Genomic DNA, 57,671 nt, shown 5'->3' with positions numbered 1-57,671 from the left:
AAAGTTAAATGGGTTGCTAGAAAAAATGATAGCTTAGGTTATGATATTGTATCTTGGACTTTAGATAATAAGAAGAAGTATATTGAAGTTAAGTCAACCTCAAAAATGAAGGCTGACCCCAATTTCTTTATAACTGCCTTCGAATTGTCTCAAGCCGAAACTCTTTCAAATTACTGTATTTATTATGTATTCGATATATTTAGTTTATCCCCTAAAATATGGGATTTGGGTAATCCATTCTCACCAAAAAATGTGGGCGTAGATATTAGTCCTACTGCTTATAAGATAAGTATGAGAGCAAAAAAGATAATTTAGAGTTATTTAAAATAGGGTAAATTTTTTGGGTAAAAGGATTTGAACATTTGTGAACAGAAAACAGGTGTTTTTGGTTAGTAAAGGCACTTTAAATAGACAAAAATTGGGTTCGTTTTTCCCTACGGGCTACAAAGCCGCTTTACGATAAGTTTAGCGGCTTTTTGCTTTATATAAATTTCTATTTTCCCTCTGCTATTATTTTTAACCGTAAATAAATCTATTAAAAATAATCCTTTTCAAAAAAGTCAAATTGAACATTTAGGCTATTAGTTTTTACTATCCTCCTATTCAAATCTCTTACAAAAAACTATTTTTGACTCAGGCTAAATATTAAAAGCAATCAAAATCATAAGAGTTTGGAAGGTTTTATTTTCCACATAAACTATAAAAAACGAAATCAAAAATGAAGGCACTTTTAATTGTAAGCATTTTTATTTTATTAAGTACTTTCAAAACAACAGCTCAAAATTTTATTGATTTATATCCCAAGGAGATTCCAAATTCTAAAAAGCCTATTTCAAATGAAACTGTTGAGGTTTCAAAAGCAGGTATTATTTCTCAAGTAATTAAACCCACATTGCAAGTTTTTATTCCTGAAAAGGACATAGCAACCGGAACAGCGATTTTAATTTGCCCCGGTGGTTCATATAAAGTTTTAGTTTATGATGGAGAAGGAGTGAATACGGCAAAGCAATTAGCTAGCAGAGGGATCACAGCTTTCGTTTTAAAATATAGATTACCTGATGATGAATTAATGATTGATAAAAAAAATGGACCTCTTCAAGATGCGCAACAAGGCATTAAAATAATCAGAGAGAATGCCTTAAAATGGGGTATTAATCCTAATAAAGTGGGCGTGATGGGTTTTTCTGCTGGAGGGCATTTAGCATCAACCTTAGCAACGCATTATCAAGAATCATTAATCGAAAATGGAAATCAAATCAACCTTCGACCCGATTTTCAAGTTCTAATTTACCCTGTAATCAGCATGCGGGATAGCTTAACGCATCCTGATTCTAGAACCAATTTACTTGGCAAAAATCCTTCTAAAAGTGTATTAGATAATTTTTCAAACGAGATGCAATTAAATGCTCAAAGTCCGCCTGCGTATGTGATACATGCAGCAGATGATACTTTGGTAGATGTAGAAAACAGTATAGTTTATTTCCAAAGGTTGAAACAACTAAAGGTCCCAACAGAATTGCATATTTACCCAAAAGGAGGTCATGGTTTTATTTTTAAACATGATACTTGGATGCTTCCATTTTACGATTGGATGAAGAAATATGGATGGTAGCCATTTCAAAATCTTAAATTACTATAGCAAATCAGAGCTTCCTAACTAGGATGTTATGATTGCAAATAACTCATTATCAAAACATGAAAAAATTATTTTTAAGTATTGTTGCATTATTTTTTTTACTAGCCAACAATCAAAGTTGGGCGCAATCAAGAGCTCAAAATCCTATCATGTTTGCTGATGTGCCAGATTTATCAATGATTAGGGTTGGCGATACTTATTATATGAGTAGCACTACCATGCACATGAGCCCGGGTTTACCTATCATGAAATCAAAAGATTTAGTGAATTGGGAACTGGTGAGTTATGCTTATGATGTTTTAGAAAGTAACGATGAATTGAATCTCGATAATGGAAAAAATACTTATGGGCGAGGTTCTTGGGCGAGTAGTTTTAGGTATCATAAAGGAATATATTATGTAAGCACTTTTTCTCAGAGCACTGGTAAAACACATATTTATAGCACAAATAATATAGAAAAAGGTCCTTGGAAATCAATTTCATTTAGACCGAGTTATCATGATCATTCTTTATTTTTTGATGATGACGGAAAGGTATATTTAGTTTACGGAGCAGGAAAAATTAAATTGGTTGAACTTAATGAAGATGTTTCTGGAGTAAGACCTGGGACTTCAGAAAAGGTAATTATTGAAAATGCAAGTGCTCCATCGGGTTCAAATGGAGGTCTTCCTGCAGAAGGATCTCAACTTTTTAAAGTAAACAATAAATATTATTTGGTAAACATTACTTGGCCTAGAGGCGGAATGCGTACAGTTGTAATTCATAGAGCTGATAATATCAACGGTCCTTATGAGGGCAGAGTTGCTTTGCAAGATATGGGTATTGCTCAAGGTGGATTAATTGATTCGCCTGAAGGTGTTTGGTACGCTTATTTGTTTAGAGATTTTGGTTCTGTTGGTCGTATTCCTTACACAGTTCCAGTAAAGTGGGAAGATGGTTGGCCTGTCTTAGGCGAAAACGGAAAAGTTCCTCAAACCTTAGAATTACCAGCAAGCAAAGGCTTAATTCCTAATATTGTTGCGTCTGACAAATTCAAGCGCAAAAAGAAAGATAAAGCTTTGCCTTTAGTTTGGCAATGGAATCACAATCCAGATCATCAATTATGGTCGGTTACGGAGCGTAAAGGATATTTAAGACTTAAAACAGGCAGATTAGACACCGCATTTTTACAAGCTAAAAATACGTTAACACAACGCACTATTGGTCCGCAATCATCAGCAAATACATTAATTGAGTTAAGCAATATGAAAGATGGCGATTTTGCAGGCCTAGCTTTACTGCAAAGTAAGTATGGTTTAGTAGGTGTAAAGTATGAAAATGGAGTAAAATCTATTGTTGTTGTGAATGCAGAAAGTGGTAAAGCGGTTGAGCAAGAAAAAGTACTCTTAACGCAAAACATAGTTTATTTAAAAGCAGACTGTGATTTTACTAATCGAAAAGATGTAGCAAACTTCTTTTACAGTTTAGATGGTAAAATCTGGAACGCTATTGGCAAACCATTAAAAATGAGTTATACCATTCCACATTTTATGGGGTATAGATATGGATTATTTAATTATTCAACCAAAAATACAGGTGGCTTTGTAGATTTTGACTTTTACCGAATAGAAAATCAGATTATTAAGTAGTCTAATAAATAAGTTTAACATAAGTTCCATCATTTTGATAAATTGAGAAATGCCAAAGTAGCTGTGTTAGGTAATATTGTTGCGGTTATTATTTGTGAGGATAAGATGAATTGTTCTAATTTAAATCTTATACCTCATTAAATGTTAGGTTATATATCTTTTAATTGGTAAAACAGAGTCCTCCCAAGACTCTGTTTTTTTTGGTTTAATCTTGGATTATATAAACATCAATTAAAATTTGTTCTAACTGTTTCTTCGATATTTAAAATTATAAATTTTTTTCGCTTCTTTCTGATAATTAAAGGCTTATGATTAGGCAATCTTTTTTTAAATTTTGTAATCAATTTGAGATTGAACATTTGTACTATCATTTAGCACAATTGACAGGTATTTGCACAGTCGATAAAATTACTTTTACCTCACTAGTTATAAAATTTAAGACCAATTTTCAAAAAGAGCTTTTATACTCGTTTTGTGTCAAATATATAAGCATGAGTATGCTGGCTCTACCAAAACTAAATTTAAACGCAATTACAAATTAATTGATATGATGATTTACAAAAAGCTTTTTTCGTACACCTCTTTAATCTTCGCTCTTACTTTTTTTAGTTCTAAAGCATTTTCTCAACTTACGCTACCCAATCCAATACTTTCTGGTTTTTACCCCGATCCTGCAATTTGTAAAGTAGGAAGTGATTATTATGTGGTTAATTCTACTTTCTCATTTTTTCCTGGTTTACCAGTTTTACACAGTAAAGATTTAAAAAATTGGAGACAGATAGGAAGCGTAATTACTAGGCCTTCACAAATGGATTTTATGGGAGAAACTGTTAGTCGTGGATTATTTGCGCCTGCCATTAATTACCATAATGGTTTGTTTTATGTAACCTGTACGGATATAGATAATGGTGGAAATTTTGTGGTTACGGCAAAAAATCCGGCTGGGCCGTGGAGTGATCCAGTATATATAAGAGAAGTAAGAGGAATTGATCCTTCATTATTTTTTGATGATAATAAAGCTTACATCATTTATAATAGTAATCCACCAGATAATAAATCATTATACAGCGGACATAGAACTTTAAGAATGTATGAGTTTGATGCAGTTAATTTAAAAGTAATAGGAGAAGAAACGCTTTTAGTAAACGGCGGAGTTGATATCAGTAAAAAACCTATTTGGATAGAAGGCCCACATATTTACAAAAGAGAAGGTTGGTATTATTTAATGGCTGCCGAAGGTGGCACTGCGGTTAACCATTCTGAAGTTGTGCTGAGAAGTAAAAATCCGAGAGGACCCTACATTGCTTATGAAAAAAATCCTATTCTAACCCAAAGACATTTAGATCCTAATCGTAAAAATCCTATCACTTCTACTGGTCATGCTGATTTAGTGGAAGGACCTGATGGAAAAACTTATGCCATTTTTATTGCAGTTAGACCTTATGAGGGGGATTACTATAATACAGGAAGAGAAACCTTTATTGCTCCAGTAAAATGGATTGATGGTTGGCCGGTTATCAACCCAGATAATGAAGAAGTTTTATACGAGTATCCGGTAAGCTGGAAAGAACATAAGTTTAAAAATTCAATTCCATTGAACGGAAATTTTGATTATAAATTTGATTTTAAAGATTCATTAAACTCACAATTTTTATTCTTGAGAACTAATAAAGCCGATTGGTACAGCTTACAAACTCGCAAAAATTACCTAACCATGAATTTAAGCCCAGAAACTATTATGGGCGCTGCAAACCCATCTTTTTTAGGTAAACGTCAACAGCATTTAACAAGCGAGGCTATTGTCGAAATGGATTTTTCTGCAAAGCAGGATAATGAAAAAGCAGGCTTAACGATTTTTCAAAACGAAACGCATTTTTACTACATCTGTAAATCTGTAAAAAATGGCAAAGAGGTCATCCAACTTTTTAAAAGTAACCCTAAAACAAAAGAGATGGATTTGATAGAAGAAACTTCTTTTAATGAGCCGGTAAAAAAGGTTTATTTAAAAATCAACTCAAATAAGGATAAATATTCTTTTTCTTATGCAACAAAAAAGAACGATTGGCAAACACTTGGTAAAGATTTGGACGGTAAATTTTTAAGCACCAGAGTAGCAGGAGGTTTTGTTGGCGCATTATACGGCATGTACACCACTTCATTAGGTGTTAAATCAACCAATGCAGCACAGTTTAAGTGGTTTAATTATAGCGGAAATGACGAGACTTTTAAGTAAGCAGCTAATTTTTAAAGTGTTGTGTGAATAGAAGTTTATTTAGTGTTTTTTCTACATTGAAGTCTATTAAAACTTATGTTTTTAATATTTTATATTTATTGTATAGTTTTCAATGGTTAATATATATTTGTTAAAACCAATATTTTTTTCTTGAAAGCGATTTCCTTTTCGTTTCTAGAATCAGAATATAAACCAATTTCATTTCTCAAATTTTAATGAGGATTACGCTTAATTATGTTAAACTATTTGTTTAATAAGTCTTTTTTTTCATTTGTTGTGGTATGCTTGCTTATTGCAAATCAAGCATACTGTCAAAACAATGAGATAAATTTCACCTCCATTACTTCAAGATCTGGCTTATCATCAAACACCATAAATGTAATTGCAAAAGATAAATATGGCTTTTTATGGTTTGGTACCGAGGATGGCTTAAATAAGTATGATGGCACTAATTTTACTGTTTATCGCCATAAGCAAAATGATAAAACAAGTTTACCTGTTAATGCAGTTTCGGCACTTTATGAGGATAAAAAAGGTAACTTATGGATTGGTACTGACGGAGGTTCTTTAAGTGTTTATGATAGAAAAAAAGACTGTTTTATAAATTTCTTGAATGATGAAAAAGCCAATCAAATTAATCCCATCATTAGATTTATAAACGAAGATAGTTTTGGTAAAATTTGGATAGGTCATTTTAGTGGTTTAACCTACATAAATCCAAATTATGAGAATATTCTTAAGTCTAAAATCACCAATGAACTCTCGCCCTTTACGGCCTCAAAAATAGGACTTTGTTTTTTTGAAGATAGTAAAAAGCGAATTTGGATTGGGACTTCAAGTGGGTTGCTATTATTTGATAATAACCGAAAAAAATTCACCACCTTTGATGCCAATTCGGCTGTTCCAAAAGGAATGTCTAACAAAGCTGTAAAAAGCATAACCGAGGATATTTATCATAATATTTGGTTTGCAACTGATGATGGGCTGATTACCTTGGGTAACAATCGAGTCAATTTTATAAACTACTCTAAAACCATTAATACCTATTTAAATGATAAATTGATTTATCATGTAGCCGCAAATAAAGGGGGAAAGTTATGGATAGGAACCGATGAAGGATTGAATATTTTGGATATCAAAACCAATAAAATTTCTAATTACTTCCCTGATAGTAGAAATAAAAACAGCTTATCCACCAAATCTATTCGGTATGTTTTTATTGATAAAGATGATATCCATTGGTTAGGCACCTACCAAGGCGGAGTAAATAAATACGATAAAAACTTACCTATTTTTCATTTAAAGCAAAGCAACCCTTTTGATAATTACAGTTTAAAAGCACCCGTTGTTACTTCATTTGCAAAAGGTTCTCAAAGTAATTTGGTTTATGTTGGTACTGATGGTGGCGGGCTACATTTATATGATAAAAAAACAGGGCTCTTCAACCACATTTCTATTCAAGCGAACGAAAATTATTTAAACGATTTACCTATACAAGCTTTAGAAAAGGATAAAAGTAATCAATTATGGATTGGTACATTTTCACTTGGTCTTTTTAGATATCACACCACTACAAAAGCCATTAAACAATTCAAAAAAGGTAATTCTGATTTAAGTTTAAGCAGTAATGATGTTTTTGCAATTAAAGAGGATAGAAAAGGAAATGTATGGATTGGCACCAATGGGAATGGCTTAAATGTTTATAATCCGCTTACAGAAAAAATTAAAAAATTTTCTAACGAGAAAGATGCAAACCAATTTTCATTTTTAAGCAGCGCTTATATCCGGTCAATAGGAGAAGATAAATTTGGGAACATTTGGATTGGTTCGCATGGTTCTGGTTTAGGCGTTTATAACCCACAATCAGAAAGCATTCAAGTTTACACGGTTAATAATAGCAAGTTGCCCGCTAACATTGTTCTTTCTGTTTTAGTAACCAATTCTGGTGAAGTATTAGTAGGCTCAATGGGTGGCGGAGTAAGTATATTTAACGCCAAAACCAAAGCTTTTACATCATTTTCAGAGGAGCAAGGTTTAGCCAATTCGGTTATTTACAAATTAATTGAAGATAAACATGGATTAATTTGGTGCAGCACAAATTTGGGTATAAGTAGTTTTAATTTGAAAACAAAAAAGTTTAAGAACTACAACTTCCATAATGGTTTACAAAATAACAATTATGTATTAGGAGCTGGCCTACTGCAAACAGACGGAACCGTATTTTTTGGTGGGCTAGATGGTTTAAATTACTTTGATCCATCAAAACTTAAAATAGATGAGATTATACCTCGTGTTATTCTTACAGAGTTAAAAATTGCTAATAAAACCATTAATCCAGGTCCTGATTCGCCTTTAGAAGAGCATATTTCAATAGCGAAAAGAATAGAGATTGATTACAAGCAAAGCTTTTCTATAAATTTTGTTGCGCTAGATTATACCACCCCACAACAAAATAAATACTCCTACAAGCTTGAGGGTTTTGAGAAAAAATGGAATTTTGTTGAATCGTCAAAAACTGCTTCTTATACCAATCTTAGCCCTGGCGAGTATGTTTTAAAAGTTAGAGCAAGTAATATAAATGGCGTTTGGAATTCAAATCCAACATCAATAATAATTTATGTAAAACCGCCTTTTTGGCTAACTATCTATGCTTATCTCTTCTATTTGATAGCAGCTGTTTCTATACTTTTTTACATTAGACATAGAGGGATTCAAAAGTTGAAATTTGATTTTGCCCTTGAACAAGAAAAACTTAAAGCAAAGCAACAAATTGAAGAGGAGCGAAGAGAAGCCGAACGTCTGCATGAATTTGATGAACTTAAAATTAAATTCTTAACAAATTTAAGTCACGAGTTTAGAACGCCAGTTTCATTAATCATGGGGCCTGTTGATCAATTGATACAACATGAAAAAGATTCACCATATCATTTTCAACTCAAGATTATTCGCAGAAATGCCAGAAGGTTACTCAATTTAGTGAATCAGCTGCTTGATTTTGGAAATTTAAAAACACATGAGCAAAAGCTAAACTTAGCTGAAGGAGATTTTATTTCTTTTTCAAAAGAACTATCAGATTCTTTTAAAGATTTAGCAGAGCGGAAGCAAATCAACTTCGAGTTTAAAAGCGGAATAGCCTTTTACTTTACATCATTTGATCATGATAAAATTGAGAGAATTTTATTCAATCTGTTATCCAATGCATTCAAATTCACTTTAAAAGGTGGCGAAATACTTTTAAAAATTGAAGAATCTGATGGCTCACAAGGTATAAAACTCTCTGTTTCTGATACAGGTATTGGAATAAATCCAGAAAATAAGGATAAAGTTTTTGATAGGTTTTTTCAAGATGATTCTAGTAAATCAATTCTAAATCAAGGAAGTGGTATTGGTTTATCTATAGCAAGTGAATTTGTAAAAATGCATGGAGGCACTATTGAGGTAGAGAGCATTATTGGTAAAGGCTCACAGTTTACCATTCATTTCCCTTTCCAAAGGCTAACCAATTTACCAGTATCAGAAGAAGAGTTTGAATCTATAGATGATGAAAGTAATGTTTCAATTCTTGAAGATAATAGTGGTTTAAATATTCCAGATGCTACACTTCCAGTCGTATTATTGGTTGAGGATGATGATGATTTTAGATTTTATTTAAAAGATAATTTACAAAGCTTTTATAAAATTATTGAAGCTAGTAACGGAAAAGAAGGATGGCAAAAGGTTTTATCAGCTCATCCACAATTGGTAGTGAGTGATATTAGTATGCCATATTTTAACGGGATAGAGTTATGTAGCAAAATAAAATCTGATAAGCGCACCAACCATATTCCCGTGATGTTATTAACCGCATTAACTGGTGAAGAAAATCAATTATTAGGGTTAGAAACAGGTGCAAATGATTACCTAACCAAACCTTTTAATTTTGAAATTTTAAATATTAAGATTAGAAATTTACTTACTCTTAATCAAAGACTTAGAAATACTTACTCTAAGCAAATTAAGGTTTCTACAACAGAAGTAGCGGTAGAGTCTCAAAACGAAAAGCTTTTAAATAAAGTATTACAATATATAGAAGACAACCTAAATAATTCTCAGTTATCAGTTGAAGATATGAGTAAAAGCATAGGGATGAGTAGAGGGTCTCTTTATTCTAAATTATTAGAATTAACTGGAGAAACTCCGGTAGAGTTTATAAGATCTGTAAAGTTAGACAAAGCAGCAGTTTTGCTAGAAAAAAGCGATTTAAATGTTGCCCAAATTTGTTATTCGGTTGGTTTTGCTACTCCTAATTATTTTGCAAGAGCTTTTAAATCGAGATTTAATATGCTACCCTCAGAGTATATTAACTTAAAGCGTAATGAGTTAAACTCTTAAACTCTTTTGCGGCTGTAGAAAATCAAGCCTTTCTTCCCATAAATTTTCTTCAAATTTTAGAGCCTTCTTTCAATTTGTACATTTCTAACCATTTGTTGAATCATTTGCACATTTGAATCATCAAAATGAGACTCAATTATATTTGTTTAAATGTGTTTTAAGCGCTTTTATCCTAAAAATAGTTTATTAAAGCATCAATTTTTGGTTTGAACAAATTTAGCATCATTATAAACAAATGTACTATTGCTAAATAGTAAAGTAGACTACTTTAGATTAACTAATTATAAGTAACCACTCCTATTAGTGGATACAACCAAACTAAATTAAAACAATATGATAGCTCCAACTTAATCGCTTGGTATAAATAAATTGCTTTTGTATAGCAATCGATTGCGACCTAAAAAACTTACCCAACCTAAATTTTATTAAATGAAAAAAAACTTACTTAAGGCATTAGCTTATCGAATTCAGAAACTGATGAATCAATCATCAATTACCTATTTATTAAAACCTACAACAAGAATTAATTTCTTGTAAGAATTCGATTTCTCTTTTAAATATTTTACAATGGAAAAAAACAATAAAGTGTTAACTGGCTTGTGCAAAACCATGTTGCTAACAAGCTTAAATTTCTCTAGAGTTTACATCTTTCTTTTTATTCTCTTAACAGTTTTTGGTAGTGCTTCTGCGCAAACAAAGCAAATGTTAAGAGGTAAGGTTGTAGACGCTACAGACAGCCCATTAATGGGAGTAACCGTTACGGTTAAAGGAACAGCCATAAGAGCATTTACTGATATAAACGGTTCGTTTGCAATTGAATTACCCAATCAGAATGATTTTCTTACATTTTCTTTTATTGGGATGGTTACCCAAGAAATTAGTGCGAAAGGTAAAACTAATGTTAAAATTATTCTTAAGGATGATGCTGCTCAACTTAATGAAGTTGTAGTAGTAGGTTATGGTACTCAAAAGAAACAGAGCGTTGTGGGTGCTATAACGCAAACAACCTCAAAAGTATTAGAACGTACAGGTGGTGTATCAAGTCTTGGTGCTGCTTTAACAGGTAATTTACCCGGTGTAATTACAACTGCCAGCAACGGGATGCCTGGTGATGAAGATCCTCAAATATTAATTAGAGGAAGAAGCACTTGGAATAATGCAGGTCCTTTAGTTTTGGTTGATGGTGTAGAAAGATCAATAAATAACATTGATATCAGTTCGGTAGAATCTGTTACTGTTTTAAAAGATGCATCTGCTACAGCAGTTTTTGGAGTAAAGGGTGCTAATGGTGTTATTTTAATTACCACTAAAAGAGGTCGTGATGGAAAAGCAGAGATAAGAGCCTCTGTAAATACGGTAATGAAATCAGTATCAAAGCTACCTGGTAAGTTAGATTCTTATGACATGTTTGCTGTAAGAAATCAAGCAATAGAAAACGAGCTAGCTTTAACTCCAACAGCATGGACATCTTTTCAACCTATGGATATTATGTTGAAATACCGAAATCCAGCAAACTTGGAAGAAGCAGAACGCTATCCTAATGTTGATTGGGTAAATACGCTTTTTAGAGATAATGCAATGTCTTACAACGCAAACATTAACGTAAGCGGGGGAACTGCATTTGTTAAATATTTTACATCTGTAGATTATTTAGATGAAGCAGATTTATTTAGAAAGTTTGAAAACAATAGAGGTTATACTGGTGGTTATGGTTTTAACAGACTAAACGTTAGAAGTAATTTAGATTTTCAATTAACGCCAACAACTGTTTTTAAAACAAATATTTCAGGCTCTAGAGGGGTAACAGAAAGACCTTGGATTGGTGTAAACCCTTACAACACTTGGACAGCGGCTTATTCTACAGCTCCAAACCTTTATGTTCCAAAATATGCTGATGGTACTTGGGGTTATTACAGTCCTAATGAGCAAATGGGATTAAACTCAGCCCAAATTTTATCAACAAGTGGTATTCAGCAAGTTACCACATCAAGAATCACCACTGATTTTTCGCTAGATCAAAATTTAGGCGCTTTGGTAAAGGGCTTAACAGCAAAAGGGATGTTGTCTTTAGATAACACTTTCGTAGAAAACGCTAGGGGTATTAATGATGCAAATAACGGCGTTCAACGTAAATGGATAAATCCAGAAACTGGTGCGGTAATTTTTAGAGAATCAAAGGATATCAATACACAATTAGAGTTTCAAGAAAGTGTAAGATGGGCAAGTAGTGCTGGTAACGTAGATGATAATGCTACTTACCGCCGTATGTTTTCTCAACTACAATTAAACTATGTAAAAACTATTGCAACCAAACATAACCTTACGGCTATGGGCTTGTGGAGTAGAGATGAAAGTGCTAACGGAAGTAGAATTCCATCTTACAGAGAGGACTGGGTTTTCCGTACTACTTACAATTATGCAGGTAAATATACTTTCGAGTATAACGGTGCTTATAACGGATCAGAAAGATTTGGACCTGAGTATAGATTCGAGTTCTTTTCTTCCGGAGGCTTAGGATGGGTTTTGTCAGAAGAGAAGTTTATGAAGCCATTAAAATTCATCAGCTTATTAAAAGTTAGAGGCTCATACGGTCAAATTGGAGATGATGGTGGAGCGCCAAGGTTTGCTTATTTAAGTAATTGGAGTTTTGGAGGAAGAACAAGATTAGGAATAACTGGTGTAGATGCTGAGCAAAGTCCATACAATTGGTACAGAGAAACCGGAGTGGGTAACCCTAACGTAAGATGGGAAAAAGTAACAAAAAAGAATCTTGGAGTTGAATTCGGATTTTTTAAAGACGCCATAACAGGAAGTGTTGATGTATTTCAAGATGATAGAAGCGATATCTTAAGTTCAGGCGGTAACAGAGCAGTACCATCATATTTTGGTGCAGCAGCACCAGTTGCAAACGTAGGTAGTGTGCGCTCTAGAGGGTATGAATTTGATATTCAGTTAAATAAAAATGTAAATAAAAATCTTAGGCTTTGGTCTAACATCAATTTTACTAGGGCAAAAAATGAAGTTTTAGCAGCTGATGTTCCACAACTGTTGCCTTTATATTCTAAGCCTATAGATAAGCAAATTGGTCAAGCCTATTCTTACGTAAGCAGTGGCTATTATAATTCATGGGATGAATTATATGGTAGTACCCAACACAACGTAAATGATAATCAAAAACTACCTGGTAATTATCACATTTTAGATTACAATGCTGATGGAATTATTGATGCAAATGACAATATCCCTTACGGATTCTCAGGAGCACCAGAAAACACCTACAATGCAACTTTAGGTTTTGATTGGAAAGGCTTCAGTCTTTTCACTCAGTTCTATGGGGTAAATAATGTTACTCGTCAAGTTGTATTAGGCACATTTGGTTCTCAAAACCCAGTAGCATATGAAGAAGGCGGTTATTGGTCAAAAGATAATACTGGTGCTGATTTACCAATGCCAAGATGGGGTTCTACTCCAAGTGGTTACACTTCTGGTGACCGTTTTATGTATGATGGATCTTACTTAAGATTGAAAAATGCAGAAGTTGCCTACACATTTGATCAAAAGTGGGTAAAAAGAGCAGGAATGTCTTCTTTAAGAGTTTTTGTAAACGGTAATAATTTACATGTATGGACAAAAATGCCTGATGATCGTGAATCTAACTTTCAAAGTTCTGGCGGTCAAGGCTGGGCTGCACAAGGCGCATATCCAACAGTAAAGAGATTTAACCTAGGAGCTAATATTAGATTTTAATTTAATCATTATGAAAAAGCAGATAAAAACATTCGTATTAATTTTATTAACAGGAATACTTACAGGGGTAACCTCTTGCAAAAAATATTTAGATAAAGAACCAGAATCAATTGTTTCTGAAGAAATAGCTTTTAAAGATTTTAGAAACTTTCAAGGATACACAGAGGAGCTCTACAATTGTATTCCTGATTTTACAAATCGTTATTGGACAAACAGTTTCAATTTTGGTGAGGATGAAATTCAAACCACTGCCAATAATTTCCATTTAGTTGTCAAAATAGATAACGGTGATTTTTGGGGATGGCAAAGAGAATTTGATGGATGGGGAGCAGGTTGGATGGATAACAACGGCGCTAACACAAATGATGATAGATTTTCAAAAGGTCTATATCCATTAGCTTGGTATGGCATACGTAAAGCAAATTTGGGTTTAGCTAATATGGATTTATTGGTAAATGCTACGGAAGAGGAGCGTAATTTAATAAAAGGCCAACTTTTATTCTTTAGAGGATGGTTCCATTTTATGCTTATCCAATATTTTGGCGGGTTGCCTTACGTTGATAAAGTTGTTCCTGCTGATGAAGTTTTTAACCTTCCAAGATTAAGCTATCAAGAATCAGCAGAAAAAGCAGCAAAAGATTTTAGAGATGCAGCAGATCTTTTACCTATTAATTGGGATAATACCGCAGCTGGAAGTATTACCAGCGGGAAAAATCAATTGAGAATAAATAAGATAATGGCGCTTGGTTACTTAGGTAAAAACTACCTATGGGCGGCTAGTCCTTTAATGAATTATGAATCAAAAGGAAGCAAAACTTATGATGCAGAATTAAGCAAAAAAGCAGCTGCTGCATTTGGCGAATTATTGAGCTTGTGTGAAAGCGGACAAGCTCCATATGCTTTAGTTCCATTTGCAAAGTATAATACCAACTTCTACACATTTGGTCAATCATGGCAAATGCCAAGTGGTGCAGATGGTAATAATAGAGAAGCGATATTCCAAGGACCTTATTGGGGTGCACACAGTTCAACCTATGGTACAGCTAAACAATATACTCCTTCTATTATAGAAGGCGACAATATTGTTTTTTCTCCAACAGCTAATTATGTGAATTATTATGGGATGAAAAATGGTTTACCTATCAAAAATTCAAGCCAGGCAGATCCAGTTTCTGGTTATGATCCACAATTTCCATGGAAAGATCGTGACCCAAGATTTTACAAAGATATTGTATTTGATGGGGTAAAAATTGTACAAGGTTCTATGCCTGCTGGCGATGAAAGAAACAGATATACCAATCTTTTCACAGGTGGTTCTTTCCGAGATGAAAGATCAGGAAGTAGAACAGGTTATTTGTTGTATAAATTCACTCCTATAACTGCAAATAGATTTGATCAAGGTTACGGATACGGTCAAAACCTTAATATTAAAGTGCCGTACATGCGATTGGCTGATGTTTACGTGATGTATGCCGAAGCTGTAGCAGCTGGTTATGGTTCAGCAACCGCAAAAGATCCAAATTATAGTAAATCAGCTGCCGATGCAATAAACGTTTTACGTGATAGAGCTGGAGTTGGTCGTGTTGCTGCTCAGTTTTTAGGTTCTCCAACAGAATTTATGAATGAAGTAAGACGTGAAAGAGCAGTTGAATTATCTTTTGAAGGACATAGATTTAATGACTTAAGAAGATGGATGCAATTAATTGAAGTACCTTATACTTTAAAAACAGCAGCAGAATTTGATAGAGTAGGGACTTTAAATCCTGCTATCAATCCAAGCTTAAATAGAGTAGCAAATTACAGAGAACGAGTGATTTTACAACGCCCTTTTTCAGAAAAGCACTATTGGTTGCCTTTAAAGAGATCTGATGTAAATATTTATCCAGAGTTCAAACAAAATCCAGGTTGGTAAAAATCATTATTCAAAGAAAAAATTATAGAAAATGATGAAATATTCACAGATAAAAATATTTGTATGCGTTCTACTAACCTTTATTACTGGGTTAGCTTTAGGTCAAAACGCTAATAATATCACTATAAATACTATAGTGCAAGATAAAAGCGGAATACCGATTGAGGGTGCTTCAATTTTAAATGATACTAATGATACTTTAACAACCACTAGTTCTACCGGAAAATTTAGTCTTGAGGTTGAACTTAGAACTCAACTTTTAGTGAGTGCGCCAGGTTATATTACTAAAACTATTATAGCTACAAGAGACTTAAAAACAATCATTTTATTAAAAGAAAGTAAAATGATTAATGTAGCATTTAGAAACGTTTCTGAAGATAATCTACCAGTAGGCGTTTCAAACGTTGATGTTGCTGATATTTTTGAGAGAAACTTTACTATCAATGGTTTGGATGGGTTAGAAGCTTTTGCGCCAGGGTATAATGGTAACAATCTATGGGGCATGAATTCTGCTTTAGTTCTTATTGATGGTGTTCCACGTGATATCACCAGCTTAATGCCATCGGAAATTGATCAAATTACATTTCTTAAAAGTGCATCTGCGGTAGCATTATATGGCAGCAGAGGTGCAAAAGGAGTGATTTTGGTTTCAACCAAAAGAGGAGATAGTTCTAACCAAAAAATTAACGTAAGAACAAATGCAGGCATAAATACGCCTAAAGGATTTCCTGGATATTTAGGATCGTCAGAGTACATGACGTTATATAATGAAGCCAGAGTTAATGATGGATTATCAAAATTATATACAGATGAAACCATATATAATCATTCAGGAGTTAATCCATATCGTTACCCAAGTGTAGATTTTTATTCTTCAGAATATTTGAAAAGTAGCTACAATAGATATGACATGACTTCTGAAATTTATGGTGGTAATGATAAAGCTAAGTACTACACCAATATTGGTTACAACTCTACAGGGTCATTATTAAATTTTGGTGAAGCAACCAACAACAATACTGCTGATAGATTTAATATTCGTGGAAATGTAAACATGAAATTAAATAATATGATTAGAGCCAGGATTGATGCTAGTGCTGTGTTTTTTAATCAAGGAGGTGTAAATACTGATTATTTTGCAAATGCAGCCGCTTTACGTCCTGATCGTTTAACTCCACTTATTCCGTTAAGTTTAATTGAAGCAACAGATGAGGCAAGTTGGAATTTTATCAATAGCAGCAATAATGTTATTGATGGTAAATATTTATTAGGAGGTACCCAGTTAGATCAAACCAATCCGTTTGCTACAATCTATGCTGGAGGTAATAATAACGCTGTTGGTCGTCAATTCCAGTTTACTACCGGTGTAGATGCAGATTTGCAAGGAATTTTAAGTGGCTTAACGTTTAGTTCTTCATTAGGTATTGATTATTCAAGTAATTATAACCAAGGTTACAGAAACGGATACGCTACCTTTCAACCATCATGGACTAATTATTCGGGTACTAATTTAGTTGGTGGCTTAACACGATACGGGCAAGACACTAAATCAGGTGATCAAATCATTGCCGATAGCCGTTATGGGCAAACCATTTCTTTATCAAGCCAATTAAATTATAATAAATTGGTAAATCTTAAACATAATTTCTCAGCTGTTTTAATGGGAACTGGCTTTACTCAATCATCCTCAGAAGTTTATCAAAGAACCACAAATTCTAATTTAGGCTTACAAGTTGGGTATGATTTTAAGCAGAAATATTATGTAGAGTTAACTGGTTCTATGGTTTCATCCCCAAGATTGGCAGAAGGTAAAAGATCAGCATTTTCTCCAGCAGGTTCTATAGGATGGGTAATCAGTGAGGAGTCTTTTTTAAAGGATGTGAGTTTTTTAAATCGTTTAAAACTTAATGCATCAGCAGGTATACTTTATACTGATTTAGATTTTAATGATTATTTCTTGTATGAATCTATTTACACTCAAAGCGATGGTACATTTTACTCATGGAATGATGGAATTTTAGTAAGAACTACAGATTCTAGAAGAGGAAGTAATTCTAATTTAAGAATGGCTAGAAGAGAAGAGTTTACGTTAGGTTTTGACGGCGCCATGTTTAACAACACCATTAGTTTTGGGGCTAATTACTTTAGAAATACAATAACAGGAAATATTATACAAACCAATGTGTTGTACCCAAATTATTTTACAACAGGTTACCCTAACTCATCTTTTATACCTTATGTAAACTATAATGAGGATCAAAGATCAGGTTTTGATTTTAATTTAAACTTTAATAAGCGTTCAGGCTCTGTTGCCTGGAATGTTGGCGCAGTAGTTTCTTACTACACTACAAAAGCAACCAAAAGAGCCGAAAATGTTGAGTTTAGTTATCAATTAAGAGAAGGGAAGCCACTAGACGGTTTATGGGGTTTAAGAAGTGATGGATTTTACAATAGCGCCGCAGAAGCTACAGCTGCAAATGCAGGAAATGGAGTTCCTCAGCCTGCTTTTGGCCAAGTTAGAGCAGGCGATATTAAATATATCGATGTAAATGAAGACGGTTTAATTAATGATCAGGATCAAGTATATCTTGGTAAAGGCGGTTTTTTTGGCGCTCCTTTAACAACTGGTTTAAACCTAACTACTAAATGGAAGAACTTCACATTTTTCACTTTATTAACTGGTCGTTTTGGTGGTTCAACAATAAAAGGGAATACAACTAACGCTGCTCAAAGAGATTATTTTTGGGTAAATGGTGAAGATAAATACTCAGAAGTTGTAAGAAACCGCTGGACTGAGGCAACAAAGGAAACCGCAACTTATCCTAGATTAACCACCACAGGTGGCGATAATAACTTTAGAAACTCAGATTTTTGGATGTACAGTACAAATAGATTTGATTTATCAAAAGTACAGTTGTCTTATACCTTAACTGGCAAAACTTTAAAAAGTAAACTTCTAAAAGAAATGGGTTTTTATGTGTCTGGTTTTAACCTGTTAACAGCAGCAAAAGAGAGAGCGTTATTAGAAATGAATTTAGGTGGTGCGCCGCAAACTAGATTCTACAACTTGGGTATTAAAGCCACATTTTAATAGAGATGATTAACTTAAATAACATGAAAAAGATATCAATATTTTTTATAGGCTTAATCATAGTTCTTTCTGGCTGTGAGAAGTTTACAGAGCCTGCTCCTCAAAATAATGGAGATTTTGAGAATATATACACCGAGCCAAATTTAGCCCAAGGTCTATTAATGAATGGTTACACAAGGTTGCCAAGTAATTTCTGGGTATTTAATGATGTAGCAACTGATGATGCGGTAACTAATGAAACCAATAATAATTTTAGAAGGATAGCTACAGGGCAATGGACATCTAACTTTAACCCACTTGATCAATGGACAAATACTAGAGCAGGTATTCAATACATTAATATTTTTTTAACAGAAGTTGATAAAGTAAGGTGGGATAGTAATGATCCAAAACTAAGCGAAATGTTTAAGGATAGAATGAAAGGTGAAGCTTACGGTTTAAGGGCTTATTTAATGTATAACCTATTACAAGGACATGCAGGTTGGTTAAACGGAGAGTTATATGGTTTCCCAATTGTTTTAGAGCCCGAAACTCCTGCTTCTAATTTCAATGTTCCAAGAGCAAAATTTGAAGACTGTTTAAAGCAAATTTACAGTGATTTGGATAAAGCAAAAGAGTTATTACCGTTAGATTATAATGATATATCAGCAGCATCTGCAATACCAACCAAATATGCTGGGGTATCTACAGAAACCTATAATAGGGTTTTTGGAAGACTATTTAAGCAATTAATGTCGGGCAGGATAGTTGATGCCGTTAGAGCAAAAGTTTCATTACTTGCGGCTAGTCCGGCTTTTAGTACTGGCAACACCATAACATGGGTTAAAGCTGCAGAAGATGCGGCCAATGTTTTAAATAAAAATAATGGCTTAAATGGTTTAGCAACTAATGGTGTTACCTGGTATGATAACCGAGCAGAAATTGATGCATTGGGATCTGGTAATAATCCTGCGGAAATATTGTGGAGAAGTAACGTGGTTACTAATAGTGATTTAGAAGCAGCTCACTATCCACCAACACTTTTTGGTAGAGGTAGTTTAAATCCTACCCAAAATTTGGTTGACGCTTTTCCTATGGCTAACGGATATCCAATCAATACAACTTCTAGTGGATACGTTAGCACAGCTCCGTACACCGGTCGTGATCCTCGTTTAGCTAGGTTTATCGTAATAAACGGGAGCACAAGCGGCCCAACCAATACGGTTATAAACACATCAGTTAATGGCCCAACCAATGATGCTTTAAACAAAGTAGCAACTTCAACTCGTACTGGTTATTACATGAGAAAACTGTTGAGACAAGATGTAAGCCGTAATTCTGCATCTATCAATAACCAAAAGCATTATAAACCACATATCAGATATACAGAAATGTATCTTACTTACGCCGAGGCTGCAAATGAAGCTTACGGACCTATGGGTACTGGTACTAATTCAAGCTATTCTGCTTATGATGTGATTAAAGCAATTAGAACACGAGCAGGAATTGGTTTAAACAATGGAGATGCTTATTTGGAGTCTATTAAAACCAATAAAATTTTAATGAAAGAGCTTATTAAAAATGAACGTCGACTTGAATTGTGTTTTGAAGGATACCGTTTTTGGGATTTAAGAAGATGGAATGAAGATTTAAAGGAAACAGCAAAAGGAATGAGCATTAATCAAACTACTTTTCAAGTGATAGATGTAGAAGAAAGAAGCTATCAAGATTTTATGAGGTTTGGTCCAATTCCTTATAGCGAAATTTTAAAGTTTAGTTCCTTAAATCAAAACACAGGATGGTAAAAGCCAATATTTATAAAAGTTTATATCGCCTTAACTAATAAATTATTATGAAAAAAACGTTCAATATATTATTACTAGCCATATTTTTCCTTTCATCATGTAAAAATGGCGAATGGGATTTTCCAGACTATGAAGTAAAGTCGGTGTACTTTGCTTATCAATCGCCTATTCGTACCATCACTTTAGGAGAAGATATTTTTGATACCACATTAGATAACCAGTTTAAATGCCAAATAGTAGCGACAACAGGTGGCGTTTATTCAAATGATGATGATGTTACCATAGGTATTGCAGTAAAAAATTCCTTAACAACAGGGTTAAGATATGCTGCACCTTATAGTGGGAATGTAATAGCTATGCCTAGCAACTACTACACCTTATCTTCTGATAAAATTGTAATCCCTAAAGGAAAAATTACCGGGGGTGTTACAGTGCAACTTACGGATGCTTTTTTTGCTGATCCTAATGCCACTAAAACCACTTATGTGATTCCTGTAGAAATGACAAACGTTCAAAAAGCAGATTCTATTTTGAAGAATAAAAATTATACGCTTTATGCCATTAAATACATTAACCAATGGACAGGCTTTTACCTAAGAAGAGGTAAAGATGTTGTGGTGGGTAAAAACGGAAATACAGCTTTAAATGGTACAATTACCAGACGTCAACAATATGTTGAAAAAGATGAAATTAATAAAGTAAACACGAAAGCCTTAAAGATTGCTGATTTTCCGGTGACATTTAAAGGCAATGGAGGAACAAACATCAATTGTAACCTCCTTTTAAATTTTGATGATAATGGCAATTGCACAATCACCGCTGGGGGTGCTGGCTACACAGCAACAGGCTCAGGTAAATTTGTAAAAAGAGGGGAGAAACAAAGCTGGGGAAATAAAGATCGTGATGCTTTGTACTTAAATTATGTGGTAGAGCTAAATGATATGCAGGTTTCATCAAAAGATACACTTGTTTTAAGAGATAGAGGGGTAGCAATAGAGACTTTTAATCCGGTTCAATAAAAATAATCTTAATCTAATCATCAAAAGAAATGAAACGATTTAACAACATTGCATTAATAGGATTAGTATCCTCAATTGCAATAATATCTTGCAAAAAATACGAATCTTTAGAATATCAAGTAGGTAAGCCACTTACCATTGCAAATCAAGAGCAAATTGATGCATACAATCCTTTAAAAAGTTATTTAGATAGCGTAAAATACCCGAAGTTTAAATTTGGGGCAGCTATTTCACTATCAGAGTATGTTAGTAAAGGAGTAATGTACAGATTGGTTAATTCTAATTTTAATGACATTACTGCTGGGTATGAAATGAAGCATGGTTCTGTAGTAAGAAACGATGGAACTTTAAATTTAACGAACGTTAACAATTTATTGCAGACAGCTTCTAAGGCAAAAATTTCAGTTTTTGGTCATGCATTAGTTTGGCACTCGGGTCAAAATGCAACATATCTTAATAAACTAATTGCACCTATTATAATTCCTGGTGTTAGCCAGCCTACTTGGGATTTAGAAACTGGCGCAAATTTTGAAACTGATGCTGCAACAAATTACGAATACAATGCAAATGCAGTCGCTTCTTTTACAGCAGCAGGTCAAGGCGCAGGCGGAACAGGTAGAGCTCTAAAAATTACTAATACAAGTGTTAGAACTCAAGACTATGATGTTCAGTTATTCGTAAAGCTTCCTAATGCAGTTGTAGCAGGCGAGAAGTATGAATTAGTTATGGATGTAAAAGCAGATAATGCAGCGTCTTATCCAACTCAAGCTCACGTTACACCCGGAGCTTACAAACATTGGGATTTCTTTGGAACCATTTCAGCCACAACTACTTGGGCAAAGTATACCAAACAAATTACTGTAACAGCAGACATGGCTACCAGTAAAACTATTGCCTTTAATTTAGGTAAAACAGCTACTAGCTTCTATTTCGATAATATCACAGTAAAAAAATATAACGAAAAAGGTAGTGGAAACGCTGGTTATTCTTATTTTTTTACAAATCCAACTGCTGCTAATTACTGGACAGCTCAAGTAGTTCATAGCCTTTCGCCATTACAAAATGGAAAAGAATACACCATTAAGTTTGCTGCCAAAGGAAGTGTAGCTGGAAACATTAGATCAGAATTACAGTCCACTTCAGATTATTCAAACAATGCATTTGGAACAATTGCATTGACTACCGCTTGGAAAGAATATGAGTTTAAAACAACAACTACAAAAGCTGACAGAAATAACTTTGTGATAAGTTTTGGAGACTATGTTGGTAAAGTAAACATTGATAACGTTAAACTAACGCTAACTGATGGTACGGCAAACTTAATACCTACTATTGATTTCGAATCGGGTGTTGGTGCTTGGGGTGGTTACGGAAATGGCTCTACCAGAGGATTATCTGCACAAGGCGAAGGTTATGGAGGTGCTCAAGATCAAATTATTGAAAAAACTGCTGATCAAAAGAAAACTTTAATTGCTAATGCGATGAAAAGTTGGATTTCAGCAATGGTTGATACTACTAAAAAATATGTTAAAGCATGGGATGTAGTGAATGAGCCAATGGATGATGGCAGACCATACGAGTTAAAAACTGGTGTTGGAAGGGTACTTCCTGCAGATGAATTCTTTTGGCAAGATTATCTTGGAAAAGATTACGCTGTTGATGCATTTAAATTAGCCAGACAATATGGTAACGCTTCTGATGTACATTTTATCAATGATTATAACTTAGAATATAGTATTGATAAATGTAAAGGATTGATACAGTATGTTCAATATATTGAGAGTAAAGGCGCAAAAGTAGATGGAATTGGCACACAAATGCATATTTCTATTGATGCTGATAAAGCTAAAATTGAAGAAATGTTTAGACTTTTAGCCGCAACTGGTAAATTGATTAAGGTTTCTGAATTAGATATGGGCTTAGTCAATAAGAAGAAAACTCCTGAGGCAACTGTTGAAGACTTAACTAAACAAATGGAACTTTACAAATTTGTAATTGATAAGTATTTTGAAATTATTCCAGCAAATCAACGTTACGGAATTACCATTTGGAGTCCTTTAGATAGCCCAGTAAGTTCTTTCTGGAGAGCTGGAGAGCCTATCGGTTTATGGACAGAAGGTTTTGTAAGAAAACCTGCTTTTATGGGTGTTTCCGAAGCTTTAAAAGGTAAATAATTAATTGGTTGTTTAATAAATCAAAAATCAGGTTTGCTTTTGCATTCCTGATTTTTGATTTTATGTCAACTTTTGTACAATAAAGCCTTTTTTAATTTCAGTTAGATTATTTCCTAACCATTAGCGTTAAATTTATTTGATGTTTTGCTAGGCATCATTTTAAAAAGTTCTAAAAATCATAGAATGAAAAAAGTCCACATCAAGTTATCTATTCTCATCACTTTCTTTTCTCTAGTTTATCTGTTCCCTAGTTATGCGCAAATAAAGTTGCCTGCCTTGGTAAGTGATAGTATGGTTTTGCAACGAGACATTCCTCTAAATATTTGGGGTTGGGCTTCTCCGAACGAGAAAGTTAAAGTTAAATTTCAAGGTAAAAGTTATAACAGCATTGCTAATGTTAAAGGTAAATGGCAAGTTAAGCTGCCCGCCTTAAAAGCTGGTGGTCCTTTTGAGATGTACTTTAAAGGAAAAAACGAAATTGTTTTAAAAGGAATTTTGATTGGAGATGTTTGGTTATGCTCTGGACAATCAAACATGGTGCATCAAATGGGTATTCACAATGTCACTTATGAAAAGGATATCGCGGAAGCAAACTTCCCAGAGATAAGGCAGTTTTGGGTGCCAACAGCAACCAATATGAATGGTCCTGAGATGGATGTTAAGAAAAGCGGATGGAAACCTGCTAATCCAAAAAACGTTGAAAATTTCTCTGCTGTGGCCTATTTTTTCGCTAGAGATATCCATCAGAAGCATGGTGTTCCTATCGGGATTATAAATTCTAGTGTTGGTGGTACTCCAATTGAAGCATGGACTAGTGAAGAAGGTTTTAAAGATTTTCCAGCTATACAAGCAATTATATCAAAAAACAGAGATACCACTTATCTTAATAGTTTAAAACCGACAAGAAATCTACAAAATTCACCAAAGCAAGATCCTGATAAAGGCTTAACCGAATCAACTAAATGGTTTGATGTAGCTTATAAACCCGTTGGTTGGAAATCAATTAATATCCCCGGTTATTGGGAAGATCAAGGCATTAAAGATTTAAACGGAGTGGTTTGGTATAGAAGAGAAATTGAAATTCCCGATTCTCTTTTATCAAAACCTGGAAAATTACACATGGGTAGAATTGTAGATGCTGATAGGGTTTATATCAATGGTAAAGAAGTAGGAAATACTACCTATTTATATCCTCAACGTAGATACTCATTCTCAAAGGATTTATTCAAAAAAGGAAAAAACATCATTGTTATAAGAGTAGAAAATAGTAACGGAAAAGGAGGTTTTGTTCCTGATAAACCCTATTACATAGCTATCGGAACTCAAAAAATTGATTTAAAAGGAACTTGGGATTATAAAGTTGGGCAAGTTTTTATTCCGTTAGAGGGTAGAAGAGGCCCAATGGGAATTAGCGAGCAAAACCAACCAACAGCTTTGTATAATGCCATGATAGCCCCATTTATTAATTATAAAGTTAAGGGTGTGCTTTGGTATCAAGGAGAAAGTAATTCTGGAAGTGGTAAAGGCTATGAGAAATTGCTTTCATCATTGATAAGCGATTGGCGTACAAAATTCTCTCAACCTCAAATGCCTTTTTACTATGTACAGTTACCAAATTTTGGCGATGCTAATTATTTACCGACTGAAAGTGGTTGGGCCTTATTAAGAGAATCTACATTTAAAGCGCTTAAAATTCCAAATACAGGAATGGCGGTAGCAATAGATTTAGGAGAATGGAATGATATTCATCCTGATAATAAAAAAGGAGTAGGTGATAGGTTAGCTTTAATTGCTAGACATTACAATTACGGAGAAAAAGATTTGATATATAGCGGTCCTTTATATGAATCGGCTACCATTGTAGATAAAAAAATCGTCATTAATTTTAATCACATCGGTTCGGGATTAATTTCTAATGATGGACAAGAATTAGCTGAATTTGCTATAGCTGGCGTTGATAAGAAATTTGTTTGGGCAAAAGCAAAAATCGTTGGAAATAAAGTTGAGGTTTGGTCAGATCATGTTCCCGAACCTAAATATGTTAGATACGCTTGGGCGGATAACCCTGTAAATCCTAACCTTTACAATAAAGAAAATCTTCCGGCCTCTCCTTTTAGAACAGATGATTAAGAATTTGAACATGATAAAGTTTAAACAGAATTGGTTCAAAACAATAAATTAACAATGACAGATTTTTAAGTTTTACTGTATTTACCATTCTCTTGAGCATGATTTATACCTTGTTTTAAAAGGAGAGAGCGATAATTTGCTAAATTTAAATTGGAGGCAATTCAACTAGCGATCTTATTATTTTCTAAAATATTATACCACAATAAACCAAAATTATGAAGTTCATTTATCTATTAATTTTTTCCTTTTTAAGTGTACTTAACGCTTTTGCTCACCAAAATAGCACTCAAACTATTTTAAGTCCTGATAAAAACATAGCGGTTACCATAGATGCTAGTCAACTTTTTTACAGTGTAAAATTCAAAGATAAAACTGTACTCAAAAACTCAAAATTAGGTATAGTGCGAGAGGATGAAGATTTTACAAAAGATTTAAAAGTGTTAAAGGTTGCTCAAACTAAAACCATTCAGGATAATTATGTAATGCTCAATGCAAAAAGAAAAGATATCAGCTACACTGCTAATCAATTAAAAATTGAGACAAAAAGCACCTCAGGAAAACTGATGAATATGGTGTTTCAAGTTTCTAATGATGGTTTAGCTTTCAGATATGAATTTCCTGAAAAAGACAAGGAGGTAAAAAAAATCAAATCCGAATCAACAAGTTTTCATTTTGTAGAAGGATCAAAGGCTTGGTTACAACCCAAAACAAATGCCCAAACTGGGTTCGAACATACCAATCCGTCTTATGAAGCACATTATATGATGGATATTCCGGTAGGTAGGCCATCAAATAGTGAAAATGGATGGGTTTATCCAGCATTATTCAAAACAGATAATGTTTGGTTAATGATTACCGAAGCTGGTTTAGAAAACAACTATTGCGGCACAGCTCTACAACAATTTTCGCCTAACGGAGAGTATAAAATCAACTTTCCTCAAGCAGCAGAAAAAATTAAGGATGGCGCATTAAACCCTCAGTCGAGTTTGCCTTGGTTAACTCCTTGGAGGATAATTGCCATTGGAGATTTAAAAACCATTATGGAATCTACACTTGGAACTGATTTGGCTTTACCAGCAAAAAAAATGGATATGTCTTTTGTAAAGCCGGGTAAATCTTCATGGAGCTGGGTTTTAGAAAAAGACGGAGCCACCATTTATCCTGTTCAAAAAAAATACATTGATTATGCTGCTGATATGAATTGGCAATATTGCTTAATTGATGCCAATTGGGATGAAACTATTGGGTATGATTCGGTGAAGTTATTGGCTGATTATGCTAAACAAAAAAACGTGGGTTTATTGCTTTGGTATAACTCTGCAGGAGACTGGAACACAGTTAAATTTACCCCAAAAGATAAATTACTCACTCATGAAAGTAGGGAACAAGAGTTTTCTCGGTTACAGAAAATGGGAATTAAAGGAGTGAAGATTGATTTTTTTGGTGGCGATGGGCAATCAATGATAGCCTACTATCATGATATTTTAGAGGATGCAGCAAAATATCAGTTATTAGTGAATTTTCATGGCGCAACTTTACCAAGAGGCTGGCACAGAACGTATCCAAATTTGATGACCGCCGAGGCCATTTACGGTTATGAAATGATCACTTTTGGGCAAGATGCCGCTAATAAAGCGCCTTCACATTCGGTAATGAGTGCCATGGTTCGTAACGCATTTGATCCAATGGATTTTACGCCAATGGTTTTAAATAAAATTCCTAATATCAAAAGAACTACCACCGCAGCCTTTGAATTAGCAACATCAATTACGTTTTTATCAGGCATTCAGCATTATGCCGAAACACCTAGCGGAATGGCAACTGTTCCACCTTTTGTGAAAACATTTTTAAAAGCCATGCCTAATAATTGGGATGATGTGAAATTTATTGACGGATATCCAGGTAAACTTTACGTGGTAGCCAGAAGGACTGGAAATAAATGGTATGTAGCTGGAATTAATGGAGAAAAAATTGAAAAGCAATTATCCTTAGATCTTTCATTTCTAAAGAACAAAACTGGGCAAATCATCTCCTCTGGTAAAAATGATGACGGTTATAATTCCTTTGACAACAAAACGATAAAAATTGCTGATGACGGAAATCTGAAACTAGATTTAAAAGGAAATGATGGCTTTATAATGGTTTTTGAATAATACCAAACCTTAATATATCTATACCTTATCCGAGTAATTGGATAAGGTTTTTTGTTTTATGATGTCTTGGAAATTGTGACTATCCAATTCACAGCTTTATTAATACCTTAGAAGTCAGAAAACCAATTTTAAATTTTAACTCATTTGAGTTTACTAACATCATAAAATGAATAGGATAATTAACAAGAGATCTATTTTGAGGATAATAGTAGGATTACTAGTCTTTACAATTCAATTTTGTGTAACAATATCTGCAAAAGCACAATTCAACAACATCAAAAATGATACTTTTTGGAATACTGTTGATGGTCAGCCTATTTATAGCCAAGGCGGGGGAATTTTTAAATTTAAAGATGCAGCAACAGGCATTGATAAATATTATTGGTATGGTGTACAGTATGAAGAAGCAGAAACCTATAGAAAAAATCCTGCTGTTACTCAGCCTAAAGCCACTTTTAAGTCGGTAACTTGTTATAGTTCTACTGATTTAGTGAATTGGAAATCAGAAGGAGATGTTTTAACAAAAGATAGCGTTAACAAAAATGGTAGAACTTGGCTGGGCAGGTTAGGTGTTGCCTATATCAGCGAAATGAATAAATATGCCCTATTTGTGCAGCATGATAGCGGCGTATTGATCACCCTTTCAGATACTCCAACTGGAGAATTCAAATGGCATCAAAAAATTAGCATGCAAGAAATGATTGGAACGCCAAACACAGGAGATCAAACCGTTTTTACTGATGAAGATACCGGTAAATCATACTTAGTTTATTCTTATGGCCGGGGCCGAAATAAAATTTATATCTCAGAAATTGGGATAAAAAACGGTAAAGTCGACTTGTTAGATTGTACTCAAATTTTTCAAGGCGAGAGCCGAGAAGGAAATTGTATGTTTAAATACAAGGGTAAATATTACATGTTTGCCTCAAATATTTATGGATGGGACGCCTCTTTTGCTTACTATTTAGTGGCCGATGATATTAGAGGCCCTTATTTACCAAGCAATAAAATGTTGATTACCAACGGCGCTTCAGATGATTACGCCCACATCTCTCAAACTGGATTTTTTTATGTGCTAAAAGGCAGCAAACAAGAAACAGTAATTTATTGCGGCGATAGGTGGGCTAATTTTGCTGGTAACGGATTGGGTTACAACCAATGGTGCCCTATCACTTTTAAAGGAAGCGAGCCTTATTTTAATTCTCTAAACTCATGGAATTTAAACGCCAAAACCGGGGAATGGAAAGTAGCTAAAGATAATGATTACATAAAAAATGGCAGCTTCGAGGCAGACCGTAAGCGTATTCCCAGCGTTGTTAAGCCAATACAAGAGCAATTAACAGGTTGGGCAACTATCATTGTAAAAGGAAATAAAATTAGTTTAGATAGTGCCAACTCGCCAGACTTAAACTATTTTAATACCACAAGTGATAGAAAAATGGTGATAGGTGAGAAAAGTTTGAATATTAGTGATAAAGTCAATTTTAATCGTAAAATATTTCAAATCATCACCTCCTCGCCTTATGTTAAGTTAGAAGATGGAATTTATACTTTGATTGCTAAAGTGAAGAATAATAATAAGTTTAATAACCTGTCCATGTATGCCTCAAGCAATGGCAAAATGTTTAACTACGCCATCAAAGAAGAAAACACAATTTGGCAAACCATTAATCTAAAAAATATAGTGGTAAAGGACGGGAAAGTTGAAGTCGGATTTTTAGCAGAAGGTACTGCCAATGCTTTTTGCCATGTAGATGATGTTTCGCTGGTGAAAACTCAATAAACGTTATTTGGTTAAATATAATCATCTTAAAATGAGCCTAAAAACTTGTAATATTTAAAGAAAATTTCTTGACTTTTTTGTTAAGCTATTGCTATTCTAAATATTTTTCTTTTCCTTTATGCAATCGATTGCCTGAACTAATGTTTAGCTTCAAAACAATTAAACCATTTTAAACAAACTTCTTCTTTTGATTTGACGAATGCCAATTAATAAATCGAGTATGAAATTATTTTTTAAAATTAAATTAGCTGTTGTAACGCTGTTTCTTCCTTTTTTAGGTAGTGCACAACAAAAATTCACTTATCCTTTTCAAAACTATAACTCAACATTTGAGCAAAGGGTTGATGATTTGGTAAGCAGGTTAACTTTAGAAGAGAAGGTTTCGCAAATGCTCAATTCTTCTCCTGCTATTTCTCGCTTAGGAATTCCTGCTTACGATTGGTGGAACGAAACCCTACATGGAGTAGCTCGTACACCTTTTAAAGTTACGGTTTATCCTCAAGCCATTGCAATGGCAGCCACTTTTGATAAAAATTCATTAGCCACCATGGCAGATTATTCTGCTTTAGAAGGCAGAGCCATTTACAATAAAGCCATAGAATTAGGTCGTAATAATGAGCGTTATTTAGGCTTAACTTATTGGACACCAAACATCAATATTTTTAGAGATCCTCGTTGGGGTCGCGGACAGGAAACTTACGGAGAAGACCCTTATTTAACAGCCATTTTAGGCGAAGCTTTTGTAAAAGGTTTGCAAGGCGATGATCCTAAATATTTAAAAGCGGCAGCTTGTGCTAAACATTATGCAGTGCATAGCGGTCCCGAGCCTTTACGCCACGTTTTTAATGTGGATGTTACACCTTATGATTTGTGGGACACCTATTTACCCGCTTTTAAAAAGTTGGTAGTTGATGCAAAAGTTGCAGGCGTAATGTGTGCTTATAATGCTTTTAGAACCGAGCCTTGCTGTGCTAGCGACATATTAATGACAGATATTTTACGTAAGCAATGGAATTTTACTGGTTATGTAACTTCTGATTGTTGGGCAATTGACGATTTTTATAAAAACCATAAAACACATCCAGATGCTGAATCAGCTTCTGCAGATGCAGTTTTCCACGGTACTGATATAGATTGCGGAACTGATGCTTACAAAGCTTTGGTACAGGCCGTAAATAATGGTAAAATCCCCGAATCTCAGATTGATATTTCGGTAAAACGTTTATACATGATTCGTTTTAGATTAGGCATGTTTGACCCTGTGGAGATGGTAAAGTTTGCGCAAACTCCAGCTTCGGTTTTAGAAAGTCCAGCGCATCAAGCTCATGCTTTAAAAATGGCTCGCCAATCTATGGTGTTATTAAAAAACGATAATAATACGCTACCATTGAAAAAGAACTTGAAAAAGATTGTGGTTTTAGGTCCAAATGCTGATAATTCTATTGCTATCCTAGGAAATTATAATGGAATTCCGACTAAATTAAGCACTGTTTTACAAGGAATAAAAGATAAGTTAGGTAGCAATACCGAAGTGGTTTATGAAAAAGCCATCAATTTTACCAATGATACTTTGTTGGCTTACGCCGATGTAAGTAAGCAATACAGTTTCGAAAATAAGCAAGGCTTTAAAGCCGAATATTTCAACAATAAAGATTTAACAGGAGCGCCAACGGCCACAGTTAATGAAGCTAACATTACTCATTTATGGCAAGAAGGAGAAGGCGTGATTGGCGGAATTAGAGCAAACAATTTCTCTGCAAGATATACTACAAATTTTACTGCTCAAGTTGATGGGTCTATCACTTTTGAATTAGAAGCTGATGATGGCTATCGCTTTATCATAAACGGAAAAACCATTTTAAACGCTTGGACAAGAAACCGTTGGGGCGGACAAACTTATCGTTTACAAACCAAAAAAGATTCGGTTTACAAGCTGGTGGTCGAATATTGGCAAGGAGACGGAAAAGGAAATGTGCGTTTAAGTGCCGGTAATTACGAGCGTACAAATTTCCAAGCTTTAGTTAATCGAGTGAAAGATGCTGATGCCTTTGTTTTTGTAGGAGGAATTTCTCCGCAGTTAGAAGGCGAAGAAATGCGAGTTAATTTTCCAGGTTTTGAAGGTGGCGATAGAACTTCTATTTTATTACCAACAATCCAAACAGAGTTAATGAAAACTTTAAAGCAGATAGGGAAGCCTGTTGTTTTTGTAATGATGACAGGTAGCGCAGTTGCTATTCCTTGGGAAGCTGAAAATATTCCCGCAATTGTAAATGCTTGGTATGGCGGACAAGCGGCAGGTGCGGCTGTTGCAGATATTTTGTTTGGAGATTATAACCCAGCAGGGCGTTTGCCAGTAACTTTCTATAAAAGCGATGCAGATTTACCTCCGTTTACTGACTATACCATGGATAACAGAACCTATCGTTATTTCAAAGGAAAACCTTTATATGGCTTTGGCTACGGCTTAAGTTTTACCACATTTAAATATGATGCGTTAAATATTCCAGCTAAAATTTCAAAAGGAAATGCAGTTGAAGTAGTTACGAAAGTTACCAATACTGGTAAAATGGATGGTGATGAGGTGGTTCAATTGTACATTACCAATCAAGATCAAACCATCAAAGCACCTATCAAATCTTTAAAAGGATTTACAAGAATCAGCTTAAATGCTGGAGAAAGTAAGACGATTAAATTTTCATTAAATCCTGAAGATTTATCCTACATCAACGCAAACGGAGAAAGCGTACAATTCACAGGGAAAGTATTGATAAGCGTAGGTGGCTCTCAACCAGATGAAGTTGAAAAAAGCAGTAGTAATATGGTTCAAAAAACTATTGAAGTTTTATAGGCTGAATTGAATTGAATATGAAAAAACTAGCTTTCTTAATATTATTCTCAATCGTAGCTATAAAAGCTTCAGCGCAAGGTTTTGGTCAAAATTTAACTCCCGAACAAAGAAAAACTCAAGACAGTCTTCGTCAAATCATCAATAATAAAACGAACGAGGATTACCAAGCGATGTTGAATTTATTGGGTATTAAATCTATCAGAAAAGGAGTAGAAGGATTTGATACCAAAGCACCTAATGCGGCTAATTACGACGAGTCAAAAGCAAATCCATTTCCAAATTTACCCGACCCTTTAGTTTTAAAAAACGGTACGAAAGTTACCTCCGCAACAACATGGTGGAAAAATAGGAGGGCCGAAATAGTGGAAGATTTTGACAGAGAGATTTATGGAAGAATACCTAAAAACATGCCTAAGGTAAAATGGGAGTTGGTTTCAACTACTAAAGATACGGTAGAGCAAGTTCCAGTAATTTCCAAAAAGTTGGTGGGTTATGTGGATAATAGCTTTTATCCAACAATCAAAGTAGCTATTCAATTAACTTTAGTAACACCAGCTAGCGAACAACAAAAAGTGCCAATAATAATGGAATTTAATGGTTTTCCACAACCAACTGCCCGTCAATTGGCTGCTTTTCCTCGCCCAGCAAATGCTGCCCCTAATTGGCAAAAGCAATTATTAGATAAAGGTTGGGGCTTTGCATTATTATCTCCACAAAGTATTCAAGCTGATAATGGTGCGGGTTTAACTGAAGGAATTATTGGTTTAATGAACAAAGGGCAACGACGGAAAATTGATGATTGGGGCGCTTTGAGAGCTTGGGCTTGGGGAGCAAGTGAGGTTTTAAATTATTTAGAAACTGATAAAAATGTTGACGCTAAAAAAGTAGGTATTGAAGGCCATTCTAGATATGGGAAAGCGGCTTTAGTGACTTTAGCTTATGATGACAGATTTGCTATTGGTTTTATCAGTTCATCTGGTGAAGGTGGCGCAAAATTGCATCGCAGAAATGCTGGCGAAATAGTTGAAAATGTGGCAAGTTCTGGCGAATACCACTGGATGGCTGGGAATTTTATTAAATATGCAGGTCCCTTAACTTGGGGAGATTTACCTGTTGATTCACATGAATTGATTGCGCTTTGCGCACCTCGTCCGGTTTTTATTAGTGTTGGTTCTGTTGGAGATAATTGGGTGGACGCCCGAGGAATGTTTATGGCGGCTGTTGCTGCTGAACCCGTTTATAAACTTTTAGGTAAAAAAGGTTTAGGAACAGATGAATTTCCCACAATTCAACAAACCTTGATTGATGGAGAAATAGCTTATCGACAACACGAAGGCGGTCATACACCTGCTCCAAATTGGGCTACTTTTATAAATTACGCATCAAAATATTTTAAATAAATCCTCAAAATGAAAATCAGCAAACTATTTATTGGATCTATAGCTTTAGTTGCTATTGTCTTCTTAACGCAGCTTTTTAGCGCCTATACTTTTAAAAAGGAAAAAGGACTTAAAGATTATTACAAAAAGTATTTCCCAGTAGGTGCGGCTCTTACCCCACGATCTATTAAAGGAGAGGAAGCCGAATTAATCAAACAACAGTTTAGTAGCATCACCGCCGAGAATGCCATGAAAATGGGCCCCATTCATCCAGAAGAAAACCGTTACTACTGGACAGATGCTGACGCCATTGTGAATTTTGGTTTAGAGAATAAAATGAAAGTGAGGGGACATTGCTTGGTTTGGCATACGCAATCGCCTCGTTGGTTTTTTACCGATGCTGAAGGTAAAACCATCGATAAAGAAATGTTGTACAAAAGATTGAAAGAGCATATTCAAACCGTTGTATCAAGATATAAAGGTAAAATTTATGCTTGGGATGTGGTGAATGAAGTAATAGCTGATGGGCCTGAGATTTATAGAAAAACATCCTTTTTAGATATCGCAGGCGAAGAATTTATTGCCAAAGCTTTTGAGTACGCTCATGAAGCCGACCCTAAAGCCATTTTGTTTTACAACGATTACAATACCGAGCAACCAGCAAAACGAGAGAAAATCTACAACATGTTAAAGAAATTTTTAGATGCTGGAGTTCCTATTCATGGAGTTGGTTTACAGGCGCATTGGTCGATAAGTAATCCATCAAGAGAAGAGTTAGAAAAATCAATCACTATGTTTTCTTCTTTAGGCTTACAAATTCAATTTACCGAGTTAGATATTTCTGTTTATTCTGGTAGAGAAGGTGGGCAAATCATAAGAGGACAACGCGATACCACAAAAGCGGTTTTTACACCAGAAATGGAGCAAAAGCAATTAGAAAAGTATCAAATGGTTTTTGAAGTGTTTAGAAAATACAAAAAGAACATCACTGGAGTTACTTTCTGGAATGTATCTGACCGTTACACTTGGTTAGATGGACGTGGAAGAAAGAATTTCCCTTTACTTTTTGATACCAATTTAAAACCTAAGAAAGCTTTTGGAGCAGTAACTCAGTTTTAATTAATTTGTATTGTCAATGTTGTTGATTTACTTCATTTATGTTTCTAATCAATTATCTTATTATTTTACAAAAGTACTTTGCTTTGGTCCTAAATAAGTCTCTTCTCGGTATTTCTCAGGACTCAAAACTAATCTCTGAATAACAACTCCAGCGTCAACCATCCAAATTTTAATGGTGTGTTTTCCTGGTGTTAAAATATCATGATAAGAATATTGGATATTGATGTTATCGGCTAAGGTTTTATCAACTGCAAATTGCCTTTTATCATTGTTTATATTGATGATCTGAGGTTTTTCATCATCAATAGAAACTGCAAATTTTAAACCTCCAGTATTCTGAAAATCAAGGGAAGGAGATAGATAAGTTGCCAATTTAACTTTGCCTGTTGTAAAAACATTTACGTCATAACTCACCATTGGGCAATCCTTATTTCCGGGAGTTTGAGTAGCAGCAGTAACAGGGAAAGGAGTAATGGCAGATGAAGTTCTTCCGTGATCTGGTAAAACTTCCCATTTTACATTTGCTGCGCTATTATTTGAAGTGAAATTAGCAGCATCTATAGCAATTACTTCATCTTGTGGGATAAAGCCTTTTATATCTTTTTTAAGATTTACCACTTTTAAATAAATGGTGGCTTCAAAATTATTTGTCCCTACAATTTTAATAGGAGTGAGAAGACTACCTTCCGGTACTTTTGCCCAATCTATATTCAACCAAACTCGGGTTTCATCATTAAATGTGCCACTTTTCTGGCTTAATTTTACCCAACTCTCATTTTCTTTTATTTCAAAATTTACAGTTCCTGTGCCTTGATTAAATAAATCTATATAATGTTTACTCTCATTTTGTTTGATAAATTCAGGTAAAACCGCTCTTTCTTTTGATTGTGGCCAAACAGATTTTGAACCTTCAATAGCTAAAGCTAAAGTAGCTTCATTTTTAGGGTTAACAGTTTTAAGTTCTGGAATTTTGTTTGCTTCGGGCTGTTGCCAACTGGTATAACTAATATGAGTTTGGTCCATCATGTGGTTCCATTTTCCGTTGGCTAAAGTTTTATTGTAATATTCTGTAATTTCTTGGTCTCTTTTATAAAACTGCTTAGCTTTTTCAGCTTCGGCATTAGCGCTTATTCTATTTTGCTCGGTATATAAATGATTTTTAGCAACAGCATAATATAAGTTATTTAGGTTTGATGAAGCCTCAATTGGGTGTAAAACCAATTGGTAATAAGCGTCTTGATATTCGGAGCTTAGTTTTTGAGCTAGAACTTTTGCACTTTCTAAAAGGTTGTTATAATCCTTTACAACCAATTCAAATTCTCTGTTTTTATGAAGACTATAAGTTCTTTGGTCTAACAATTCAGGTTTTCTTCTACTGTTATACTTACTATAATTGCTCATTAACGAGGCAATTTCTTTGGCGTAAGCTGCTCCAAATTGTTTTGTAGCCCAATCTTTAGCATAATCATCTAGTTGGTTTGCTTTCCATTTTTCAGGATTCCATGCAAAGTCTAAGAAAAAACTGATAGGATATTCCATTGGCTTTAAATCGCCCACGTTTACAATCCAAATTTGATTCGCCTTGTATTCATAAGCTAAATTCATCTGTTCCCAAATTCGTGGTAGCGGATTGGTATTTATCCATTTGTAATTTCTTGGTCCGCCTACGTAATCAAAGTGATAGTAAACTCCAAAACCACCACTTCGCTCTGGAGAATCTAAAGTTGGTAGTTTTCTGATGTTTCCCCAATTATCATCGCAAAGTAGCAAAGTAACATCATCAGGCACTCGCATTCCTTTATCGTAGTAATCTTGTACTTCCTTATATAAAGCCCATAATTGTGGCGTTTCATTGGCTTTTTTACCAGTTACGGTCGCAATTATTTCTCTTTGGTCATTAACTATTTTTTCTAACAAGGCAGTATTACTTTCTCTACTCATCGGCTCGTCGCCATCTCCCCGCATCCCAACAGAAATGATACTTTCATTATTTCCCATTCGCTGGATACCATCAGTCCAAAACTTTTTCAAACCATCAGGATTTGTATTGTAATTCCAAGCACCGCCATTGCCATATCTGCGCCATTCATCATGTGCTCTCATTAAAGGTTCGTGGTGCGAAGTGCCAATTACAACGCCATATTCATTAGCTAAAATTGCATTTTTTGGGTCGTCATCATAAAATGCACTTCCCCACATGGCAGGCCATAAATAATTCCCTTTTAAACGTAAAATAAGTTCAAAAACCTTATCGTAAAACTTCGAATTAAACCCTCCAAATTTTTCTTTAGACCAACCAGATAGCGCAGGAGCTTCATCATTTAAAAAGATTCCTCGGTACTTGACCTTTGGTGAACCATCAGAGTAAATTCCAGCATTAATAAATATTTCTGATTTCTTTTTTACCGGTACATCAGCCCAATAATACCAAGGCGAAACGCCTATTTTTTCTGATAGAGAATAAACGCCATAAATAGTGCCGCGTTTATCACTCCCTGCAATTATTAGGGCATTTTTTACATTAGGAAATGGGTTTTTTACTACCGTGATGAGGTGGTTTTCCCAAGTGTTTTTTATTGCTGAAATATCTAATTTTTTTGAGGCAATCAAATCATCAATTAGTTTGCTTTCGCCAATGGTGCCTACAATAATGAGTTGTTTATTATTGCCGATTTCTGTTACGCTTTCAGCATTAATGTTTGAAACTAGTTTAATATCATTTATTAAATCATGGATGGCTTTATCAACTCCTTTTTGGTTTTGTTTATCGATATAGAAAACGGTTTTAACTCCATTTTTAACCAATGGAAAACTGCCTTTTTTGGCTTTTATAGATACCATTTCTTTGTTATCGGCAGCATAAGTATTGATACAGATAAGCAACCCTATAATGAATAGAACTAAAATTTTTTGATAGAGATATTTTATCATGATCATGACTGAGAATTAAAATTTAATTACTTCCCAAAAAGCTTTTTTGGGTTGGTTGTTGGTGTCAAAAAGTAAAGGATAGTTTTTTCTCCCCTTAACAGGATATTCATCTAACCAAGTATATTTATCAGAAACATTCCAGAAAGTTACGCCAGTAATGTTTTTCTTATATTTTCTGAGTGTTTTAAATAAAGAGGCGTATTTCTCTGTCTGAAGTTTTTCTAACTCAGCCGTATAATTTTGTTGCTCATTAGGTAATAAGTTTCGTTTTTCTTTTTCCCATTTATAAACAGAAACATCCATTTCTGTGATTTGAACATCTAAACCCAAGGATGAAAATTTTTCAATTGCTGTAACTAATTCTTTTTCGGTAGGTTCAAAAATTGACCAATGCCCTTGTAAACCAACGCCATCTATTGGTACGCCAGCTTTAGCTAATTTTTGCAGTAGTTTAAATATTCGTTCTCGTTTTTCTGGTCTTTCAGTATTGTAATCGTTGTAGAATAATTTAGCATCAGGGTCGGCTTCATGAGCATATTCAAAAGCTTTAACAATAAAATCCTCTCCGCAGATTTTATACCAGTCAGAATTTCTTAAAAACTTGGTGCTATCATCATCAATGGCTTCGTTTACCACATCCCAAGCATAAATTTTTCCTTTATATCTTTTAACAACTGTATTGATATGTACTTTAAGTCTATTTAGTAAAGAATCTTTGGTTACTTGGCTACCATCAGAATTTTTAAACATCCAATTTGGTGTTTGCTCATGCCAGCATAAAGCATGTCCTCTTACTTTAATATTGTTTTTAACACCAAAAGCAACAATAGAATCGGCATCTCGCCAAAAGAATCTGTTTTGTAAAGGATGAATAGGGCCCATTTTCATAGCATTCTCTGGAGTGATGCTGTTAAATTGAGATAAAATGAATTTTCCAGACTCTCCTTTTAACGAGTTTGCAGATACTGCAACACCAATAGGGAAATAAGATGCATAGTAATCTTTTAATCCTTTTTCACCTTTCTTTTGGAAAGAACAAAAAAGTAATAGCATGATCATAATGGTGCTAATAATTTTCATGTTTTATTATGTTTTATGCAATCGATTTCATTAATTATTTATTTCTGTTTTAATCAAATATCTCTATTAAATTTTAATAAATACAAATGATTAGGAATAATAAAATTGTGATAAATGAAAGTTAAATTTTATTGAATTATTAATTTATCGAATAATTTTAAGCATTATTTATTAAATTTATTTGTTTTTTTGTTTTTTTTAATAATTATTCAGCATATTCTTTGAAAGATTAAAAATGTAAATTAGGATAAAATGTCTTTTTTTTTAATCTTTTTTTTTGCAATCGATTGTTTTTTAATTTTTTGTTTTTTAATTTAGATCTAAATAATAACCAATTATAATTTTCAAGCCGGTCAAAACTTCTTAGTAATACAACTATAAATTTTGTTTTATAGATAATTGCTGGCATAGCGTTGCCTAGTTTTAAAAAAAAAACCAACTAAACACAAATTCAATTATGACTAAAATTAAACTCTTCAAATGCTGGAAGACCTTGGTTTCACTAACCATAGTGTGTCTTTTTATTTCATCATCGCTTTTTGCTCAAGTTACTGTTAAAGGTAAAGTTGTTGATGAAAGTGGTTTGCCTCTGCCTGGTGCTGTGGTAAAGTTAAAAACAGGAACTACCGCAGTTTCAACAACTTCTGATGGTTCGTTCAGTATTAGTGCTCCTTCTGTAGGTTCTGTATTGGTGGTAACCTTTATTGGTTATAACAATAAAGAAGTTATTTCAACAAGCTCTAACATGGTTATTCAGATGATTCCAGATCAACAAGCTCTTAATGAGGTTGTGGTGGTGGGTTATGGTACTCTTAAAAGACAAGATGTTACAGGTACTGTAACTACCGTCGATAATAAAGTTTTGCAAGAAATTCCATCTGCCAATGTTTTTGAACAGCTTAAAGGTAGAGTTGCAGGTTTAGATGTGGTAAATGGCGCTGCAGGTCCTGCTATTACTATTAGGGGTAACAGAACAATTGGTAACCCGGGTGCTGATAGACCTTTAATTGTATTAGATGGCCAGCCATACTACAACTTTATAGAAAACATAAATCCAAATGATATCAAGAGTATTGATGTTTTGAAAGGAGCATCTGCTACGGCTATTTATGGCTCTAGAGGTTCTGGAGGTGTACTTTTAATAACTACCAATAGGGGTAGAGTAGGGCAAACAACAACATCTTTTGATTCATACGTAGGTATAAGCAATTTACAAGGCTCTCTAGATCTTTTGGATGGTCAACAATATATTCAGTTAAAACAAGACGCTTTAGAAGGTTCAAGATTACAAAGCAATGGTCCAACGCAAGCTTATCCTTTAACCGCTGCTGAACAAGCAGCTTTTGATGCTGGAGTAAATACTGATTGGGTTGATCTTTATGTAAAGCCAGCAGTTTTTTTAGACCAGAGTTTAAGAGTTTCAAGTGGTACAGAAAAAACACAGTTTAACCTTGGGCTAGCATACAGGTCAAATGGCTCTCTTGAACCTAATGTTGATAGTAGAAGATTTTCATTAAATGCAAATATCGATCATACCATCAGTAAATTAATAAAGATTGGAGCTAGTTTACAAGGAAGTTTAAGAACATCTAATACAGGTGGCGCAGGCCAAATTGGAAATGCTCAATTATTTAGTCCTTTGGCTCTTCCTTATAATCAGGATGGTTCCGTTAACTTTTTTCCTTTAGAAGGCCAATTAGATGCTGCTGCTCTTAGTCCTTTAGTTCCATCAGCAATACCAAATTCTTACTATAACAACACTAGAGGATTTACTAACAACAGTATAATTTATACCGAAATAAGTCCATTAGATCATTTAAAATATCGGGTAACTTTAAACTACAATTATTCTCAATCATTACAAGGTATTTATAATGGTATCAATGGTTCTGGGATCCAAACAATCGAAAGAACAAACGCTAGTAATACTAATAATTATTCTTACAGATTAGTCCAAGAACATTTGATGACTTATGATAATGTTTTTGCAAGTAAGCATAATGTGAACCTTGTAGCAGGTTTTACTACAGAAAAACAAAGAGTGCAAAATTCCAATGCTAGTGCTACTAATATTCCATCTGATGCAGTAAGAAATACCAACTTAGGACTAGGAACTTTTAATAGTCAAGGTGGGAATTTTAACGAGCAAGGTTTAATTTCTTATATCGGTCGTTTAAACTATGCTTTTGATAATAGGTATAACTTAACTGCTACTTATAGAATAGATGCAAACTCTGCATTAGCAGTAGGGAATCAATACACATCTTATCCCTCTTTAGGTTTAGGTTGGATAATAAGTAATGAATCATTTATGAAGAAATTTACTTTCTTAGACAATTTAAAGTTAAGAGGTGGATATGGCGAAACCTCAACAACTGCTAGCATCAGTCCTTATGGGACACTAGGTCGTTTAGGAAATATTAATTATCAATTTGGTGGTGTTGCTGCAGGTAACCAAGCAGGGGTTAGGGTTACCACTTTAACAAACAACAATTTAACTTGGCAAAGAACTAAGGATTACAATTTAGCCTTAGACTTTGGTTTTTTAAACAACAGATTAACAGGTTCTATTGAGGTTTATCAACAAAGAACTACAGGTATTATATTAAATAATATTTTACCTCCAACTACTGGTGCAGGTGGTCAAGCTACCAATTTAGGTACATCAGCAAATAAGGGATTAGAAATTGCTATTAACAGCATTAATATCCAAAAACCAGATAGCAAATTTTCTTGGTCTACTGATTTTAACATCGCTTTTAGTAGAGAGCGTATTGTTGAATTGCCAAATGGTGTAGCTTCAGATATTAATGCAGGTTTGTTTGTTGGTCAACCATTAACAACTATATACGACTTAAGAAAAATTGGGATATGGCAAATTGCAGATTCACCAGGCTTGAATACAGCTAAATCAGCAACAGATGGAGGGCCAGTTTATCAACCAGTAAATGGTCAAACTTCTCCTTTCCAATATCCAGGACAAATTCGTGTTCAAGATTTAAATGGAGATGGTAAAATTGACCAAAACGACAATCAATTTATTGGTAATTTTCAACCTGATTATACTTTCGGATTTAATAACAGAGTGAGCTACAAGAACTTTGATTTAAGTATATCTATTCAAGCAAGAATGGGTTTTACAACTATAGTTCCTTATGTATCTTCGTCTAATTCTGGATTAAATGGATGGCAGTTTTTGAACTTAGGACGTCGTAATCAACCAGATCTTGATTATTGGACACCTAGAAATCCAGATGGTCAGTGGCCAATGCCTAATAATCAATTTCAAAGTCAGTTTTACTCAACTTTGCAATATTTTGATGGATCTTTTATTAGAGCAAAAAGTATAAACTTTGGATATAATATACCATCAAAATTTACAACCAAATTTGGAGTTTCGTCTTTAAGAGTTTATGCTAACGTTACTAATCCATTTATAATTTATTCTCCATTAAACAACCAAAGTTTCTCAGTGCCTGATCCAGAATCAGTAAGTAATATTCAACCTGCTTCGGTTTTTGCAAGTGGAAACGTAGCTGGTTATAACGCTAATACCGGTAATGGTTTTAGAGGAGTTGGTGTAAGTCCGGGTTTACAAACACGTGATTTTATCTTTGGTATTAATTTAAGATTTTAAGAATAAGAACATGAAAATGACATATAAAACTAGTTTAGTTATTGCAGTTGTTGCAATATTAACTTCCACTACAAGTTGTAAAAAACTTCTTCAGGAAGAACCTAGATCAGAACTATACCCAAGCTATTTCACCTCTGCGGGAGGCGTTAAAGCAGGCTTAACAGGTGTATATAGAGATTTAAGAGATCTTTACACAAACGAAGGGCAAATTTATTTTTATGCTGGCACCGATGAATGGATGCCAGGTGGAAGTTCAAGCTCACAGGGTGTAACTTTAAATAATTACAATGGAATCAATTCTTCTATTGGTACTGCCGGTTTCGGTGGATTATTTACTGATATTAATACCTTAAATGGTGTTTTACAATTTGCTGAAACTGCAGAATTGGATGCTGCCACTAAGAAAGAATACATTGCACAGGCAAAATTTTTGAGAGCTTGGATTTATTTTTATTTGGTTCAATCTTATGGAGGTACAACCGCAACTGAGAAAAGTGGTATTCCATTAAGAACCACTTTTAATACAGAAGCATCTTCAGCCGATTCACCTTCTCCTTTAGTGGATATTTACAAGCAAATTATTCTTGATTTTACAGATGCAACTGCTGACTTGCCTTTGGTAATTAACAGTTCTAATAAGTTATCGCCGGTAGGAAAAACAGCAACAGCTGCAACCGCCAAAGCATATTTGGCTAAGGTTTATTTAACAAGAGGTTACTTATCTGAAGTTGCAGAATCAACCGATTTTAGAAAAGCGGCAGATTTAACAACAGAAATTATTAGAGATAAAGCATCTTACAACTTAGATATACTTCAAAATTATAATGATGTAGTAAAACCTTCTGGAGATTATGGTAGAGAAACTATGTTCGCTATCGATTTTGGCTTTACTGATCCAACCTTCTCTGGTTACGGACAAAATCCTTCTGGTGGCTTTGGTATAAATTTATTCCCAGTGCTTTTTCGCTGGAATTATGTTACTGCTGTTGGTGTGGATAACGCAACCGGTATTGATGCTGTTCCTCAAAGAATCAATACTTCTAAACAACCTATGGTAAGAGACGTTTACGGTGGTAGACCATACAATCGTTTAGCTCCAAATGGTAATTATGCTACAAACGTTGCTTTTGTTAATCAAAATAATGATACGCGTTGGGATGCCACTTTTCAAACATTTTGGATTTGTAATAAAGCAAATGTTCCTGCTGGTTTAACAAGTACAGGTACTTCTAAAGGAGCTTTGATTCCTACAACCATAGCATCTATTACATCTTATCAATACCCAATTAATGGCGATACGGCTATTTTGATGCCGGGTGTTGAAGTTACAATGGCTCGTAGAGATGCTTTTAAAGGAATAATCATTTCGCCCAGACAATATAGTAATGTTGTTCACCCAACTTTAAAAAAGTTTGATGATATTTTAAGAACAGGAATGAATGATTTCTCTAGTAGACCAGTGGTTTTAATGCGTTTTTCAGAAGTATATCTTATAAATGCTGAAGCTAATTACATGTTAGGTTCTTTTGCAGAAGCAGCTACTTCTTTAAATATTATAAGAGAAAGAGCCGCTTATAGAACTCCTGCCGATGGTTTGTATATTCCAAAAGGTCAATTTAGTGTTACTTCTGCTAATATGACTGCTGCAAATGCAGCTAATGCATTAGCGATGAGATTAACTCCTGCACAAATATCTCAGTTAAGTGTACCTAATAACACAACTGATATTAATGTTAGGTGCGGTATGGATTTAATTTTAGAAGAGTACAGTAGAGAAACCTATGGAGATCCTCGTCGTTGGTATGATTTAGTTAGAACTCGTCAATTGGTTCGTAGAGTTAAAATGTTTAATACTGCTGGAGCAGCAAACGTTCAACCTTATCACATGCGTAGGCCAATTCCACAAGTTCAAATTGATGCGGTGAAAACAGGTACACCTTATCCACAAAATAATGGATATAACTAAAGCATGTGTTTTTTACAAAATTTGTCTTTTCATAAATTAGATTCATAAATTGTTTAAAATGAGAGCGGTAAGTAGCTATACTTATCGCTTTTTTAATTTTTAAAATAATTGAAAAAGGATAGAGATTTTTAAGTCTACTTTTAATTACTTAAAAGTTGCCAAATGAGCAATGCCTAGAATGTTCAACTTGATAGCTGGTTTTAATTTTGTTATTAACAGTATCTATCACAAACCTTTTTCGCAGCATGATATCCTCTACTGTTGCTGATTAGACTATTATAAATTAAGTGCATTTAACCATAATTCTGCTACCTTTAAGGCCTTAAATATTTAGTTTTATTGTGAACAAAAAGGAAAAAGAAGTTACTATTTATGATATTGCCAAAAAATTAAATATTTCTGCTTCAACAGTAAGTAGAGGCTTAAATAATGATGTTACTGTAAAAAAAGAAACTCAAAAAAAAGTTCAATCGGTAGCTAAACAAATGGGCTACAGATTGAATTCTTTAGCTAGTAATCTCCGAAGTAAAAAATCAAATACAATAGGAGTTATTGTACCTAGGTTAAACAGCAATTTCATGGCAGATGTAATTGCAGGAATAGAAAAAGTGGTGAACGAGGGTGGTTATAACTTAATTATTAGTCAGTCTTTAGAGACTATGGAAAAAGAGATAATTAATACAGAAACCATGTTTAATAATAGGGTTGATGGATTGCTGGTTTCAACAACTTATAACACCAATAATATTGATCATTTTGAAGCTTTAATAAAAAAAGGAGTTCCAGTTATATTTTTTGATAGAGTTTTTGACCATACAGAATGGCCAACCATTAGAATAGATAATTTTAAGGCAGCTTATGATGCCACTTCGCACTTAATTAAACAAGGATCTAAAAACTTGTTTCATATTTCGGGCAACCAAACCACTAATGTATATACAGATAGATTTAAAGGGTTTAAACAAGCTTTGATAGACCATCATATTATTTTTGACGAGGCAAATTTATTAGTAACCGATTTAAGTACAGGCTCTGGGGAAGATGTTGCCAATTATATGTTAGCACTTCCTAAATTACCTGATGGCGTTTTTTCAGCAAATGACCAATGCGCTGTAAGCTGTATGCAAAGTTTGCAAAAAGCAGGTATTAAAATACCTAAAGACATTGCCTTTGTAGGTTTTAACAACGATACCATTACAAAAGTGATTGAACCTAATTTAAGCACCATTGATTACAAAGGCTCAGAAATGGGTGAGGTTGCAGCTAGAGTTTTGATTAATCATTTAAACGGAACGGATATTAAACCAGCACATTCTATTATTCTTCGTTCTGAATTATTAATTAGAGAATCTTCTTTAAGAAACTAAGCACCTACCAATTCAAAAAAATCAAAATTTCATTTCTCTACTTATTTAAAATTTATTAAATTACAATCGATTGTTTAATCAATTGTAAACCATTTATAAACCTTTTCTCAAATGAAAATTCATAAAATAAATTTGCTTACGCTGATACTTTTATTGGGTACTATTTTTATGGCTTTCGCCGAAGATGGTTCTCGTTTATGGTTGCGCTATGATCAAATTCAAAATCAGCAGGTTTTAATGGCCTATAAAAAGCAAATTGCTGCTGTTTCATTTGTAGCCAATTCTCCAACTCAAAAAGTGGCTTACGCCGAGTTAAAAAAAGGAATAGTAGGTTTATTTGGTCAAGATGCTATTTTTTCTTCTACAAGCAATAATACCTTGCTGATAGGAGATTCTTCTAATAAGGAGATTAAACAATTGATTAAAGCAGGTTATTTTAAAGATTTAGGCGAAGGCTTTATTATAAAAGTAGTGATTCAAAATCAAATGACTAAAACCATCATTGCTGCCGCAAATGATGTAGGCTTACTTTATGGAACTTTCCATTTCTTAAAACTCCTTCAATCTCAACAAGATGTTAGCAAACTAAACATTGTTGAAAAACCAAAAATTAAAAACCGAATTTTAAACCATTGGGATAATTTAGACGGAACGGTAGAACGTGGTTATGCAGGCACCTCTATTTGGGATTGGCATAAATTACCAGGTTATACGCCTACAAAATATACCGATTATGCCAGAGCAAATGCTTCTATAGGAATCAATGGTTCGGTTTTAAATAATGTAAATTCTAATTCATTATCGTTAACCAAAGAATATTTAATTAAGACTGCAGCTATTGCTCACGTTTTTAGACCTTATGGAATTAAAGTTTATTTATCAGCAAGATTTAGCGCACCCATAGAAATAGGAGGGCTTAAAACTGCTGATCCATTAAATCCAGAAGTGCAACAATGGTGGAAAGACAAAGTGAAAGAGGTTTATCAATACATTCCAGATTTTGGTGGTTTTTTAGTGAAAGCAAATTCAGAAGGGCAACCGGGTCCCCAAAATTATGGTAGAAACCATGCCGACGGAGCAAACATGTTAGCCACGGCTTTAAAACCTTATAATGGAATTGTAATGTGGAGAGCTTTTGTTTATGATGATAAAGTGCCAGATGATAGAGCGAAACAAGCTTATAACGAGTTTAAATCTTTAGATGGGCAGTTTATGGATAACGTTTTGGTACAAGTAAAAAACGGAGCTATTGATTTTCAACCCAGAGAACCTTTTCATCCATTGTTTGGTGCAATGCCCAAAACACCTTTAATGATGGAGTTTCAAATCACACAAGAATATTTAGGTTTTTCTACTCATTTAGTTTATTTAGGAGCTTTATTTAAGGAAGTTTTAGAGGAAGATACTTACTCTAAAGGGAAGGGAAGTACGGTAAGTAAAGTGATTACTGGTGAAATTGATAATCATCAATTAACCGGAATTGCTGGAGTAGCCAACATTGGTTCTGAAGCAAATTGGACAGGTCATCCATTTGCGCAAGCCAACTGGTATAGTTTTGGAAGATTAGCTTGGAATCCAGATTTATCTGCCGAAGAAATTGCCTCAGATTGGATTAAGCTTACTTTTACAAATGACAACGTTGCTGTAAATGAAATCAAAAATATGATGATATCATCTAGAGAAGCGGTTGTAGATTATATGACGCCATTAGGATTACATCATATCATGGCAAGAAATCATCATTATGGCCCTGGTCCTTGGGTAAAAGATGCAGGCAGACCAGATTGGACTTCTGTTTATTACCATAAAGCAGATAATATAGGAGTAGGTTTTAATAGAACCTCAACAGGAAGCAATGCTTTGGCTCAGTATCATCCAGAAATTGCAAAGCTTTATGAGAAAAAGGAAACCACGCCTTTAAAATATTTATTATGGTTTCACCGTGTACAATGGAATGAAGAAATTGCGCCAAACAAAACCTTGTGGAATGCTATGGTTGAGCATTACTATGAAGGCGTAAAATCTGTAGAAGAAATGCAAAACAAATGGCAAAAATTAGATGGTGAAATTGATGAAGATAGATTTAAAGAGGTTAGCCAGCTTTTGGCAGTGCAACACCAAGAGGCTAAATGGTGGAGAGATGCTTGTTTGCTATATTTCCAATCTTTTTCTAAGCTTCCGTTGCCTGCCGGATATGAGAAACCAGCACATAGTTTAGAGTTTTACGAACAACAAAGATTTTATTTTGTGCCAGGGATTAAGAATTAGAAGGAAAATTTAACTTTTTTTCAGGAACAAAGACTGGGAATTGTGAAGAAATTTTGGAGTCTATTTCGGTTAATATTTTCAAACAAAACTAATTGTTAGCGCATCAAATTAAGAGATAAAAAATAAGAGAAGCCATTTGGCTTCTCTTATTTTTTTAATTATTTACTGTAGGCATCAATAGGGATGATTTTGCCATTATCATCATATTTTAGCTCCGTTACTTTTACATTTCTTAAATGTGTTTTACCTTTTGATACTTGCGTATCATGATAAAATATAAACCATTTCCCTTTAATCTCAACAATAGAATGGTGGTTTGTCCAACCTATTACTGGTTTTAAAACCACACCTTGGTAGGTAAATGGTCCGTAAGGATTATTTCCAATAGCATAAACTATTTGATGTGTATCTCCGGTAGAGTAAGAGAAATAATATTTCCCGTTGTATTTGTGCATCCAAGCGGCTTCAAAAAACCTTTTTTCATGGTTTCCACCTAAAAAAGGTTTGCCATTTTCATCTAGGATGATCAAATCTTTAGGTTTTTCGGCAAACTGAAGCATACTTTTGTCCATTTCTGCAACTTGAGGCGCTACAGCTGGCTGCTCATCTTTTTCTAAATCAGTTTTTGACTCATTAACATATTTGCCATTTTTCCATCTCTGTAATTGTCCGCCCCAAATTCCTCCAAAATACATATATGTTTTTCCATTATTGTCTGTAAATACGGCTGGATCGATACTAAAACTTCCATTTATAGGTTCTGGCTCTGCTTTAAATGGTCCTTCTGGTTTATCGCTGATGGCTACTCCAATTTTGAAGATATCATTTTTATCTTTTAAAGGGAAGTATAAAAAGTATTTACCATTTTTATAAGCCGCATCTGGAGCCCATAACTGACGGCCAGCCCAAGGAATATTTTCTGTTGAAAGTGCTACGCCATGATCTGTTACTTTTCCGCCAATGCTATCCATAGATAGAATATGATAATCTTTCATTGCAAAATGATCTCCATTGTCATTTTCTGGAGTTCCAGCTTCATAATCATGAGAATTATAGATATAAATTCTGCCATTGAAAACATGAGCAGATGGATCAGCAGTAAAAATATGAGACACTAAAGGCTGCGAAATGGCATTTTTAAAAGGATCGTTTGAAGAAGAGGTAAGGTTTGTGCTATCTGTACCAGTATTTACAGCGGTTTTGTTTTGGTTACAAGAAATAAATAAGGCTACAAATAAAATTAAAGTAAGTGTACGGAGATATTTAGCTTTCATATTAAATATTTTTAATTGGTTTGTTTCTTTAAAAAGAGTTGATATCAAAGCTACTATTTTTTATTAAAAATGCAATCGATTGTCTTAGTGTCTAATCCATCTTTAAATATTTTAAATTATGGGTATAAACACAAATACAATAATGAATTTGAAGAGTCTATTTTAAAAGATAGAATGATTTATCTATTACAATGTGGAAATATTTAAAACAAGCAACAAATTAGCTACTCCAACTTTCGGAATATAAAGCTTCAGCAATTTTTATTTAGTTCAATAATTGCTTTTATATTTAGCCTAAGATTTCAACAAAATTCCACGTATAAATTTTATGAAAAAATCAATTCTATTCCTTTTTACTTTATTCGTATTTCAATTTTCTTTTTCTCAAACTTTCATCAAGCCAAATCACCAAGCTTTAATTTATTCTGGTCGGGTTAATATGAATGCAGATTCAGCATCTTTTTATTGGCCTGGTACATCAGTAAGTATTAATTTTAAAGGGACAGGTATAAATGCGGTTTTAAAATCAACAAATGAGCCTGCTTATTACTATGTGATTGTAGATGACAGCGTGACTACAAAGATTGAAATTCCTGTTGGCAATGCTAGAACTTCGTTTACACTAGCATCGGGTTTAACCCAAAAATCACATCATCTTCAGCTTTTTAAACTCTCTAATAATACCTCAGTAAATCAGTTTTATGGATTTGAAATCCCAGCGGATTCAAAAATTTTAAAAGCATCAGAACTGCCAAAGCGCAAAATCGAATTTTATGGCAATTCTATAACCGCAGGGCATGGCGTAGATGTACCCGATGGAGAAAAAGATACCGGAGTGCCTTTTTATTTCAATAATTACTACGCTTATGGAGCTTTAACTGCCCGTCATTTTAATGCGCAATATTCTTGTATAGCCAGAAGTGGGATTGGGGTAATGGTGAGCTGGTTTCCAGAAATTATGCCTGAGATTTACGATAGAATAAATCCATCGGATAAAAATAGTGAATGGGATTTCTCTAAATATACACCAGATATTGTGGTAGTTAATTTGTTTCAAAACGATGCTTGGATTGTGAATTCGCCTAGTAACGAGCAATTTAAAAGAAGGTTTGGAACTCAAAAACCTAATGAAGAGTTTATCGTTAATGCTTACAAAGATTTTATTACCAGCATCAGAAGCAAATATCCTAAAGCAAATATAATATGTGCTTTGGGTAATATGGATGCCACCAAGGAAGGTTCTAAATGGCCTAATTACATTAAAGAGGGAATAAAAAGAATGAACGACAAAAAAATACATCCATTGTTTTTTCCATATAAAAATTCATCAGGACATCCTAAACGTGATGATCAACAAGCAATGGCTAATCAGCTGATTCAATTTATTGAGAAGAATATTGGATGGTAAACATGCTGGTGTGGAAGTTAATGTTGGTTGATTCGATTTCTGATTTAATCAATGTACAAACTATGTGCAAACCAAACACTCATTTTAACCAATTTTCCAATTTTCAAGAAAAGCTGTAAAAACAAGAAACCCCTTCAAATACAATTTGAAGGGGTTTTCGTTGCTCCCAAGCCTGGACTCGTCCCGATAGCTATCGGGACAGGGACCCTCTGATTAAAGGAATCTTAGTAGCAATTTTTCGGATATTTCAGGATATAGTAATAGAGAAGAGTAATATTTTCTCGACTTCATTCTTTTAATATGATTCTCAATTAAAATAGCCTGATTTCTTGTGCTACACTCTAATTTGAAATAAATTTCCCACGGGATGCCTTTTTTGGTAGAGGAGTTTTCGAAAAAAGCGTTGTTATGTTGATTTATTCGTTCGATTAAATCAATTGTTTGCCCAACATAAAATTGGTCAACAGAAGGGGAGTAAATAATATAAATAAAAAAATTCATATAACACAAAAAAGCCTCACATTTCTGTGAGGCTTTTGCTCCCAAGCCTGGACTCGAACCAGGGACCCTCTGATTAACAGTCAGATGCTCTAACCAGCTGAGCTACTTAGGAATTTCGCTGGTTACCAAAAAGCTTTTCAGCTTTTGTCCCTTGCGGGAGTGCAATATTCGGGATTATAATTTAAAATTGCAATATTTGTAAAAAAAAAATTTAAAATATTTTATGAGTCTAGTTGTAATAGGAACAGTTGCCTTTGATGCGATAGAAACACCTTTCGGTAAAACAGATAAAATAGTGGGCGGAGCAGCCACCTACGCCAGTTTAGCGGCATCTTACTTTTATAAAAAAACAAAAATTGTTGCTGTTGTTGGTGATGATTTTCATCAAGAAGACATCGCCGATTTTGGAAAACACGGCATTGATGTAGAAGGTTTACAGATAAAAGAAGGCGAAAAATCTTTTTTTTGGGCCGGAAAATATCATAATGATATGAATAGTCGTGATACTTTAATCACCGAACTGAATGTTTTAGCAGATTTTGATCCTATTATTCCAGAGTCTTACCAAGATTGTGAGTTCTTAATGTTAGGCAACCTTACACCACAAATTCAGCAAACGGTAATTAAGAGATTAAAAAACCGTCCGAAATTAATTGTAATGGATACCATGAATTTTTGGATGGACATTGCCATGGATGATTTGCTAGAAACCATTAAAATGGTAGATGTATTAACCATTAACGATGCCGAAGCTCGTCAGCTTTCTGGAGAATACTCTTTAGTGAAAGCTGCAAATAAGATTTTAACAATGGGACCTAAATATTTAATCATCAAAAAAGGAGAACATGGCGCTTTGTTATTTCATGAAGAAAAAATATTCTCAGCACCAGCTTTGCCTTTAGCAGATGTTTTTGACCCGACTGGTGCAGGAGATACATTTGCAGGTGGATTTATTGGTTACATGGCCCAAGTTGGCACCATCAACTTTAATAACATGAAAAACGCCATTATTTTTGGTTCGGCCTTAGCCTCTTTTTGTGTGGAGAAATTTGGTACAGAGAAAATCAAAAATTTAACTCAGGCTGAAGTTGCTTCCCGAGTTCAAGAATTTGTAAGCTTAAGTAGTTTTACGATCGAGAATTAAGCTCTGCAATATTATAAAATTGAGCCATCTAAATTTATTTTAGGTGGCTTTTTTTTGGTTTCACGCAAAGAGCGCAAAGAATTGGCGCAAAGTTCGCAGAGATTTTTTAATCTTTAGAAAAGCAATTTCCAGTTTTAATAATACCCGATAGTCCCGCCATTCGCTAAATCTTTTTAGGCCTTCCCACTGTCTTGATGATAAAAAGGATACCGCTACTGTCGGGTTTAGGTACATGAGCTTTTGCTCTTTAGCCCAGATAGAAATGGATACCGGCCTTTTTTGAGCATAAGGCCTGCAGGCGTATGAATGGATAGCTGGAATAGCTTCAAATTAGTATAATTACAAATGGGTTAAGGGTTTTTATTTTTCTTTACTTCCTTTGCGTGAAACATACTAGATTTTCAACTTCCCAATAATCACAAACTTCTCAAAAACGGTTTGAGTATGTGGCGCATCTTTCAATTCATCAGTTAAATCTTGCCCTGCCCAATGCTCATAATGTTTTCCGTTTCTCCATAATCTGCTTTCGGTAACATCATAAATATTCCCTAAATAAGCTACCCAAATTTGAGGCTTATCTTGTCCGTTTCTAAGCGCTAATTGAGATTTTGTGTATTCAGGAAATTGGTCCATCTGTTGTTTTTCTACTCCTAAAGTATTCAAAGAAAATTAAATTCAATAAGATTAAAGACATAGAATAAAAATGATCTTCAAATGGGATGCTTCCTACTCTTAAACCCATGTTTTCGGTATTGTTGTATAGCACAATAGGAATACTTGTTAAAATGCCGTTAACAATGTAAAAAGGCACCAATGAAACTAAATAGGCTAAATAAAATTGCCCCATATTTAGTTTAATAGGTTTTACAAGGGTGTAAATAAGAATAATTAAAAGGGTGCTGAAATTGATGAGGCTGTATAATCTATCGTAGAAAAAAAATAGTAAAATAATACAGGTTGCTATTAAAAAGTAGGTGATTCCTTTGCTTATTTTTTGATTAATCTTTGGATTAAAATAAACCTTTAAACATTCGTAAATAAAAATGCAGGCAAATGGAACAGTAATAAAGAATAAAATTTCCTCTAACGGAAGATCAAAAAATTTAATGCCGAGTATATATGTTGGGTTAAACGACCATACGTTTTGAACGGTAAAAATATAATCCCAAATAAGGTATAAAGCGCCAGAAATAAGCAAACCAGGAAAAATAAATTTCCATTTCTGGTAAAAATGTACTTTTTTATCAAAGGATAAAACGACAGGGAAAAAACAGGTTAAAATGTTGATTAAAAGGTAAGTGAGTTGTTTATCCATTTAAGCTAAGGCTTTTCTGAGGATAGCAATTTCCTGCTCATCGCATTTTTTACTATCAATCATAAAATTAACCATATCCTTTAATATCTTTTTATCTAGTTTTAAACTGGCTACTTCTTTTTTCTTCAGCAGGTCAATAATTTTGTCTTTATCAGTATCAATATTTTTGCTGTACCCTAAAAAAGTAGGAACATAATACTGTAAACTAAATCTTAAAAAGCGGACTTCTAAATGGTTTGGATCTTTTGCAATAGCCTTATCAATAGTTTTAAAGCCTTGTTTTAAATAACTCATTTTATTTACCGGATTCCATGCATGCTTTGCTTTTATGGCTTGCGCCGATCCTAAATAAGCTAGAATCAATGCGTCAGGATTTTTTATTGCGGTTAATTCCGAACATAATTTATCAGCTTTCTCGCTATTGCTGATTGCGGCAATGTAATCTTCCCTAATTTTTTTCATATCGTAAGCCATGCTTATCGTTGCAGTAGAAAAAAGGATGATTAGGCTTAAAAAGAAAGTTTTCATGATTTATTTAAAATTTAAATTTCTGATTTTGGATACTAACGATAAAAACTTAAACATAGTTTAGTTTACTTTTTATCAAAGCCTGTGCCATCAAGAATAATTTATGGGTATCAGAAACTCTAATTCTTTTGTTGGCTATGGTATTTGCCGATGTATTTTGTATTTTTTTAAACAGTTGTAAATAGTATACATAAGCAATATAAACTCCTAATTTAGAGCCAGCAGGTAGTTTTTTTATCCCTTCTAAAGCATCGTCAAAATCAATTTTAATGTCTTTTTCTATTTCCTTTTTATCTGTTTCGGTAAAACGAGAAAAATCTACATCAGGGAAATAAGTTCTTCCTCTTTCTTCATAATCTGATTTAATGTCTCTTAAAAAGTTGATTTTTTGAAAAGCAGAACCTAAACTTCTAGCCATAGGCAGTAGTTTGGTATAAAGCGATTGATCTCCTTCGCAAAACACCCTTAAACACATTAAACCCACCACTTCTGCCGAGCCGTAAATATATTCTTTGTAGCTATCGTCTGTATAAGATGTTTTATCCAAATCCATTTCCATAGATTTTAAAAAAGCATCTATCAAATCTACCTCTATAAGGTATTCATTTACTACTTGTTGGAATGAATGGAGTACTGGATTTAAACTAATTTTTTCTTGAATAGCTAAATAGGTATCAGTTCTAAATTTTAAGATGAGGTTATTTTTATCCTGATCATGAAAAGTATCTACAATTTCATCAGCATAGCGTACAAAACCATAAATAGCATAAATTGGATATTGAAATTTTTTATCGAAAGCCTTGATCCCTAGGCTAAAAGAAGTACTGTATTTATTAGTGATAACTTTACTACATTCAAAACAGGTTTCGTTATAAAGATCCATAAAAGGCTTAAAATTTTTGTCTCATCCAAAATACAGTTTTCTGCATGATTTTGTTTTGCTAAGGTCCAAACAAAATCTATACTTTTAGAATTATCAATCAATATGCATCAAAAAAATCAAATTCATATTATAGGTTCTGGTTTTGCAGGCTTGGCTGCCGGAGCGGTTTTAGCGCAAAAAGGGTATCAAGTGACTATTCTTGAAAAAAATGATCAACCCGGTGGACGAGCCAGAATTTGGGAAACCGAGGGTTTTAAATTTGATATGGGGCCAAGTTGGTATTGGATGCCCGATGTTTTTGAAAATTACTTTGCGCTTTTTGGTAAAAAAGTAAGTGATTTTTATGATTTGAAAAGATTAGATCCAGGTTATAGAGTTTATTTTAGTGATACAGAATCAGTAGATATTCCTGCAAATATGCAAGAATTGGAGCTTTTATTTGAAAAATATGAGCCGGGGAGTACTGCTGGTTTAAGAGAATTTATGGCTCAGGCAGCTTATAAGTACAAAACCGCCATGAGTGATTATGTATTTAGACCTTCGCATTCTATTACCGAGTTTATAGACTTTACTTTGATTTTGGAAAGTATTAGAATACACATGCTTAAACCCATGAGTAAGCATGTTAGGCAGTATTTTACCAATCCAAAATTGATTCAGCTTTTAGAATTTCCAGTATTATTTTTAGGCGCAACAGCTCAAAAAATGCCTGCAATGTATAGCTTGATGAATCATGCTGATTTAGCCATGGGAACTTGGTATCCAATGGGTGGGATGCATGAAATTGTAAAAGCAATGGTTAAAGTTGCCGAAGAGCAAGGCGTAAAAATTATTTTAAATACCGAAGTTAAAAAGATTGAAATTGAGAACGGAATAGCTAAAAAGCTGATCACAAATCAAGGTGATTTTGAAACTGATTTTGTAATAGGAGCAGGCGATTATCAGCATATAGAACAAAACCTTATTGAACCAAAATATAGAAATTACTCGGCCAAATATTGGGATAGTAGAGTGATGTCTCCATCATCATTATTATTTTATGTGGGCTTAAATAAAAAATTAGAAGGTATTGAGCATCATAGTTTATTTTTTGATGAAGATTTAGATCAACATGCAAAAGAAATTTACACCAATCCTCAATGGCCTTCTAAGCCGCTATTTTATGTTTCTTGTGTTTCTAAAACAGATCCTATTTCTGCGCCAGAAGGTAAAGAGAACTTGTTTTTCTTAATTCCCTTAGCCCCCGGATTAAAGGATACAGATGAGCTTCGAGAAAAATATTATCACTTAATGCTGGATAGGTTTGAGCGTATAATCGGGCAAAAAGTGAGAGGTCATGAAATAGTGAAAAGAAGTTATGCCATGAATGATTTTGTTCAAGATTATCATTCTTTTAAAGGAAATGCTTACGGCTTGGCTAATATTTTAAGTCAAACAGCTTTTTTTAAACCAGCAATTCGGGCTAAAAAAGTGAAAAACTTATTATTCACAGGGCAATTAACAGTTCCTGGTCCGGGGGTGCCGCCTTCACTTATTTCTGGTCAAGTGGTTGCAAAAGAGACTGATTTGTTTTTAAAGAAAATGCAGTAGTATTTTTTGAATTTGAGTTAATTCTTGGTAATTTTAGGTAATCAAACCTTAAATTATTATGAAAGTATTAAAAATATTAGTCACCATTATTGTGGTTTTAGCCATTATTGTGGTAGTAGGTAGTTTCTTTTTGCCTCAAAGATCAAAAGTTGAAAGATCAACTATGATTGCAGTTTCAGACACAGCTGCTTACAATTACGTTACCGATTTTTCTAAATTTAATGATTGGAGCCCTTGGTATGAAATGGAACCTACTGCAAAAACTGATATCTCTGGAACTGTTGGCCAAGTTGGAGCCACTTATTCTTGGGATGGGGAAGAAGTTGGAGCAGGCAGTTTTAGAATCAAAAAGTTAGAACCCTATACTGCCATCTATCAAGAATTAAAATTTCTAAAACCTTTTGAATCAACTGCCGAAAACAATTTCTTATTTGAAAAGCAAGGTGATTCTACTAAAGTAACCTGGGTTTATGATGGTGAAAATAAAGGTATTATGGATAAATGGATGGGTTTAGCCTTGGATGGAATGATTGGTAAAGATTATGAAAGAGGCTTGTTAAAGATGAAAACCAATTTAGAAAAGTAAAATTAATTACAAATAGAGTTAAACAAAAAACGCTTTCCTGTAAAGGATAAGCGTTTTTTTTAATATATAGTGTGTTAGTGTAATTTAAGCTGCAACAACAGCAAAACTGGTCGCTTTTTTATCGTAAGCTTTTAAATCTTTCTTTAATAGTTTTCTGGCCACGTGAATTCTAGTTTTTACAGTACC

Annotated in this window: 35 protein-coding genes and 1 tRNA gene (1 of these 36 running past the window's edge); 26 read left to right on the top strand and 10 right to left on the bottom strand. The window is 34.0% G+C overall.

What is annotated here, in order from left to right:
• From FA046_RS15705 to FA046_RS15625, 17 genes are all read left to right on the top strand, one after another.
• Positions 1 to 315 carry the 3' portion of a protein NO VEIN domain-containing protein gene (locus FA046_RS15705; RefSeq protein WP_169303392.1) on the top strand. The gene continues 933 nt to the left of window position 1, outside the view, so the window shows 315 of its 1,248 coding nt (coding positions 934–1,248); its start codon lies off the left edge, out of view; it ends in the stop codon at positions 313 to 315.
• A 403-nt stretch (positions 316 to 718) separates the two neighbouring features.
• The gene (locus tag FA046_RS15700) at positions 719 to 1,612 is read left to right on the top strand and encodes an alpha/beta hydrolase (RefSeq protein WP_136827491.1); all 894 of its coding nucleotides are present in this window, start codon (positions 719 to 721) and stop codon (positions 1,610 to 1,612) included.
• A gap of 83 nt (positions 1,613 to 1,695) precedes the next feature.
• Positions 1,696 to 3,264: a glycoside hydrolase family 43 protein gene (locus tag FA046_RS15695; protein ID WP_136827490.1), complete on the top strand. Its 1,569-nt coding sequence runs from the start codon at positions 1,696 to 1,698 to the stop codon at positions 3,262 to 3,264.
• A gap of 547 nt (positions 3,265 to 3,811) precedes the next feature.
• Positions 3,812 to 5,497, top strand: coding sequence for a glycoside hydrolase family 43 protein (locus tag FA046_RS15690; protein ID WP_205943683.1), 1,686 nt, complete (start codon positions 3,812 to 3,814; stop codon positions 5,495 to 5,497).
• 234 nt (positions 5,498 to 5,731) lie between these two features.
• Positions 5,732 to 9,868, top strand: coding sequence for a hybrid sensor histidine kinase/response regulator transcription factor (locus FA046_RS15685; protein ID WP_136827489.1), 4,137 nt, complete (start codon positions 5,732 to 5,734; stop codon positions 9,866 to 9,868).
• A 567-nt stretch (positions 9,869 to 10,435) separates the two neighbouring features.
• Entirely contained in the window at positions 10,436 to 13,615 is a 3,180-nt protein-coding gene (locus FA046_RS15680; RefSeq protein ID WP_136827488.1) for a SusC/RagA family TonB-linked outer membrane protein, read from the top strand.
• Between the two features lie 10 nt (positions 13,616 to 13,625).
• A complete protein-coding gene (locus tag FA046_RS15675) occupies positions 13,626 to 15,527 on the top strand; it encodes a RagB/SusD family nutrient uptake outer membrane protein (RefSeq protein ID WP_136827487.1) in 1,902 nt (633 codons plus the stop codon).
• A 31-nt stretch (positions 15,528 to 15,558) separates the two neighbouring features.
• A complete protein-coding gene (locus FA046_RS15670; protein WP_205943682.1) occupies positions 15,559 to 18,618 on the top strand; it encodes a SusC/RagA family TonB-linked outer membrane protein in 3,060 nt (1,019 codons plus the stop codon).
• 23 nt (positions 18,619 to 18,641) lie between these two features.
• Positions 18,642 to 20,402, top strand: a complete 1,761-nt coding sequence (locus FA046_RS15665) for a RagB/SusD family nutrient uptake outer membrane protein (RefSeq protein ID WP_136827486.1) — start codon at positions 18,642 to 18,644, stop codon at positions 20,400 to 20,402.
• Positions 20,403 to 20,449: 47 nt separating this feature from the next.
• Complete coding sequence (locus FA046_RS15660) at positions 20,450 to 21,421, top strand: DUF5627 domain-containing protein (protein WP_136827485.1); 972 nt, start codon at positions 20,450 to 20,452, stop codon at positions 21,419 to 21,421.
• A gap of 29 nt (positions 21,422 to 21,450) precedes the next feature.
• Positions 21,451 to 23,595, top strand: coding sequence for an endo-1,4-beta-xylanase (locus FA046_RS15655; RefSeq protein ID WP_136827484.1), 2,145 nt, complete (start codon positions 21,451 to 21,453; stop codon positions 23,593 to 23,595).
• A 183-nt stretch (positions 23,596 to 23,778) separates the two neighbouring features.
• Positions 23,779 to 25,725 carry a sialate O-acetylesterase gene (locus tag FA046_RS15650; RefSeq protein WP_136827483.1) on the top strand — a complete coding sequence of 649 codons (1,947 nt, stop codon included), beginning with the start codon at positions 23,779 to 23,781 and terminating at the stop codon, positions 25,723 to 25,725.
• Between the two features lie 215 nt (positions 25,726 to 25,940).
• On the top strand, positions 25,941 to 27,878 hold the full coding sequence (locus FA046_RS15645; protein WP_136827482.1) for a glycoside hydrolase family 97 protein: 1,938 nt from the start codon (positions 25,941 to 25,943) through the stop codon (positions 27,876 to 27,878).
• Between the two features lie 166 nt (positions 27,879 to 28,044).
• Positions 28,045 to 29,661 (top strand): family 43 glycosylhydrolase, encoded by a 1,617-nt coding sequence (locus FA046_RS15640; protein ID WP_136827481.1) that lies wholly within the window; start codon positions 28,045 to 28,047, stop codon positions 29,659 to 29,661.
• A gap of 220 nt (positions 29,662 to 29,881) precedes the next feature.
• Positions 29,882 to 32,509: a glycoside hydrolase family 3 C-terminal domain-containing protein gene (locus FA046_RS15635; RefSeq protein WP_136827480.1), complete on the top strand. Its 2,628-nt coding sequence runs from the start codon at positions 29,882 to 29,884 to the stop codon at positions 32,507 to 32,509.
• A gap of 17 nt (positions 32,510 to 32,526) precedes the next feature.
• The gene (locus FA046_RS15630; RefSeq protein WP_136827479.1) at positions 32,527 to 33,909 is read left to right on the top strand and encodes an alpha/beta hydrolase family protein; all 1,383 of its coding nucleotides are present in this window, start codon (positions 32,527 to 32,529) and stop codon (positions 33,907 to 33,909) included.
• 9 nt (positions 33,910 to 33,918) lie between these two features.
• Positions 33,919 to 35,007, top strand: a complete 1,089-nt coding sequence (locus FA046_RS15625) for an endo-1,4-beta-xylanase (RefSeq protein ID WP_136827478.1) — start codon at positions 33,919 to 33,921, stop codon at positions 35,005 to 35,007.
• A gap of 60 nt (positions 35,008 to 35,067) precedes the next feature.
• On the opposite strand, the gene FA046_RS15620 is transcribed toward FA046_RS15625, so the two are convergent.
• A complete protein-coding gene (locus FA046_RS15620; protein WP_169303391.1) occupies positions 35,068 to 37,938 on the bottom strand; it encodes a glycosyl hydrolase 115 family protein in 2,871 nt (956 codons plus the stop codon).
• Between the two features lie 15 nt (positions 37,939 to 37,953).
• The gene (locus FA046_RS15615; RefSeq protein WP_136827476.1) at positions 37,954 to 39,018 is read right to left on the bottom strand and encodes an endo-1,4-beta-xylanase; all 1,065 of its coding nucleotides are present in this window, start codon (positions 39,016 to 39,018) and stop codon (positions 37,954 to 37,956) included.
• A gap of 457 nt (positions 39,019 to 39,475) precedes the next feature.
• Here FA046_RS15615 and FA046_RS15610 point away from each other — a divergent pair, with 457 nt between their 5' ends.
• The gene (locus FA046_RS15610; RefSeq protein ID WP_136827475.1) at positions 39,476 to 42,655 is read left to right on the top strand and encodes a SusC/RagA family TonB-linked outer membrane protein; all 3,180 of its coding nucleotides are present in this window, start codon (positions 39,476 to 39,478) and stop codon (positions 42,653 to 42,655) included.
• A gap of 10 nt (positions 42,656 to 42,665) precedes the next feature.
• Positions 42,666 to 44,621, top strand: coding sequence for a RagB/SusD family nutrient uptake outer membrane protein (locus FA046_RS15605; RefSeq protein ID WP_136827474.1), 1,956 nt, complete (start codon positions 42,666 to 42,668; stop codon positions 44,619 to 44,621).
• Between the two features lie 148 nt (positions 44,622 to 44,769).
• On the opposite strand, the gene FA046_RS17650 is transcribed toward FA046_RS15605, so the two are convergent.
• Positions 44,770 to 44,871 (bottom strand): transposase, encoded by a 102-nt coding sequence (locus FA046_RS17650; RefSeq protein ID WP_394347372.1) that lies wholly within the window; start codon positions 44,869 to 44,871, stop codon positions 44,770 to 44,772.
• A 91-nt stretch (positions 44,872 to 44,962) separates the two neighbouring features.
• Between FA046_RS17650 and FA046_RS15595 the strand changes: the two genes are divergently transcribed.
• Both FA046_RS15595 and FA046_RS15590 read left to right on the top strand, forming a co-directional pair.
• Entirely contained in the window at positions 44,963 to 45,988 is a 1,026-nt protein-coding gene (locus tag FA046_RS15595) for a LacI family DNA-binding transcriptional regulator (RefSeq protein ID WP_136827472.1), read from the top strand.
• A 111-nt stretch (positions 45,989 to 46,099) separates the two neighbouring features.
• On the top strand, positions 46,100 to 48,256 hold the full coding sequence (locus tag FA046_RS15590; RefSeq protein WP_136827471.1) for an alpha-glucuronidase family glycosyl hydrolase: 2,157 nt from the start codon (positions 46,100 to 46,102) through the stop codon (positions 48,254 to 48,256).
• Between the two features lie 158 nt (positions 48,257 to 48,414).
• Here FA046_RS15590 and FA046_RS15585 read toward each other — a convergent pair whose 3' ends face one another.
• On the bottom strand, positions 48,415 to 49,530 hold the full coding sequence (locus tag FA046_RS15585; RefSeq protein WP_136827470.1) for a glycoside hydrolase family 43 protein: 1,116 nt from the start codon (positions 49,528 to 49,530) through the stop codon (positions 48,415 to 48,417).
• Between the two features lie 69 nt (positions 49,531 to 49,599).
• On the opposite strand from FA046_RS15585, the gene FA046_RS17315 reads away from it, so the two are divergent.
• The gene (locus FA046_RS17315; protein ID WP_169303390.1) at positions 49,600 to 49,737 is read left to right on the top strand and encodes a hypothetical protein; all 138 of its coding nucleotides are present in this window, start codon (positions 49,600 to 49,602) and stop codon (positions 49,735 to 49,737) included.
• Between the two features lie 121 nt (positions 49,738 to 49,858).
• Positions 49,859 to 50,938 (top strand): SGNH/GDSL hydrolase family protein, encoded by a 1,080-nt coding sequence (locus FA046_RS15580; protein WP_136827469.1) that lies wholly within the window; start codon positions 49,859 to 49,861, stop codon positions 50,936 to 50,938.
• A 213-nt stretch (positions 50,939 to 51,151) separates the two neighbouring features.
• On the opposite strand, the gene FA046_RS17645 is transcribed toward FA046_RS15580, so the two are convergent.
• Together FA046_RS17645 and FA046_RS15570 are read right to left on the bottom strand one after the other, a co-directional pair.
• Positions 51,152 to 51,439: a GIY-YIG nuclease family protein gene (locus tag FA046_RS17645; protein WP_136827468.1), complete on the bottom strand. Its 288-nt coding sequence runs from the start codon at positions 51,437 to 51,439 to the stop codon at positions 51,152 to 51,154.
• Positions 51,440 to 51,477: 38 nt separating this feature from the next.
• Positions 51,478 to 51,551, bottom strand: a tRNA-Asn gene (locus tag FA046_RS15570).
• A 111-nt stretch (positions 51,552 to 51,662) separates the two neighbouring features.
• Here FA046_RS15570 and FA046_RS15565 point away from each other — a divergent pair.
• Entirely contained in the window at positions 51,663 to 52,583 is a 921-nt protein-coding gene (locus FA046_RS15565; RefSeq protein WP_136827467.1) for a PfkB family carbohydrate kinase, read from the top strand.
• Positions 52,584 to 52,976: 393 nt separating this feature from the next.
• On the opposite strand, the gene FA046_RS15560 is transcribed toward FA046_RS15565, so the two are convergent.
• Genes FA046_RS15560 through FA046_RS15545 form a run of 4 tightly spaced genes read right to left on the bottom strand, consistent with a single transcriptional unit; the run spans position 52,977 to position 55,309 of the window.
• Positions 52,977 to 53,216: a cytochrome b5 domain-containing protein gene (locus FA046_RS15560; RefSeq protein ID WP_136827466.1), complete on the bottom strand. Its 240-nt coding sequence runs from the start codon at positions 53,214 to 53,216 to the stop codon at positions 52,977 to 52,979.
• Positions 53,200 to 53,898 carry a lycopene cyclase domain-containing protein gene (locus FA046_RS15555; protein WP_136827465.1) on the bottom strand — a complete coding sequence of 233 codons (699 nt, stop codon included), beginning with the start codon at positions 53,896 to 53,898 and terminating at the stop codon, positions 53,200 to 53,202. The genes FA046_RS15560 and FA046_RS15555 overlap by 17 nt, the downstream gene beginning before the upstream one ends.
• Entirely contained in the window at positions 53,899 to 54,426 is a 528-nt protein-coding gene (locus FA046_RS15550; RefSeq protein ID WP_136827464.1) for a hypothetical protein, read from the bottom strand.
• Positions 54,427 to 54,475: 49 nt separating this feature from the next.
• Positions 54,476 to 55,309 carry a phytoene/squalene synthase family protein gene (locus FA046_RS15545; RefSeq protein ID WP_136827463.1) on the bottom strand — a complete coding sequence of 278 codons (834 nt, stop codon included), beginning with the start codon at positions 55,307 to 55,309 and terminating at the stop codon, positions 54,476 to 54,478.
• 102 nt (positions 55,310 to 55,411) lie between these two features.
• On the opposite strand from FA046_RS15545, the gene FA046_RS15540 reads away from it, so the two are divergent.
• Positions 55,412 to 56,899, top strand: coding sequence for a phytoene desaturase family protein (locus FA046_RS15540; RefSeq protein ID WP_136827462.1), 1,488 nt, complete (start codon positions 55,412 to 55,414; stop codon positions 56,897 to 56,899).
• 58 nt (positions 56,900 to 56,957) lie between these two features.
• Positions 56,958 to 57,485, top strand: coding sequence for an SRPBCC family protein (locus FA046_RS15535; RefSeq protein WP_136827461.1), 528 nt, complete (start codon positions 56,958 to 56,960; stop codon positions 57,483 to 57,485).
• The last annotated feature ends 186 nt before the right edge of the window (positions 57,486 to 57,671 follow it).

This window comes from Pedobacter cryophilus (genome assembly GCF_005116455.1).
GTDB lineage: Bacteria > Bacteroidota > Bacteroidia > Sphingobacteriales > Sphingobacteriaceae > Pseudopedobacter > Pseudopedobacter cryophilum.
Note: the sequence above shows the minus strand (reverse complement) of the source record. Positions and strands in the feature narration are given on the sequence as shown.

Excerpts from the sequence above, each read along its gene's own strand:
- FA046_RS15700 (WP_136827491.1), top strand. The coding sequence starts at position 719 with ATGAAGGCACTTTTAATTGTAAGCATTTTTATTTTATTAAGTACTTTC.
- FA046_RS15695 (WP_136827490.1), top strand. The coding sequence starts at position 1,696 with ATGAAAAAATTATTTTTAAGTATTGTTGCATTATTTTTTTTACTAGCC.
- FA046_RS15690 (WP_205943683.1), top strand. The coding sequence starts at position 3,812 with ATGATGATTTACAAAAAGCTTTTTTCGTACACCTCTTTAATCTTCGCT.
- FA046_RS15685 (WP_136827489.1), top strand. The coding sequence starts at position 5,732 with ATGTTAAACTATTTGTTTAATAAGTCTTTTTTTTCATTTGTTGTGGTA.
- FA046_RS15680 (WP_136827488.1), top strand. The coding sequence starts at position 10,436 with ATGGAAAAAAACAATAAAGTGTTAACTGGCTTGTGCAAAACCATGTTG.
- FA046_RS15675 (WP_136827487.1), top strand. The coding sequence starts at position 13,626 with ATGAAAAAGCAGATAAAAACATTCGTATTAATTTTATTAACAGGAATA.
- FA046_RS15670 (WP_205943682.1), top strand. The coding sequence starts at position 15,559 with ATGATGAAATATTCACAGATAAAAATATTTGTATGCGTTCTACTAACC.
- FA046_RS15665 (WP_136827486.1), top strand. The coding sequence starts at position 18,642 with ATGAAAAAGATATCAATATTTTTTATAGGCTTAATCATAGTTCTTTCT.
- FA046_RS15660 (WP_136827485.1), top strand. The coding sequence starts at position 20,450 with ATGAAAAAAACGTTCAATATATTATTACTAGCCATATTTTTCCTTTCA.
- FA046_RS15655 (WP_136827484.1), top strand. The coding sequence starts at position 21,451 with ATGAAACGATTTAACAACATTGCATTAATAGGATTAGTATCCTCAATT.
- FA046_RS15650 (WP_136827483.1), top strand. The coding sequence starts at position 23,779 with ATGAAAAAAGTCCACATCAAGTTATCTATTCTCATCACTTTCTTTTCT.
- FA046_RS15645 (WP_136827482.1), top strand. The coding sequence starts at position 25,941 with ATGAAGTTCATTTATCTATTAATTTTTTCCTTTTTAAGTGTACTTAAC.
- FA046_RS15640 (WP_136827481.1), top strand. The coding sequence starts at position 28,045 with ATGAATAGGATAATTAACAAGAGATCTATTTTGAGGATAATAGTAGGA.
- FA046_RS15635 (WP_136827480.1), top strand. The coding sequence starts at position 29,882 with ATGAAATTATTTTTTAAAATTAAATTAGCTGTTGTAACGCTGTTTCTT.
- FA046_RS15630 (WP_136827479.1), top strand. The coding sequence starts at position 32,527 with ATGAAAAAACTAGCTTTCTTAATATTATTCTCAATCGTAGCTATAAAA.
- FA046_RS15625 (WP_136827478.1), top strand. The coding sequence starts at position 33,919 with ATGAAAATCAGCAAACTATTTATTGGATCTATAGCTTTAGTTGCTATT.
- FA046_RS15620 (WP_169303391.1), bottom strand. The coding sequence starts at position 37,938 with ATGATAAAATATCTCTATCAAAAAATTTTAGTTCTATTCATTATAGGG.
- FA046_RS15615 (WP_136827476.1), bottom strand. The coding sequence starts at position 39,018 with ATGAAAATTATTAGCACCATTATGATCATGCTATTACTTTTTTGTTCT.
- FA046_RS15610 (WP_136827475.1), top strand. The coding sequence starts at position 39,476 with ATGACTAAAATTAAACTCTTCAAATGCTGGAAGACCTTGGTTTCACTA.
- FA046_RS15605 (WP_136827474.1), top strand. The coding sequence starts at position 42,666 with ATGAAAATGACATATAAAACTAGTTTAGTTATTGCAGTTGTTGCAATA.
- FA046_RS15590 (WP_136827471.1), top strand. The coding sequence starts at position 46,100 with ATGAAAATTCATAAAATAAATTTGCTTACGCTGATACTTTTATTGGGT.
- FA046_RS15585 (WP_136827470.1), bottom strand. The coding sequence starts at position 49,530 with ATGAAAGCTAAATATCTCCGTACACTTACTTTAATTTTATTTGTAGCC.
- FA046_RS17315 (WP_169303390.1), top strand. The coding sequence starts at position 49,600 with ATGCAATCGATTGTCTTAGTGTCTAATCCATCTTTAAATATTTTAAAT.
- FA046_RS15580 (WP_136827469.1), top strand. The coding sequence starts at position 49,859 with ATGAAAAAATCAATTCTATTCCTTTTTACTTTATTCGTATTTCAATTT.
- FA046_RS17645 (WP_136827468.1), bottom strand. The coding sequence starts at position 51,439 with ATGAATTTTTTTATTTATATTATTTACTCCCCTTCTGTTGACCAATTT.
- FA046_RS15565 (WP_136827467.1), top strand. The coding sequence starts at position 51,663 with ATGAGTCTAGTTGTAATAGGAACAGTTGCCTTTGATGCGATAGAAACA.
- FA046_RS15560 (WP_136827466.1), bottom strand. The coding sequence starts at position 53,216 with ATGGACCAATTTCCTGAATACACAAAATCTCAATTAGCGCTTAGAAAC.
- FA046_RS15555 (WP_136827465.1), bottom strand. The coding sequence starts at position 53,898 with ATGGATAAACAACTCACTTACCTTTTAATCAACATTTTAACCTGTTTT.
- FA046_RS15550 (WP_136827464.1), bottom strand. The coding sequence starts at position 54,426 with ATGAAAACTTTCTTTTTAAGCCTAATCATCCTTTTTTCTACTGCAACG.
- FA046_RS15545 (WP_136827463.1), bottom strand. The coding sequence starts at position 55,309 with ATGGATCTTTATAACGAAACCTGTTTTGAATGTAGTAAAGTTATCACT.
- FA046_RS15540 (WP_136827462.1), top strand. The coding sequence starts at position 55,412 with ATGCATCAAAAAAATCAAATTCATATTATAGGTTCTGGTTTTGCAGGC.
- FA046_RS15535 (WP_136827461.1), top strand. The coding sequence starts at position 56,958 with ATGAAAGTATTAAAAATATTAGTCACCATTATTGTGGTTTTAGCCATT.